Source organism: Streptomyces sp. NPDC050625, from assembly GCF_040654755.1.
GTDB lineage: Bacteria > Actinomycetota > Actinomycetes > Streptomycetales > Streptomycetaceae > Streptomyces.
This window is the reverse complement of sequence record NZ_JBFAIQ010000004.1, coordinates 455,006-510,980: the sequence shown is the minus strand read 5'-3', so window position 1 is coordinate 510,980 and position 55,975 is coordinate 455,006. Positions and strand designations below refer to the sequence as shown.

Annotated in this window: 56 protein-coding genes (2 of these 56 cut by a window edge); 30 read left to right on the top strand and 26 right to left on the bottom strand. The window is 70.4% G+C overall.

What is annotated here, in order from left to right:
* The 5 genes in view from AB0I54_RS12775 to AB0I54_RS12755 are tightly spaced (each overlapping or abutting the next) and all read left to right on the top strand, a layout consistent with a single transcriptional unit that may run on beyond the window.
* Positions 1-700 carry the 3' portion of an ATP-binding protein gene (locus AB0I54_RS12775; RefSeq protein ID WP_363295967.1) on the top strand. Its footprint begins 686 nt before the window's first position, so 700 of the gene's 1,386 nt are visible here — the last part of the coding sequence; the start codon falls outside the window, past its left edge; it ends in the stop codon at positions 698-700.
* Positions 697-1,110 (top strand): roadblock/LC7 domain-containing protein, encoded by a 414-nt coding sequence (locus AB0I54_RS12770; RefSeq protein WP_363295966.1) that lies wholly within the window; start codon positions 697-699, stop codon positions 1,108-1,110. Before AB0I54_RS12775 ends, AB0I54_RS12770 begins: the two co-directional genes overlap by 4 nt.
* Complete coding sequence (locus tag AB0I54_RS12765; protein ID WP_363295965.1) at positions 1,107-1,466, top strand: DUF742 domain-containing protein; 360 nt, start codon at positions 1,107-1,109, stop codon at positions 1,464-1,466. The genes AB0I54_RS12770 and AB0I54_RS12765 overlap by 4 nt, the downstream gene beginning before the upstream one ends.
* Complete coding sequence (locus AB0I54_RS12760) at positions 1,444-2,058, top strand: ATP/GTP-binding protein (protein ID WP_363295964.1); 615 nt, start codon at positions 1,444-1,446, stop codon at positions 2,056-2,058. Before AB0I54_RS12765 ends, AB0I54_RS12760 begins: the two co-directional genes overlap by 23 nt.
* Positions 2,055-3,413 (top strand): cytochrome P450, encoded by a 1,359-nt coding sequence (locus AB0I54_RS12755; protein ID WP_363295963.1) that lies wholly within the window; start codon positions 2,055-2,057, stop codon positions 3,411-3,413. Before AB0I54_RS12760 ends, AB0I54_RS12755 begins: the two co-directional genes overlap by 4 nt.
* Here the strand turns inward: AB0I54_RS12755 and AB0I54_RS12750 are convergent, their stop codons facing one another.
* The 3 genes from AB0I54_RS12750 to AB0I54_RS12740 all read right to left on the bottom strand — a co-directional run bounded on the left by AB0I54_RS12750 (position 3,414) and on the right by AB0I54_RS12740 (position 5,584).
* Positions 3,414-4,655, bottom strand: a complete 1,242-nt coding sequence (locus AB0I54_RS12750; RefSeq protein WP_363295962.1) for a cytochrome P450 — start codon at positions 4,653-4,655, stop codon at positions 3,414-3,416.
* A 203-nt stretch (positions 4,656-4,858) separates the two neighbouring features.
* Complete coding sequence (locus AB0I54_RS12745; RefSeq protein ID WP_363296082.1) at positions 4,859-5,419, bottom strand: TetR/AcrR family transcriptional regulator C-terminal domain-containing protein; 561 nt, start codon at positions 5,417-5,419, stop codon at positions 4,859-4,861.
* Between the two features lie 36 nt (positions 5,420-5,455).
* The gene (locus AB0I54_RS12740) at positions 5,456-5,584 is read right to left on the bottom strand and encodes a TetR family transcriptional regulator (protein WP_363295961.1); all 129 of its coding nucleotides are present in this window, start codon (positions 5,582-5,584) and stop codon (positions 5,456-5,458) included.
* A gap of 17 nt (positions 5,585-5,601) precedes the next feature.
* On the opposite strand from AB0I54_RS12740, the gene AB0I54_RS12735 reads away from it, so the two are divergent.
* Both AB0I54_RS12735 and msrA read left to right on the top strand, forming a co-directional pair.
* On the top strand, positions 5,602-6,660 hold the full coding sequence (locus tag AB0I54_RS12735) for an MFS transporter (protein ID WP_363295959.1): 1,059 nt from the start codon (positions 5,602-5,604) through the stop codon (positions 6,658-6,660).
* Positions 6,661-6,788: 128 nt separating this feature from the next.
* A complete protein-coding gene (msrA, locus tag AB0I54_RS12730; RefSeq protein ID WP_363295958.1) occupies positions 6,789-7,301 on the top strand; it encodes a peptide-methionine (S)-S-oxide reductase MsrA in 513 nt (170 codons plus the stop codon).
* A 94-nt stretch (positions 7,302-7,395) separates the two neighbouring features.
* On the opposite strand, the gene AB0I54_RS12725 is transcribed toward msrA, so the two are convergent.
* Positions 7,396-10,197, bottom strand: coding sequence for a heavy metal translocating P-type ATPase (locus tag AB0I54_RS12725; RefSeq protein WP_363295957.1), 2,802 nt, complete (start codon positions 10,195-10,197; stop codon positions 7,396-7,398).
* 153 nt (positions 10,198-10,350) lie between these two features.
* Between AB0I54_RS12725 and AB0I54_RS12720 the strand changes: the two genes are divergently transcribed.
* From AB0I54_RS12720 to AB0I54_RS12705, 4 genes are all read left to right on the top strand, one after another.
* Complete coding sequence (locus AB0I54_RS12720) at positions 10,351-10,548, top strand: hypothetical protein (RefSeq protein WP_363295956.1); 198 nt, start codon at positions 10,351-10,353, stop codon at positions 10,546-10,548.
* A gap of 7 nt (positions 10,549-10,555) precedes the next feature.
* A complete protein-coding gene (locus AB0I54_RS12715) occupies positions 10,556-11,101 on the top strand; it encodes a TetR/AcrR family transcriptional regulator (protein ID WP_363295955.1) in 546 nt (181 codons plus the stop codon).
* 312 nt (positions 11,102-11,413) lie between these two features.
* Complete coding sequence (locus tag AB0I54_RS12710) at positions 11,414-12,079, top strand: response regulator transcription factor (protein WP_363295954.1); 666 nt, start codon at positions 11,414-11,416, stop codon at positions 12,077-12,079.
* Positions 12,076-13,455, top strand: a complete 1,380-nt coding sequence (locus AB0I54_RS12705) for a HAMP domain-containing sensor histidine kinase (protein ID WP_363295953.1) — start codon at positions 12,076-12,078, stop codon at positions 13,453-13,455. Before AB0I54_RS12710 ends, AB0I54_RS12705 begins: the two co-directional genes overlap by 4 nt.
* Here AB0I54_RS12705 and AB0I54_RS12700 read toward each other — a convergent pair.
* From AB0I54_RS12700 to AB0I54_RS12680, 5 genes are all read right to left on the bottom strand, one after another.
* Positions 13,436-14,335, bottom strand: a complete 900-nt coding sequence (locus AB0I54_RS12700) for a hypothetical protein (RefSeq protein WP_363295952.1) — start codon at positions 14,333-14,335, stop codon at positions 13,436-13,438. The two genes, AB0I54_RS12705 and AB0I54_RS12700, sit on opposite strands and share 20 nt — an antisense overlap.
* 229 nt (positions 14,336-14,564) lie before the next feature.
* On the bottom strand, positions 14,565-16,838 hold the full coding sequence (locus AB0I54_RS12695; RefSeq protein WP_363295951.1) for a thiamine pyrophosphate-dependent enzyme: 2,274 nt from the start codon (positions 16,836-16,838) through the stop codon (positions 14,565-14,567).
* Positions 16,835-18,388: an aldehyde dehydrogenase family protein gene (locus tag AB0I54_RS12690; protein WP_363295950.1), complete on the bottom strand. Its 1,554-nt coding sequence runs from the start codon at positions 18,386-18,388 to the stop codon at positions 16,835-16,837. Before AB0I54_RS12690 ends, AB0I54_RS12695 begins: the two co-directional genes overlap by 4 nt.
* A gap of 29 nt (positions 18,389-18,417) precedes the next feature.
* Complete coding sequence (gene lat / locus AB0I54_RS12685) at positions 18,418-19,758, bottom strand: L-lysine 6-transaminase (protein WP_363295949.1); 1,341 nt, start codon at positions 19,756-19,758, stop codon at positions 18,418-18,420.
* A 304-nt stretch (positions 19,759-20,062) separates the two neighbouring features.
* Positions 20,063-20,647 (bottom strand): helix-turn-helix domain-containing protein, encoded by a 585-nt coding sequence (locus tag AB0I54_RS12680; RefSeq protein WP_363295948.1) that lies wholly within the window; start codon positions 20,645-20,647, stop codon positions 20,063-20,065.
* 197 nt (positions 20,648-20,844) lie between these two features.
* Here AB0I54_RS12680 and AB0I54_RS12675 point away from each other — a divergent pair, with 197 nt between their 5' ends.
* The 3 genes from AB0I54_RS12675 to AB0I54_RS12665 all read left to right on the top strand — a co-directional run bounded on the left by AB0I54_RS12675 (position 20,845) and on the right by AB0I54_RS12665 (position 24,426).
* Entirely contained in the window at positions 20,845-21,852 is a 1,008-nt protein-coding gene (locus AB0I54_RS12675; protein WP_363295947.1) for a patatin-like phospholipase family protein, read from the top strand.
* 1 nt (position 21,853) lies between these two features.
* Entirely contained in the window at positions 21,854-23,371 is a 1,518-nt protein-coding gene (locus AB0I54_RS12670) for an NAD(P)/FAD-dependent oxidoreductase (protein WP_363295946.1), read from the top strand.
* A 92-nt stretch (positions 23,372-23,463) separates the two neighbouring features.
* On the top strand, positions 23,464-24,426 hold the full coding sequence (locus tag AB0I54_RS12665; RefSeq protein WP_363295945.1) for an alpha/beta hydrolase: 963 nt from the start codon (positions 23,464-23,466) through the stop codon (positions 24,424-24,426).
* 16 nt (positions 24,427-24,442) lie between these two features.
* Here AB0I54_RS12665 and AB0I54_RS12660 read toward each other — a convergent pair whose 3' ends face one another.
* Together AB0I54_RS12660 and AB0I54_RS12655 are read right to left on the bottom strand one after the other, a co-directional pair.
* Positions 24,443-24,886, bottom strand: coding sequence for a DUF6114 domain-containing protein (locus AB0I54_RS12660; RefSeq protein ID WP_363295944.1), 444 nt, complete (start codon positions 24,884-24,886; stop codon positions 24,443-24,445).
* Positions 24,887-24,910: 24 nt separating this feature from the next.
* Positions 24,911-25,534: a DUF6230 family protein gene (locus AB0I54_RS12655; protein ID WP_363295943.1), complete on the bottom strand. Its 624-nt coding sequence runs from the start codon at positions 25,532-25,534 to the stop codon at positions 24,911-24,913.
* A 486-nt stretch (positions 25,535-26,020) separates the two neighbouring features.
* Between AB0I54_RS12655 and AB0I54_RS12650 the strand changes: the two genes are divergently transcribed.
* The 3 genes from AB0I54_RS12650 (at position 26,021) to AB0I54_RS12640 (ending at position 29,262) form a co-directional block, all read left to right on the top strand.
* The gene (locus AB0I54_RS12650; protein WP_363295942.1) at positions 26,021-26,428 is read left to right on the top strand and encodes a YciI family protein; all 408 of its coding nucleotides are present in this window, start codon (positions 26,021-26,023) and stop codon (positions 26,426-26,428) included.
* Positions 26,429-26,436: 8 nt separating this feature from the next.
* The gene (locus tag AB0I54_RS12645) at positions 26,437-27,582 is read left to right on the top strand and encodes a DUF6596 domain-containing protein (RefSeq protein ID WP_363295941.1); all 1,146 of its coding nucleotides are present in this window, start codon (positions 26,437-26,439) and stop codon (positions 27,580-27,582) included.
* 120 nt (positions 27,583-27,702) lie between these two features.
* Complete coding sequence (locus AB0I54_RS12640) at positions 27,703-29,262, top strand: GMC family oxidoreductase N-terminal domain-containing protein (protein ID WP_363295940.1); 1,560 nt, start codon at positions 27,703-27,705, stop codon at positions 29,260-29,262.
* Between the two features lie 57 nt (positions 29,263-29,319).
* Here AB0I54_RS12640 and AB0I54_RS12635 read toward each other — a convergent pair whose 3' ends face one another.
* The 6 genes from AB0I54_RS12635 to AB0I54_RS12610 form a co-directional block, all read right to left on the bottom strand.
* Positions 29,320-30,207 (bottom strand): prohibitin family protein, encoded by an 888-nt coding sequence (locus AB0I54_RS12635; protein WP_363295939.1) that lies wholly within the window; start codon positions 30,205-30,207, stop codon positions 29,320-29,322.
* Positions 30,208-30,408: 201 nt separating this feature from the next.
* Entirely contained in the window at positions 30,409-30,804 is a 396-nt protein-coding gene (locus AB0I54_RS12630) for a hypothetical protein (RefSeq protein WP_363295938.1), read from the bottom strand.
* Positions 30,805-30,897: 93 nt separating this feature from the next.
* Positions 30,898-31,398, bottom strand: coding sequence for a hypothetical protein (locus AB0I54_RS12625; protein ID WP_363295937.1), 501 nt, complete (start codon positions 31,396-31,398; stop codon positions 30,898-30,900).
* Between the two features lie 149 nt (positions 31,399-31,547).
* A complete protein-coding gene (locus tag AB0I54_RS12620; RefSeq protein WP_363295936.1) occupies positions 31,548-32,762 on the bottom strand; it encodes a cytochrome P450 in 1,215 nt (404 codons plus the stop codon).
* Between the two features lie 13 nt (positions 32,763-32,775).
* The gene (locus tag AB0I54_RS12615) at positions 32,776-34,167 is read right to left on the bottom strand and encodes an FAD/NAD(P)-binding oxidoreductase (protein ID WP_363295935.1); all 1,392 of its coding nucleotides are present in this window, start codon (positions 34,165-34,167) and stop codon (positions 32,776-32,778) included.
* Positions 34,164-34,391 (bottom strand): ferredoxin, encoded by a 228-nt coding sequence (locus AB0I54_RS12610; protein ID WP_363295934.1) that lies wholly within the window; start codon positions 34,389-34,391, stop codon positions 34,164-34,166. The genes AB0I54_RS12615 and AB0I54_RS12610 overlap by 4 nt, the downstream gene beginning before the upstream one ends.
* A 418-nt stretch (positions 34,392-34,809) precedes the next feature.
* On the opposite strand from AB0I54_RS12610, the gene AB0I54_RS12605 reads away from it, so the two are divergent.
* Positions 34,810-35,487: a GAP family protein gene (locus AB0I54_RS12605; protein ID WP_363295933.1), complete on the top strand. Its 678-nt coding sequence runs from the start codon at positions 34,810-34,812 to the stop codon at positions 35,485-35,487.
* 502 nt (positions 35,488-35,989) lie between these two features.
* Positions 35,990-37,807: a diguanylate cyclase gene (locus AB0I54_RS12600; RefSeq protein WP_363295932.1), complete on the top strand. Its 1,818-nt coding sequence runs from the start codon at positions 35,990-35,992 to the stop codon at positions 37,805-37,807.
* Between the two features lie 31 nt (positions 37,808-37,838).
* On the opposite strand, the gene AB0I54_RS12595 is transcribed toward AB0I54_RS12600, so the two are convergent.
* The 5 genes from AB0I54_RS12595 to AB0I54_RS12575 all read right to left on the bottom strand — a co-directional run bounded on the left by AB0I54_RS12595 (position 37,839) and on the right by AB0I54_RS12575 (position 40,165).
* Complete coding sequence (locus AB0I54_RS12595; RefSeq protein WP_363295931.1) at positions 37,839-38,129, bottom strand: hypothetical protein; 291 nt, start codon at positions 38,127-38,129, stop codon at positions 37,839-37,841.
* A 32-nt stretch (positions 38,130-38,161) separates the two neighbouring features.
* Positions 38,162-38,875, bottom strand: a complete 714-nt coding sequence (locus AB0I54_RS12590; RefSeq protein WP_363295930.1) for a Crp/Fnr family transcriptional regulator — start codon at positions 38,873-38,875, stop codon at positions 38,162-38,164.
* A gap of 181 nt (positions 38,876-39,056) precedes the next feature.
* Positions 39,057-39,386 (bottom strand): hypothetical protein, encoded by a 330-nt coding sequence (locus AB0I54_RS12585; RefSeq protein ID WP_363295929.1) that lies wholly within the window; start codon positions 39,384-39,386, stop codon positions 39,057-39,059.
* Between the two features lie 58 nt (positions 39,387-39,444).
* On the bottom strand, positions 39,445-39,750 hold the full coding sequence (locus AB0I54_RS12580) for a DUF427 domain-containing protein (protein ID WP_363295928.1): 306 nt from the start codon (positions 39,748-39,750) through the stop codon (positions 39,445-39,447).
* A 145-nt stretch (positions 39,751-39,895) separates the two neighbouring features.
* A complete protein-coding gene (locus AB0I54_RS12575) occupies positions 39,896-40,165 on the bottom strand; it encodes a hypothetical protein (RefSeq protein WP_363295927.1) in 270 nt (89 codons plus the stop codon).
* 212 nt (positions 40,166-40,377) lie between these two features.
* Between AB0I54_RS12575 and AB0I54_RS12570 the strand changes: the two genes are divergently transcribed.
* The 4 genes from AB0I54_RS12570 (at position 40,378) to AB0I54_RS12555 (ending at position 44,334) form a co-directional block, all read left to right on the top strand.
* Positions 40,378-40,827, top strand: coding sequence for a hypothetical protein (locus tag AB0I54_RS12570; RefSeq protein WP_363295926.1), 450 nt, complete (start codon positions 40,378-40,380; stop codon positions 40,825-40,827).
* Positions 40,828-40,920: 93 nt separating this feature from the next.
* Complete coding sequence (locus AB0I54_RS12565; protein ID WP_363295925.1) at positions 40,921-42,492, top strand: multicopper oxidase family protein; 1,572 nt, start codon at positions 40,921-40,923, stop codon at positions 42,490-42,492.
* A 97-nt stretch (positions 42,493-42,589) separates the two neighbouring features.
* The gene (locus AB0I54_RS12560) at positions 42,590-43,147 is read left to right on the top strand and encodes a Chromate resistance protein ChrB (RefSeq protein WP_363296081.1); all 558 of its coding nucleotides are present in this window, start codon (positions 42,590-42,592) and stop codon (positions 43,145-43,147) included.
* Positions 43,148-43,173: 26 nt separating this feature from the next.
* Positions 43,174-44,334 carry an MFS transporter gene (locus AB0I54_RS12555; RefSeq protein ID WP_363296080.1) on the top strand — a complete coding sequence of 387 codons (1,161 nt, stop codon included), beginning with the start codon at positions 43,174-43,176 and terminating at the stop codon, positions 44,332-44,334.
* Positions 44,335-44,352: 18 nt separating this feature from the next.
* Here AB0I54_RS12555 and AB0I54_RS12550 read toward each other — a convergent pair whose 3' ends face one another.
* Positions 44,353-44,973, bottom strand: a complete 621-nt coding sequence (locus tag AB0I54_RS12550; protein ID WP_363295924.1) for a DedA family protein — start codon at positions 44,971-44,973, stop codon at positions 44,353-44,355.
* A gap of 138 nt (positions 44,974-45,111) precedes the next feature.
* Here AB0I54_RS12550 and AB0I54_RS12545 point away from each other — a divergent pair, with 138 nt between their 5' ends.
* From AB0I54_RS12545 to AB0I54_RS12520, 6 genes are all read left to right on the top strand, one after another.
* Positions 45,112-45,540, top strand: coding sequence for a hypothetical protein (locus tag AB0I54_RS12545; protein WP_363295923.1), 429 nt, complete (start codon positions 45,112-45,114; stop codon positions 45,538-45,540).
* A 125-nt stretch (positions 45,541-45,665) separates the two neighbouring features.
* A complete protein-coding gene (locus AB0I54_RS12540) occupies positions 45,666-46,790 on the top strand; it encodes a PLP-dependent cysteine synthase family protein (protein WP_363295922.1) in 1,125 nt (374 codons plus the stop codon).
* Positions 46,787-48,040, top strand: coding sequence for an MFS transporter (locus tag AB0I54_RS12535; protein ID WP_363295921.1), 1,254 nt, complete (start codon positions 46,787-46,789; stop codon positions 48,038-48,040). The genes AB0I54_RS12540 and AB0I54_RS12535 overlap by 4 nt, the downstream gene beginning before the upstream one ends.
* Before the next feature lie 141 nt (positions 48,041-48,181).
* The gene (locus tag AB0I54_RS12530; RefSeq protein WP_363295920.1) at positions 48,182-49,123 is read left to right on the top strand and encodes a YhjD/YihY/BrkB family envelope integrity protein; all 942 of its coding nucleotides are present in this window, start codon (positions 48,182-48,184) and stop codon (positions 49,121-49,123) included.
* Positions 49,124-49,309: 186 nt separating this feature from the next.
* Positions 49,310-51,082, top strand: coding sequence for an RNA ligase family protein (locus AB0I54_RS12525; protein ID WP_363295919.1), 1,773 nt, complete (start codon positions 49,310-49,312; stop codon positions 51,080-51,082).
* Positions 51,082-54,021, top strand: coding sequence for a poly(A) polymerase (locus AB0I54_RS12520; protein WP_363295918.1), 2,940 nt, complete (start codon positions 51,082-51,084; stop codon positions 54,019-54,021). The genes AB0I54_RS12525 and AB0I54_RS12520 overlap by 1 nt, the downstream gene beginning before the upstream one ends.
* A 40-nt stretch (positions 54,022-54,061) precedes the next feature.
* On the opposite strand, the gene AB0I54_RS12515 is transcribed toward AB0I54_RS12520, so the two are convergent.
* Entirely contained in the window at positions 54,062-54,454 is a 393-nt protein-coding gene (locus AB0I54_RS12515; protein WP_363295917.1) for a nuclear transport factor 2 family protein, read from the bottom strand.
* A gap of 108 nt (positions 54,455-54,562) precedes the next feature.
* Between AB0I54_RS12515 and AB0I54_RS12510 the strand changes: the two genes are divergently transcribed.
* A complete protein-coding gene (locus tag AB0I54_RS12510) occupies positions 54,563-55,006 on the top strand; it encodes a MarR family winged helix-turn-helix transcriptional regulator (RefSeq protein WP_363295916.1) in 444 nt (147 codons plus the stop codon).
* Positions 55,007-55,045: 39 nt separating this feature from the next.
* Here the strand turns inward: AB0I54_RS12510 and AB0I54_RS12505 are convergent, their stop codons facing one another.
* Entirely contained in the window at positions 55,046-55,654 is a 609-nt protein-coding gene (locus tag AB0I54_RS12505; RefSeq protein WP_363295915.1) for a 2'-5' RNA ligase family protein, read from the bottom strand.
* 89 nt (positions 55,655-55,743) lie between these two features.
* Positions 55,744-55,975: the end of a phosphatase PAP2 family protein gene (locus AB0I54_RS12500; RefSeq protein ID WP_363295914.1), read on the bottom strand. It continues 629 nt past the right edge of the window; 232 of the gene's 861 nt are visible here — the last part of the coding sequence; its start codon lies beyond the right edge, outside the window; the stop codon is at positions 55,744-55,746.

Below are 55,975 nucleotides of genomic sequence, written 5' to 3'. Positions count from 1 at the left end.
CGCCGCACGCCACTCGCAGCCCAACACGACCGTCGAGGTCACCATCCAGACGGTGCACAACGGCGCCTGCGTGGTGATCGACGACGCGGGCGTCGGCATGGACGGCCAGGCCGCCGGACATGCCGCCGAGTTGCTGAGCGGCGGGCACACCTCCGACGTCACCCGCCTCGGCGACCCGCCCCGCTTCGGCTTCGCCGTCATCGGGGTGCTGGCCAGGCGCTACGGCTTCAACGTCTCCGTGGACACGGTCTCCCCCTACGGCGGCGTACGCGCCGTACTGTTCCTGCCGTCCGCCCTGCTCACACACCTGGACGCCACGCCCGAACGGCAGCCGTCCGGCGCGCCGGCCGCACCCACCCCCGACGCGGCACCCGCCCGGACCGCGGACTCCCCCACCGTGTCCGCCCCCGCATCCCCTGCCGCGGCCACGGCAGTGCCGACCGCGCACGCAGTACCGGCTGCCGACCCGGAACCCGACCCCGGCACCACGGAGGCGACCACGTCCGGAGGCCTGCCCAAACGCCGTCGCCGTGCCCTCCGGGAAACCGCCGTACAGCCCGCTCCCCCGCCCGCCGACGAGGTCGGCGGACGCTCCGCCGAGGAGAACGCCCGGCGCATGGGCGCCTTCGCCCGCGGCACCCGCTCCGGCCGGTCCGCCCAGCACACACCCCAGGAAGACGAAGGGAACAGCCACGAATGACCGGGCCCACCAACAACGAGTTGGGCTGGATGCTGGACGACGTGCTGAAGGTGCCGGAGGCCCTCCACGCGATCCTGCTCTCCGCCGACGGCATGCTCCGCGCCCACTCCAAGGACATTGACCGGGACGATGCCGAGCGGCTGGCCGCGGGCCTGTCCGGGGTCCAGTCGATCAGCCGCAGCACGGCCGAGTTCTGCGGCACCCCGCACACCCCGTGGCGACAGACCCTGATCGAGTTCGCGCACGGCTACGTGTTCCTCGTCGCCGCCGGCGAAGGCGCCTACCTCGCGGTCTCCACCAGCCAGGACGTGGACATGGAGGCGGTGACGTACCGCATGCACAAGCTCGTCGACCGGCTCGGCAAGGAGCTGACCAGCCCGGCCCGGCAGGACACCGGCAGCCCGGCATGACTCCCCGGCGCCGGCCCGCAGACAGGCTGGTGCGGTCGTACGTCATCACGGACGGCCGCGCCCAGCCCTCCCGCAACACCCTGGACCTGGTCACGCTGCTGATCGCCACCGACGATCTGCCGCTGACCGGGCTCAACCCGGAAAAGCGCAGGCTCATGGAACTGTGCCGGCCGGGAGCACTGTCCGTCGCCGAGGTGGCCGGCCACCTCGGCCTCCCGGTCGGCGTCACCAAAGTCCTGATCGCCGACCTCATGGACAGCGGTCACATCGTCACCCGCGCGCCCATCCCCGCGGCCCGGCCGACCGACGCCCGAATCCTCCAGGAGGTGCTCGATGGGCTCCGCGCCCGCCTCTGAACACGCCGCCGGCAACCTGTATCTGCGCCCCAGCGTGCAGACCGCGGCCAAGCTGCTGGTCGTGGGCCACTTCGCGGTCGGCAAGACCACCCTCGTCGGCACGCTCTCCGAGATCCGGCCGCTGCGCACCGAGGAGGTCATGACAGAGGCCGGCGCACTCGTCGACGACCTGGCCGGCATGAAGGACAAGACGACCACCACCGTCGCCCTGGACTTCGGCCGTCTGACCCTCAACGACCGCCTGGTGCTCTACCTCTTCGGCACCCCCGGCCAGCAGCGCTTCACCCAGCTGTGGCAGGACATGACCCGCGGCGCGCTCGGCGCCCTCGTCCTCGCCGACACCCGGCGGCTGAGCCAGTCCTTCGAAGTCATGGGCGTGCTGGAGGAGCTGGGACTGCCGTACGCGGTCGCCCTCAACCAGTTCGACGACGCGCCCTCGCACGACCTCGACGAGATACGCGAGGCCCTCGACCTGCTCCCCGAGACCCCGCTCGTCCGCTGCGACGCCCGCGACCGGATCTCGTCCACCCACGCCCTGATCGCCCTCGTGGAATACCTCCTGACCCGCACCGGCACACTGGAGAACGCGTGACCTCGCCAACACCACCACCGCGCTGCCCCGCCCACGAGCCCCTGTACGGGCCCGAGTTCGCGGCCGACCCCGCGGCCGCCTACCGACGGCTGCGGGCCGCGGGCCCGATCGCGCCGGTCGAACTCGCGCCCGGCGTACACGCATCGCTCGTCGTCGGCTACGAGGCGGCCCTGCACGTCCTGCGCAGCCCCGAGACCTTCTCCAAGGACCCCCGCCGCTGGCAGGACCTGGCGGACGGCACCGTCCCCATGGACAGCCCGGTCGTCCCGATGATGATGTACCGGCCGAACGCCCTGTGGACCGACGGAGCCGAGCACCGCAGACTGCGCGACGCGATCACGGACAGCCTGGCCCAGGTGGATCCCAACACGCTGCGCGGCTACGTCGAGGCCAGTGCCGACACCCTGATCGACCGGATCGCGCCGGCCGGGAAGGCCGACCTGCTCGGCGAGTACGCCCAGGTCCTGCCGCTGCTGGTGTTCAACCGGCTGTTCGGCTGCCCGCCCGAGTACGGGGTGCGGCTGGTCGAGGGGATGTCCGGGATCTTCGACGGCGTGGACGCCGAGAAGGCGAACGAACTGCTCGCCACGACCCTGCTCGACCTCGTGACACTGAAGCGGGCCCGGCCCGGGCAGGACGTCACGTCCTGGCTCATGGCCCATCCCGCCGCACTGACCGACGAGGAGATGGTCCACAGCCTGGTCCTGCTGATGGGCGCGGGCACCGAGCCCCAGCAGAACCTCATCGCCAACAGTCTGCGGCTGCTGCTGTCCGACGACCGGTTCGAAGGCACCCTGTCCGGCGGCAGCCTGCCGGTGGAGGACGCGCTGGACGAGGTGCTGTGGACCGACCCGCCCATGGCCAACTACGCCGTGCACTATCCCGTGCACGATGTCGTCCACGACGGGGTGACCCTGCGGGTGGGCCACCCGATCGTGGTCAGCCTGGCCGCCGCCAACACCGACCCGTCCCTGACCTCGGATCAGCGCGCGGGAAACCGCGCCCATCTGGCCTGGAGCGCGGGCCCGCACACCTGCCCGGCACAGAGTCCGGCCCGGCTGATCGCGGCGGTGGCGGTCGAGAAGCTGCTCGACCGCCTCCCCGATGTCGAACTGGCCGTCCCCGTGGAGGAGTTGACCTGGCGGCCCGGTCCCTTCCACCGGGCGCTGGCCGCGCTTCCCGTCGTCTACCCGGCGGCCCCGCTCCTGCCACCCGCCGAGTCCGCCTCGGACGACGACCGGTCCCCACGGCGCACGAGTTCCTCATCGGAGGTACGGCCGCCCACGGCGCCGCCGGCCAGCCGGACGGGCCTCGGCTGGTTGACGCGGCTGCGGTCCTGGTGGCGCGGGGAGTGATCAGGACAGCAGTGCGGGAAGGGCGCGGTGGCCGTTGGAGATGAAGGAGTCGACGGGCTCCAGCTCCCCCTCCTTGGCGAGACGGAGCCCGGGGAAGCGGTCGAAGAGCGCCGGGAGCGCGATCCGGGCCTCCAGCCGCCCCAGCGGGGCTCCCAGGCAGAAGTGCACGCCGTAGCCGAACGCCAGATGCTCCTTGTCGGCGCGGGCGACGTCGAACCTGTCGGCGTCCGCGCCGTACTTCTCGGGGTCACGTCCGGCGGCCGCATACGCGGCGAGGATCGCCTCCCCCTTGCCGATCACCACTCCGGCCGGGCCGCCGAACTCCTCCATGCCGAGGTCCTCCACGGCGTACCGCAAGGGCAGGCTGGCCACCGGCGCCTGCACCCGCAGCGCCTCCTCGATCGCGTCGTCCCAGGAAGCACCGCCCGAGCGGACCTGGGCGAGCTGCTCCGGGTGGGTGAGCAGGAGGTGGATGGCGTTGTCGATGAGATTGACCGTGGTCTCGTGGCCGGCGCTCACCATGAGCACCAGGGTGTCGAGCAGTTCCTGCTCGCTCAGCCGGGTGTCGCCCTCGTCGTCGCGGGCCGCGATGAGGGCCGAGGCCAGGTCGTCGCCGGGCGACCGCCGTTTGAGGGCCACCAGCTCACCGAGCGCCGCGTAGAGCCGGGTGTAGATGTCCATGACCTCCTCCGGTTCGGCGGAGGTGTGGAAGATGCCGTCCACGACGGCCCGGAGTTCCTCGCCCTGTTCCTCGGGCAGCCCGAACAGCTCGCTGATGACCTGGATCGGCAAGGGGTAGCAGAACCCCTCCCGCAGATCGACCACCGAGTTCCGCCGCCCGGCCTCCTCCAGTCCGTCGAGCAGCGTCTTGGTGATCTCCTCGATCCGGGGCTGGAGCGCCGCGGTGCGTCGGGCGGTGAACGCCTTGGCGACCAGGGCGCGCAGCCGTTTGTGCTCACCGCCGTACGCGGTGAACATGTTCTGCACCGCGACCCAGGTGAACAGCGGCCATTCCGGGGAGATTTCACCGTTGATCCACCGCGGCCAGTGGCGGCGCGGGTCCTTCGACACCCGTGGGTCGGTGAGCAGGCGTTTGAGCAGCTCCGGACTGCTGACGGCCCATGCCTCGACACCGTCCGGAAGTTCGACGAGGGTCACTGGTCCCCTCTCTCGGATCCGGGCAGCCTCGGCGTGGATGTCACGACCGGTCGCGTCGATGACTAAGGGGCGGGGGTCTCCCATCGCGGCCTCCCTGGCACTCGGACTTCTGTACGAGCCGCAAAGCTACTCGGCCGTAGCGTGTCCGCACGAGACCGCCTGCGGCGCGCTGCGTACCGCCACAACTTCCGTGCGCGTGGCTGCAAGTCGGGCGACGCCGCTCCAGGCTGGTGGTTCGATCGCGGCGCGGCCCGAACCACGGGCCTCGCCGGACCCATGACTCACCATCAGGTGGCGTCCGGAGCCCGGCGATCGCCAGGATTCGCGCGCGCCTCCGGGTCCGGCAGGTAGCTCGCGAGGCCGCGCAGGATGATCTCCAGGCCGATGTCGAACCTCTCGTCGGAGGAGTCCGTCACCATCAGTCCGGCCAGGGCACGCAGATGGGGGAAGTCCGCCGCCGGCAGGGACGCGAAGTACTTCTGCATCTCGTCGGCCATCTCGCGCCAGTCGGGGCGGGCCATGGAGGGATCGTCACCGCTCTGCTGGGCGGCCCGGTCCTGCCACATGCCCTCCTCCAGGACGAACCCGTCGACGTAGGTGGAGATGAGGTCGCCCGCCTCCGCGGCGATGCGGTCGGGCAGCCCTGCGGTCCTAAAGACGGCGAGCAACGCCTCTACGTGCGGCAGCAGTTCGGCGGTGAAGGGCACGTGCCCCATGGAGATCCGGGCCATGTCCCGGTGGGACAGCAGGCGCTGCCGTACGGAGCGGGCGAAGTCGCGCAGTTGCTCCTGCCACCGCTCCGGGTCGGGCGCGGGCATCTCGAAGCTGTCGAAGAGCCGTGTGTACATCAGCTCCAAGAGGTCGTCCTTGGAGCTGACGTGGGCCTACAGGGCGGAGACCGTGACCCCCAGCTCGGCCGCCACCTGACGCATCGACATCCCGTCGAGCCCCTGGCGGTCCAGCACGGTGAAGGCGGCTTCGACGACTCGTTCGCGCGACAGCGGGGCGCGCACGGGGGCGACGCGGGCGCATGCTCCTGGTCTCGATGGCCGCGCTGCTCATCATCTTCCCGCTGGTCCAGGGCCGTGAGTACGACTGGCCCATGTGGACGTTCCTGATGATGGCCGGCTCGGTGGTCGTCTTCGTCGCCTTCGCCATGTACGAGTCGCGCCGCAGCAAGGCCGGCCGGGACCCGCTGGTCGTTCCCAGCCTCTTCCGCAAGCGTGGATTCAGTGGCGGCATGGCCCTCGGCCTGGTGTTCTTCTCGACCATGCAGGGCTTCATGCTGGTGTTCAACCTCTACACCCAGATCGGCCTCGGCTACTCGCCGCTCAAGGCCGGACTGGTGATGGTGCCCTGGTCGGGCGGCATGATCGTCGGCTTCGGGATCGCTCAGGGTGTGGCCCGGTTCGGACGGACCGTCCTGCAGGCGGGCACGCTGGTCATGGCCCTCGGCGTGTTCGGCGTGTGGCTGACCCTCGACGTGGTGGGAAGCGGCGTCGGCCCCTGGCAGCTCCTGCCGTCCCTCCTCGTCACCGGCATCGGGATGGGCCTGCTCATGGCGCCGTTCTTCGACATCGTGCTCGCCAGTGTCGAGCAGCACGAGACGGGCTCGGCGTCCGGCACGATGACCGCGATACAGCAGCTCGGCGGTGCCTTCGGGGTAGCCGTCCTCGGCACCGTGTTCTTCGGTCTGCTGGGCGGCGGCATCGCCTCCGCCGTAGACCACCACTCGGCCGGCCTGCGCGGGCAGCTGGCCGCGGCGCACGTCGCGCCCGCCGCTCAGGAGCGCATCGTGGCGGATCTGCGTACCTGCACCTCGGACCGCGCCGTGGCCAAGGATCCTGCCGCGACCCCGGCGTCCTGCACGCGCCTGGAGAAGGACACCGGGCCCGCCATGTCCTCAGCTCAGGCCGGTGACCGGATACCCGCCGCGCTGAAGGCCACCGCGTCGTCCGCCTTCCGGAGCGGTTTCGGCTCCGTCATGAAGACGCTGCTGTGGATCGTCGACGGCATGCTCGCCCTGACCTTCCTGCTCGCGTTCCTCCTGCCGCGCCATGCACGCCCCGAGGGGTCCGCGGGACACTGAGCCATGGGCGGGCGGGCGCGGAATTGTTTGCACGCTTCAGGTGCTGATGGAGCCGGAAGGTACGGGATGCCGGCGGCAGGCGAGCCGGGCAGCCCGGATGACCGACGAAAGACATCGAAGGGGCCGAAATGGCAGCGCAGACGCAGAGGGCCGTACTGGCGGGCGGATGTTTCTGGGGGATGCAGGACCTCATCCGCAGGCTCCCGGGCGTGACAGCGACCCGGGTCGGATACACCGGGGGTGACGTGCCGAACGCGACGTACCGTAACCACGGCACCCACGCGGAGGCCATCGAGATCCTTTTCGACCCCGAGGAGACTGACTACCGCGCGATCCTGGAGTTCTTCTTCCAGATCCACGACCCGAGCACCAAGAACCGCCAGGGCAACGACATCGGTCTCAGCTACCGCTCGGCGATCTACTACGTGGACGACGAGCAGAAGAGGATCGCGGAGGACACCATCGCGGACGTGGACGCCTCCGGGCTGTGGCCGGGCAAGGTCGTCACCGAGGTAGAGCCGGTCGGCCCCTTCTGGGAGGCCGAACCCGAGCACCAGGACTACCTGGAGCGCTACCCCGACGGCTACACCTGCCACTTCCCGCGCCCGGGATGGCGCCTGCCCAGCCGCAAGGAGGGCTGAGCGGCTACACCCGCAGTGCGCGGCCGGCGGCAGCGATCTGGGTGAGGACGTCGATACAGCCGCTCATGAGCGTCGCGCGGGGTGGCGGCAGTGGTCACCGAGGTTCGCCTCCCTCGCGCGTGTCACGTGTGGTCGGGGCGGTGTAGCGGTCCGGGTCGGCGTCGAACGCCGCGGCGCAATGGGTGGAGCAGAAGTAGTGGGAGCCGTTTGCGGTGTGCCGGTGCTCGGCGGCGGTCGCCTTGTCCAGCCGCATCCCGCACACCGGGTCGGCGACCGCCCCGTCGCTGTCGCCCTGTGAGATGCGGCGGTGGTGCCCCTCGCCCGCCATGGTTGTCGAGCTGCCGGCCGGTGCTCGGTCGGCGGCCGACTCGACACGGGGGCGGCTGCGGGCGGGCCGGGCATCGGGCAGCGGCTGGGGACTCCAGCGGCGCAGCCGGGACGCGTTGGTGACGACCGACAGCGAGCTGAGCGCCATGGCGGCGGCGGCGACGATCGGGCTCAGACGGATGCCCCACAGCGGATACAGGGCACCGGCGGCCAGGGGGATGCCGACGGCGTTGTAGACCAGGGCGAAGAACAGGTTCTGCCGGATGTTGCGCATCGTGGCCCGCGACAGCCGGATCGCCGTGACGACGCCGCCGAGCGAGCCGGAGATCAGGGTGATGTCGGCGGCCTCGATGGCCACGTCGGTGCCGGTGCCGATGGCCAGGCCGACGGCGGCGGCGGCCAGCGCGGGGGCGTCGTTGATGCCGTCGCCGACCATGCCGACGGTACGGCCCTCGGCCTGGAGCCGTCGTATCTCGTCGGCCTTGTGCTCGGGCAGCACCTCGGCGAGCACCCGGGTGACGCCGACCTGCGCGGCGATCGCGGCGGCGGTGCGGGCGTTGTCGCCGGTGAGCATGACGACCTCGACGCCGAGACGCTGCAGGGCGGCGATCGCCGCGGCGGAGTCGTCCTTCACGGTGTCGGCGACGGCGACCACACCGGCGGCCTGTCCGTCCACAGCGGCGAGGACGGGTGTCTTGCCCTCGGCGGAGAGGGCAGCCGCCACGGGGGTCAGTGCGGCGGTGTCGATACCGACGTCACCCAGCAGCCGGGCGGTGCCGACCAGGACAGCGTGCCCGTCGACGGTGGCCTGGACGCCCTTGCCGGTGACCGAGTCGAAGCCGGTCGCCGCCGGCGGGTGAAGACCGCGGTCACGGACGCCGGTGACGATGGCCCGCGCGAGCGGGTGCTCGCTGTCGGCCTCGGCCCCCGCGACCAGCCGCAGAAGCCCGGGCTCGTCGAACCCGCCCACGGGGTGGACATCGGTCAGCACGGGCTTGCCCGCGGTGACGGTGCCGGTCTTGTCCAGCACGACGGTGTCCAGCTTGTGCGCGGTCTCCAGCGCCTCGGCCGACCGGATCAGGATGCCGGCCTGAGCGCCCTTGCCCGTACCGACCATCACCGACAGCGGCGTGGCAAGGCCCAGCGCGCACGGGCAGGCGATGATCAGCACGGCGACCGCCGAGACCAGCGCCAGGGTCAGCGCGGGAGACGGTCCCACAGCGAACCACACGGCGAAGGTGCCGATCGCGACGGCGATGACCGCGGGCACGAAGTACGCCGACACGGCATCCGCAAGCCGCTGGATGGGGGCCTTGGAGGCCTGGGCCCGCTGCACCAGGCGGATGATCTGGGCGAGCATCGTGTCCGCGCCGACCTTGGCCGCCCGCACCCGCAGGGACCCGGTGCCGTTGACGGTGGCCCCGATGACCGTGTCCCCGGTGTGCTTGGTGACGGGCATCGGCTCGCCGCTGACCATCGACTCGTCCACGGCGGAGGAGCCGGAGAGCACCTCGGCGTCGACGGGGATCTTCTCCCCCGGCCGGATGACGAGCACGTCTCCGACCACCACGTCCTCGACGGGGATTTCACTCTCGTGTCCGTCCCGCACGACACGGGCGGTACGGGCCTGCAGGCCCAGGAGAGCGCGGATGGCCTCACCGGTGCCGGCCTTGGCCCGGGCCTCCAGCAGCCGCCCGAGCAGGATCAGGGTCAGGATGACGCCGACGGTCTCGAAGTACACCTCCCGCACGTCCTGAGGCAGCAGACCGGGCGCAAGGGTGACCAGCAGGCTGTAGCCGTAGGCGGCACTCGTACCCAGGGTGATCAGCGAGTTCATGTCGGCGGCCCGGTGGCGCAGGGTCAGCCAGCCCGTCACATGGATCGGCCACCCGGTGTAGAACATCACCGGCGTGATCAGCGCCAGCTGCAGCCAGCTGTTCAGCATCCATCCAGGCACCCAGTCGGCGCCGAACAGTTCGTGCGCCATCACCGCGAACAGCACCGGGGCGGTGAGCACCGCGCCGACCACGACTCTGCGGGTGAGGTCCTTGATCTCCGCCTGCCGCTCGGCGGCGTCCGCGGTCTCCGACTCGGCCGCCGTCCGCTCCGCACCCGCCGCCGGCCCGCCGGTTGCAGCAGCAGGAGCTGCGGCCGTACCGCCGTGACCGCCCGGTCCAGGCGGTACGGCGCCGTCCGCGGGCTCGACCAGCAGGGTGCCGTGGATCATGTTCATACCGCAGGCAAAGCCGAAGGAACCCGGACGGTCGGGGTTCAGCCGCACGGTGGTGCGCGTGTGGGCGGGCAGGCCCGCTCCGACCTGCAGATCGGGGAAGACCACACGGGAGGTGCACTCGCCGGCTTCCTGCCGGTCGAACACCAACTCCACCGGGATGCCCTGGCGGACCTTGATCAGGTCAGGACTGTAGCCACCCCGGACCGTCACGTCCACCCGCTGCACCCCGCCTTCCAGCCGGGCGGCACCGGCCCGGCGCGGGCCGAAGAAGTACCAGCCCAGCGCGGCGATCAGCACTGCCGAGGCCAGGACGACGACGACTTCAAGGGCGCCCATGGGCTGCTCACCTCCCTTGTCGGGTCACTCTCCAGCCTGCGCCCGGCTCCCCCTACCCGGCAGGGGCGCAGTGGCCCAACGGTCTTGGACCGTCCGGCCCCGGACGGCCATGCCCAGCGGCGGGACGATGCAGGAGAAGGCAAAGGTCGCCGGATGCCCCTTCGTATCCGGCCGCAGAACAAGGCCGAAGCAGGTGAACAGCATGATGTTCTGGTACGACCACAATGTCAGCGGCTGGGGCTGGTTCGCGATGTCGACCGGCAGATCGACGAGGACGACTACCGGCGCCGCCTGAACGCACTGCACGCCGGGCCCCTCACCAAACCCTGGCCCTGTCCTGCGCCGGCGTGATCGGTGGGTGCCGAAGCTGTGGAACGAGACGATCGAGGCGCACCGCCACGCGGTGCGCGACGCGATCCTGGAGACCACGGCGGCACTCGTCGCCGAGCATGGACTCGCGTCGGTGAAGATGGCGCAGATCGCCGAACAGGTCGGCATCGGGCGGGCGACGCTCTACAAGTACTTCCCTGATGTCGAGGCGATCCTCATCGCCTGGCACGAGAGGCACGTCACCGAGCACGTCTCCCAGCTCGCCGAACTGCGCGACCGCGCCGAAGATCCCGAGCAGGCCCTGCGCAGCGTGCTCCTGGCCTACGCGTTCATCTGTCACCATCGCGGGCGCGACACCGGCGAGATCGCAGCCCTCGTCCACCGCGGCGAGCCCATCGCCCGCGCCCAGCGCCAACTCGCCGAACTCTTCACCGGCCTGCTGACCCAAGTCGCCGCAGACGGCCGGCTCACTCCGACGTGCCCCCCGGTGAACTCGCCAACTACTGCGTCCACGCCCTGGCAGCAGCGGCCACGGCACCCGACCCGGGAGCCGTCCATCGCCTCGTGGACCTGACGACCGCCGGGCTCGGCCTGCCCACGGACGGCCACGACCACCACACCCGGCCACATCGGCGAACACAGCACGACCACTGATCAAGGCCGACGCCGGACCGCCGCCCGCTCAGGCCGCGTCCCCTTCGCCGCAACCCGGAGCTGTTCCGGCTCCACCAGGACGCACCCGCGGCTCGGAACGTACCTCGACCGCCACTCGTCTACAGTGACATAGACGGTCTACATTCCTGTAGTCACCCGTTCGGCCCGTGCGCGGCGCGCTACACACAGGGGTTCGCAACCACGACCATGACCGGAGGACCGACAGAGGATCATGCACCCGAAGATCCTGGTAGTCGAGGACGATCACGCCCTGCGGGACGTGTTGCGGCGGGGCCTGCAGGACGAGGACTTCGAGCCCGTCCTCGCACCCGACGGCGCCAGTGCCCTGCGGCTGGCTACCGCCGGCATCGCGGCGGCCGTACTGGACGTCGGCCTGCCCGACGCGGACGGACGGGACGTGTGCCAGGCGATGCGGGCCAACGGATTCTTCGCCCCCGTGATCTTCCTGACCGCCCGGCACCAGCTCACCGACCGCCTGTCCGGCTTCTCCGCCGGGGGTGACGACTACCTGCCCAAGCCCTTCCACCTCGCCGAACTCGCGGCCAGGCTGCGCGCCGCGCTCAGACGGGCCGCTCCCCGGTCCTGCGCCACCACCGGCGATCTGGTGCTGGACGCGGTGGATCACAGTGCGACCGTGCACGACGGCGCACGCGTCGACCTCTCCCCGACGGAGTTCCGGCTGCTGGCCACGCTCGTCGCCGCGGACGGGGCCCTCGTGCGCCGCCGTGACCTGGTGCGGGCCGGCTGGCCCGAGGGCGCGCAGGTCAGTGACAACACGCTGGACCAGTACCTGAGCCGGCTGCGCCGCAAACTGCGCGAGGCGAGCAGCCGTCTGACGATCGACACGGCACGCGGAGTCGGACACCGCCTGTCATGACCCGTGCCTCCCGCGTCTTCGGTCGCCTGGCCCCGCGCACCCTGCAAGGTCGGCTCTCCCTCGTGGCGCTGGCCGCCGCCGCACTGCTGATGACGGTCCTGACCGTGGCGTTCAACGCCGTGATGGACGAGCATCTGCAACGCCAGGCGGACGACGAGTTGCGCACCAGAGCGGCCGCGGTGACCACGACCGTCGACACCAGCGGTCCCCGGGTACGCGTCCTGGAGACCGTCAACGACCGCCTCCTCGACGCGAACGTGTGGATCTACGCCGACACCCGCCTGCTGGAGGGCCCGCCGTCCGCCACCGTCGGGAGCCCGGTGACCCAGGCCGCCGACCGGCTGGCCGCACAGCGAGAGCACGCCTGCACCACCGTCGACGGTCACCGGCCCGTCCGGCTGTGCTCCCAGCCGATCCCAGGCCACGATGCCAAAGCCACTGTCGTCACCGCCCTGGACCTGGCTCCGTACCGGAGTTCGGCCGACACCCTGCTGCTGGGGTCGCTGGTCCTGGACGCCGTGATGCTCGGATGCACATACGTACTCACGCGTCTGTCCGTCGGCCGGGCACTGAGACCGGTGCGGACGATGACCGACCAGGCAACGCAGTGGAGCGCTGCCGGCTCCGACGACCGCTTCGGTACGGAAGATCACCCGGTCGAACTCGCCCGCCTGGGTGGCTCACTGGACGCGCTGCTGGACCGCATACGCACCGTACTGCGCCACGAGCGGCAGCTGACGGGGGAACTGTCCCACGAACTGCGCACGCCCCTCACCCGGATCATCATGGAACTCGACTGGTGGCAGACCCGTCCGCGCACGGATGCCCAGACCCGCGCCACCCATGAGGTGATCGCCGAGGCCGCGCAGTCCATGCGCACGATCTGCGACACGCTCCTCGACGACGCCCGCGAGAATGCGCTCAACCCGGCGACTTCCCCCGCAACGACCGACGTCGTTCCCCTCCTCGGCCGCCTGCTCCAGCACGTCGACCAAGGGGATCGGGTCAAGGCCACGGTGGCGACGGACACTCAGGTACTGGAGGCGGGAGTCGCACCCGCCCTCCTCGAACGCATCCTCAGCCCGCTGCTGGCCAACGCCGTCCGCTATGCCCGCTCCAGCGTGACCGTGTCCGCGCGGCGCCTGACCGGTGCGGTGCGGATCGATGTCGTCGACGACGGCCCCGGCGTACCGCAGGCGTTCGTGGCGGAGCTGTTCCAGCCCGGCCGACGCGCCGACGCCGACGACGGGCACGACGGCGCGGGCCTCGGGCTGCCGCTCGCGCGACGTCTGGCCCGCACCGTCGGCGGCGAGGTCTCCTACGACCCCGGACACGCGCCCGGGGCCAGGTTCACGGTCAGTCTCCCCGCCGGGTGACCGACTCCCGCTCCTCCCGCGCCTGTCCAGCGGCGGTACGGCGCTCTTGCCCGTGGGCATAGGCCATCAGGCCGAACAGAACGACGAGCAGCACGGCGGACGAGCCCACGGTACCGAGATCCAGACCGCCCTTGGCGACCGGCTTGGTGAGGAAGTCGCCCGCGGTGGCGCCCAGTGGTCGGGTGAGGACGAAGGCGATCCAGAACAGCAGCACATTCGGCACGGTGGGCACCTTCATGAGCGCCACGAGCACGACGAGCGCGCCGGTCACGAGCAGCGCGCCACCGGCGAAGCCGAGGCCGGAGCTGTCGGACAGGAAGTCGCCCATCGAGGTGCCGAGGGTGTTCGACACGAGGATCGCCGACCAGAACAGGGCCTCACCCTTGAAGGTGACGATGTCGCGGATCTGGAAGGTCATCCCGCTCAGCTTCCAGGCGAGGAAGATCGCCAGGAGGATGGAGATCAGGATCGCCGCTCCGACGGGGTAGCCCAGGCCAAGGCCCTGCGGGCCCCAGCCCAGCCTGGTCGCGCCGTTCGACAGGAACTTGGCGCTGGCGTCGCGGTTCATGAAGTCGGACATCGTGGTGCCGGCCATGCTGGTCGACAGGATCACGGTCCAGTAGCAGAACGGGTTGTAGCGGCTGGATCGCAGCTGGACCACCAGCGTCACCACGAAGATCAGGAACAGCGCGATCGTGGTGAGGAAGTAGCCCAGCTTCAGGGTCTGTGCGAAGAGGTCGCCCGCCGTCTCGCCCAAGGTCGTCGCGGCGATCTTCATGATCCAGAAGGCCAGCGTAACCTCGGGCAGTTTCTTCATCACCGACTTGGTCTTCGACGTGCTCGCCACGTCGAGGTCGGTGAGGACCTCGGATTTCTCCAACTCGGATCCTCCTGTTCGGTCGAACGACAGGGCGCTCGCCCCTGGGATCCGGGACGAGCGCCCTGTGAGTTGACTCGGCCGCCGGCGGCGACCGTGATCTTCGACCGTGGCACAGAGATCCTGAACGCATCCTGAACACAGGCAGGTTGCAGGTCACGCCGCGTGTTGTGCGGCCCCTTGCGGCTCGGTGACGTCCATTCGGGTGACGCCCCGACCGGCTGACCAGCTGTCAACGCTCAGCAGACTCACCCGCCGAGAGCAGCTCGCCGGCCGCGTGCTCGACGTCGGAGTCGGACACGAGCACCAACTGCGCCGCGTTCCCCAGCGGGACGAAGGTGTCCGCGCTGGTGACCCGTCGGACGGCGCCGGTGAATCCGGCGTCGACCAGAGCCGTGACGACTCCCTCCGAGACCCCTCCCGTGCGGCGGGTCTCGTCGACCACGAGGACGCGTCCCGTCGCACGTGCCTCGCGCAGCAGGTCGTCGACCGGCAGGGGTGCCAGCCAGCGCAGGTCGACGACCCGGCAGGCGATGCCCTGCTGTTCCAGTCGGCGTGCGGCTCGAAGCGAGATGGGCAGGCCGTTGCCGAAGGTCACGAGGGTCAGGTCCGTGCCTGTGCCGTAGGTGCGTGCCCGGCCGATCGGTACGTGCAATGCGGGTGGGGGGTAGGCGGCGAGCCAGCCGTCGTCCTTCTCCGTGTGGAGATCTCGGGTGTGGTAGAGCGCGATCGGTTCGAGGAAGGCGCTGACCGTCCCGTCCACCTTGCCGGCCGCCACGCAGGTCCGCAGCATCGCGGCGGCGTCGTCGGGGCGGGACGGGGAGGCGATGACCAGGCCCGGAATGTCACGCAGGACGCCCAGCGCGTTGTCGTTGTGGAAGTGGCCGCCGAACCCGCGCTGGTAGCCGTAGCCGGCGATGCGGACCACGAGGGGGTTGCGGTACTGGCCCTGGGAGAAGAACTGGAGCGTCGCGGCCTCGCCACGCAGTTGGTCCTCGGCGTTGTGCAGATACGCAAGGTATTGGATCTCCGCCACCGGCAGCAGCCCGGACAGCCCCGCACCCAGCGCGAGGCCGAGGATGGCCTGCTCGTCGAGCAGGGTGTCGAAGACCCGGGCGGTGCCGAAACGCCGCTGCAAACCCCGGGTCAGTCCGTAGACCCCGCCCTTGCGGCCGACGTCCTCGCCGAAGACGACCATCTCCGGGTAGCTTCCGAGCAGGTCGGCGAGTGTGTGGTTGATGGCCTGGGCGACGGTGACGGGCTCGCCCACGGGCGCCGTGGGTGGTTCGCTCGTACGGCGTGCCGAAGCCGCCACGAGGTCGGGACGGCGGGGGGCGACGGGCGCGGCGATCTCCGCGACGGTGGTCAGGGGCTCGCTGTCGAGGGCCTCCTTGGCGACGGCGAACACCCGCCCGGCCACCTCGTCGTACCGCTCGAGCACCTGCTGCGGGGTGAGGACGCCGGTCGTCGTGAGCAGCCGGGCCGTGGCCAGCAACGGGTCGCGTTGGAGATCCGCGGCGACTTCGGACGGCATGCGGTACGCGGCTTCGGCATCCGAGCCCGCGTGGCCGAGGAATCGCACCATCGACAGGTGCAGGAAGGCGGGTTGCCGGCTCTTGCGCACATGGGCCACCGCCTCGCGCGCGGCGTCGAAGGCTGCTGACGGATCGCACCCGTCCGCGGCGAAGTAGGCGAGACCGGGCCGGTTGCCGTAGGCGCGCCGCACCCAGTCGTGTGGTGTCGGCACGCTGATTCCCAGGCCGTTGTCCTCGCAGACGAACAGCACTGGCATCGGAAGGCCCTGGTAGGCCGCGTGGCAGGCGCTGTTGATGGCGCCGGCCGCGGTGGAGTGGTTGACGGAGGCGTCGCCGAAGGAGCAGCAGACGACGGCATCGTCGGGCCAGGCGCACTCGGTCCCGAGCCGCTTGGCGCGGGCGATGCTCCATGCCACCCCGACTGCCCTCGGCAGGTGGGAGGAGATGGTCGACGTCTGCGGGATGACGGCCAGTTCGTGGCGCCCGTACACCTTGTGCCGGCCACCGGCGATCGGCTCGTCGGCCCCGGCGGCCACCCCCAGCAGCATGTCCCTGACCGCGTCGACGCCGCCGGCCTGCCGGGCGCGGGCGCAGTAGAAGGCGCCTGACCGGTAGTGCAGCAACGCCGGGTCGGTGGGGCGCAGCGCGAGGGCGACCGCGGCGTTGCCTTCGTGCCCGCTCGATCCGATGGTGTAGTAGCCGCGGCCCTGCTGCTGCATCCAGCGCGCAGCGGCGTCGGCGTGCCGGCTCTCCAGCTGGGCGTCGAACAGGTCCAGTGCGGTACGGCCGTTCAGTGCGGTACGGGTGTCCAGTGCGCCGGTGTCGGGCCGGCGCGCCGCGTCCCCGCTCCCGGTGAGCGACCCGGAACCGGCGGCACCGCCCGTCGGCCCCGGACCGGCGGCGCGGGCAGCGGACCGGAGACCGACCACCTCCTCGCGGAAGTGCCGGTCCAGGTCCTCGACGCCGCTCACAGGCGGAAGGCCATGTCGGGTTCGAGCGTGGCCACGTCCATCTGCGCCTTCTGCAGACGGCCGGAGTAGTCCCAGTTCATCGACTGCCAGCGGGTGAACTGGTCGAGCACCCACTGTCCCGACTGGCGACTGCCGTTGCCCGACTTGCCGTTGCCGCCGAACGGGAGGTGCGCCTCGGCTCCGGAGGTGGTGTTGTTGACGCTGACCATGCCCGCGGAGATGCCGCGCCGGAACGTCCACACCTCGTGCGGATCGGTGGTGTAGATCGCGGCGGACAGGCCGTAGCCGTGGGCGTTGGCCAGCTCGACGGCCTCGTCGAAGTCCCGGTAGGTGGTCACTCCGACCATGGGGCCGAAGGTCTCGTTGAGGAACACCTCGTCGTCGCGGCGCACTCCGTCGACGATCACCGGGTGGTAGAACATGCCCGCTTCGGGGTCCCCGACGAAGCCCTTGCGGGGATTGTCGGCCGTGATCCGCCCGATGCCGTCGGAGCCGTACGTCCGGTGGTGATCCTTGATCCACCCGAGGAAGGTCTCGTAGCGCTGCGCGAACCGCTCGTCGAGCATCGGGCCGTACAGGACGTCCTCGAACGCGTCGCCGATCCGGGCCGCGCGGCTCGCGGCGTCGAAGCGGGCGAGGAAGTCCTCCTTCACCGACTCATGGACGATGATCGTCCCGAGGGAGGTGCAGCGCTGCCCGGCAGTGCCGAATCCGGAGAACAGCGCGCCCTCCACCGCCAGGTCGAGGTTTGCGCTCGGGGTGACCACCTGGGGGTTCTTGCCGCCCAGTTCCAGGCAGGGGGTCTGCAGATGGCTTCCGCACAGGGCGCCGATCTTCTGGCCGACGACCGTGGACCCCGTGAAGCCGACCTTGTCGACCAGCCCGGCCTCAAGAGCGGCCTCCAGGCCCGCGTACGTCTGCTCTCCGTCGGCGAGTACGAGGTTGAGTACGCCGTCGGGCAGGCCACCTCCGTGCACGAACAGCTCGAAGAGGGCCTTGGCGCTCGCGGCGGCGTACTCGGCGGGCTTCCACACGACGGTGTTGCCGGTCACGAGCGCCGGTACGAGGTACCAGGCCGGCACGGCCACCGGGAAGTTGCCCGCGGTGATCACCGCAACCGCGCCGACGGGGTTGCGGAAGGTGAACAGCTGCTTGTCGGGCATCTCCGAGGGCACCGTCTGCCCGTACAGCCGACGGCCCTCGCCCAGGAAGAAGTCGCAGGTGTCGATGATCTCCTGGACCTCGCCGAGTGCCTCTGCGTACGGCTTGCCGATCTCCTCGGTCACGATGCGGGCGAGCCGGTCCTTGTTGGCTTCGACGAGCCGGCCGATCTTTCCGATCGCCGATCCGCGCACCGGCGCCGGGATGTCCGCCCAGGACCGCTGAGCCGCCTTCGCGGCCTCGGCGGCCGCGACGAACGTCGAGGCGTCGCCGAGCGAGACCTCGGAGACCAGCTCGGCGGTACGGCCGGGATTGGGGCGCTGAAGAGTCCCGCCGGGAGCGCCGGCGACCATGCGGCCGGCAACGATCGAGGCGACGGAACGGGCCATGACTTTGCTCCTTGTCGGCTGGTACGGGGTCACTGCAGACCGGCGAGAATCCGGTCGAGGGCCCGCAGGGCGATCGACAGCTCGTCCTGGGTGATGGACAGGGCAGGGCGGAAGCGCACCGAACGCTCACCGCACGACAATGCGATCACCTGCTCCTCGGTTCGCAACCGGCGTACCACCTCGTCGCGGACGCCGGTGTCGGGCAGATCGATGGCGCTCATCAGTCCGCGTCCCCGCGCGTTGGACGCCACCGGTGCGTGCCGGACTTCCAGATCACGCAGTTCGGCCAGGAACCACGATCCCACGGCAGCGGCATGGGCCACCAGGTCGTCCCTTTCGATGATCTCCAGGATGCGGCGGGCCCGGACCATGTCGACCAGCCCGCCGCCCCAGGTGGAGTTGATCCGGCCGGAGACCTGGAAGACGTTGTCGGGCACCTCGTCGACGCGGCGGCCGGCCATGATGCCGCCGAGTTGGACCTTCTTGGCGAAGGCTACGATGTCCGGTTCGAGACCGAGCTGCTGGTAGGCCCAGGTGGTGCCGGTGATGCCCACTCCGGTCTGCACCTCGTCGAGCACGAACAGGGCGTCGTACTCGTGGCAGAGCGCCTGCATCGCCTGCAGGAACTCCGCGCGCATGTGGTTGTCGCCCCCCTCGCCCTGGATCGGCTCGGCGATGAAGCAGGCGATGTCGTGCGGGTTGTCCTCGAACGCTCGCCGCGCCTGTTCGAGGGCCCGTCGCTCGGCCGCCTCGACCTCGGCAAGGTGGCGATCGAGGGGGAACCGCACGGCGGGTACGTCGATGCGCGGCCAGTCGAACTTCGGGAAGCGGGCCGTCTTGTTGGGCTCGGTGTTGGTCAGCGAAAGGGTGTAGCCGCTGCGGCCGTGGAACGCCCGCCGCAGGTGGAGCACCTTGGTGCCGAGCTCGGGTGAGCGGCCCGCGGCCTCGTTGTGGCGGCTCTTCCAGTCGAACGCCGTCTTGAGCGCGTTCTCGACGGCGAGCGCGCCGCCCTCGACGAAGAACAGTCGAGGCAGGTCGGGATCGCCCAGCACGCGCACGAACGTCTCGACGAACTCGGCGTAGTGGGTGGTGTAGATGTCGGGGTTGGCGGGCTTGTTCGCCGCCACCTGCGCGAGCAGGGTCATGAACGCCGGGTCTTCCACGATGCCCGGCGCGTTGAGCCCCAGCGGAGCGGACGCGAAGAACGAGTAGAGGTCGAGGAACTTCTCACCGGTGCGCGCATCGACGATCCACGAGCCGTGGCTGGCAAGCGGGTCGAGCACAAGTTTGAAACCGTCGGTCAGCACATAGCGGCCGAGCCTGTCGTGCACCTCGTCCGGGTGGACCGTCGACGCAGCAGCAACCGTCATGGAGGCACCTACTCTCGATAGCCGTTCACCGAATATATTTCGCCGAATACGAGTAGCAGCGAAAGTATTTTAGGTATGACGCGGCAGCGGCCGCAAGGTTTCGTTCACGGGTAGATGCTCGAACAAAATGGACGAATCGTGGCATAGCGACGCCGGAATGAGGCCACCACAGTCCCACCGGACCACAGCAGCCACGGCATTCCCCATCGCCCTCGCCACCAACTGCACTCGGATGGCGGCCGCCACGGCTCACCGCTGGATCACCGGGGTCTTCCCGGTCAGCTCCGCGGGGTGCGCACGGCCATCAGCGCAGGATGAGACGCAGTGTGTCGGTGAGGACCCCGGTGGAAACGGCGGGGTCGGTGATCCGCTGGAGGCCGAGTCCGATGCCGAGGCTGAGCAGAGTCATCGCGGCCTGCTCGGCGGGCATGGCCAGGGAGGCGCCCAACTCCTGGGCCAGGGCGTCGAGCAGCTGGGCGAGCGCCTCGCGGATCGCGACGGCGCGCGCCGTGATCTCGTGCCGGAGTTCGTCGTCGTGGCGGGCCTGGGTGAGGAACTCGACTTCGAGCGTGGTCCAGGCCTCGTCACCGATATGTGCCTCGCCCCACGCGGTGAACGCCGCCAGGCGGTCTTCGATCCGGACGTCATGCATGACGGAGTCGGTGAGCAGGGTCAGCTGCTCGGCACGGATGTCATCGAGGACGGCCAAGCACAGGTGACCCTTGCTGCGGAAGTTGGAGTAGACGGCGCCCTTCGAATACCCGGCCGCCTCCGCCACTTCGCTGAGGGAAGTCGCGCCGTAGCCGTTGCGCAAGAACAGGTCCCGCGCGGTGGCGACGAGTCGCTCGCGCGTGCGCTCCTGGCTCTCGACGCGACTGAGGCGGGCCATGTTCCTGTTCCCTCTCCCGTCCTGCGCGGCTCGGCGGGCAGGCTCGGACGTTCTCGAAGTCCGGATCCTAACCCCGACACGGGCTGTCCACCCCACCCGGATACCGCTAGTATCCCGAATTCGGATACCACCGGTATCCCGATCTCGCCGGAATCCCGATGGCTCGATGTCCCGATTGGGCGGAGTACTCAGTGACCATGACTGGCACGCGAACGACCTCATCCCGCGCACTGGTACTGGGCTGTGGCGGAACCCTCGGCGCTGCCTGGACGATCGGCGCTCTGCATTCACTCGAACAGATCGTGCAGTGGGACGTGCGGGACGCCGATGTCCTGGTGGGCACCTCGGCCGGGGCTGAACTGGCGGCCATGCTCGGCAGCGGCATCAAAGCGGCAGAACTCCTGGCCGCACAACTCGCCCGCCCCGATGCCCGACCCGAACTCCGCCGCCACTTCGCGGCCCCTCCCCGAGGCCTACCACCCCGGCCCGCGCTCTTCCCCGGATCACCCCGGCTGACGCGCCGCACGCTGGGCGGCGACGCTCCCTCTCTCGCGGGCCTGTCCGGCTTGCTGCCGCAAGGACGTGGTTCAGCGGACTGGCTGGCAGCCCTGGCGGACTTCCTCGCCCCTGCCGGAGGCTGGGTCACCCATCCCGCGACCTGGCTGGTGGCGACCGACTTCGACATGGGGCGCCGCACCGTTTTCGGGCATCCGGACACCGCGCCGGTCGCCTTGCGTGACGCTCTGCGCGCGTCCTGGGCCGTCCCGGGATGGTTTCCCCCCGTACGCATCGGCGGCCGGCGCTACGCGGACGGCGGCATCGTCTCCACCGCCTCGGCCGACCTCCTGGTGTCCCGCGGCCTCGACGAGGTGTACGTCGTGGCGCCGATGAGTTCGTCCTTGCCCGCACCACGTACAGGCCTCGGCCGCGCGGAGGCGCTGCTCCGCCGCGTGATGACCCGCACGCTGACCGCCGAATGCGCCGCGCTGCAGGCAGCGGGCACACGGGTGATCCGGATCGAGCCCACCGCCACCGACCTGAAGGTGATGGGAGGCAACTTCATGAACGGCCGACGCCGCCTGGCGGTCCTGGAGACAGCCCTGCGCACGACGCGAGCCACCGTGCGCGAACGCCTGCGATCGGCCGGCTCGCCCGCTCCGCACATCCCCGCCGGCCACGGCCTCGACGCTCGGACAGGAGCCTGACATGCCCCAGCCCAACGCTCCCGCGGCGACCGTCACCGGCGCGACCCGCGACGTGGAGGTCCTCATCATCGGCACCGGTCTGTCCGGCATCGGAGCCGCCGTCAGACTGCGCCAGGCCGGCATCCACGACCTCGTCCTCATGGAGAAGGCGGACGACCTCGGCGGCACCTGGCGGGACAACACCTACCCAGGCTGCGCCTGCGACGTCCCCTCCGCCCTCTACTCGTACTCGTTCGCACCCAACCCGGAGTGGACGCGAGCCTTCGCGGGCCAGCCGGAGATACGCGCCTATCTCCGTGACACCGCGGCCAGGTACGGCATCACCCCGCTCATCCACTTCGGCACGGAGGCCATACGTGCCCAATGGCACCCCCACCAGGCCCGCTGGCATGTCGAGACCAACCGGGACCGCTACACGGCCCGCTTCCTGATCGCGGCGGCAGGCCCTTGGCACGAACCCCTGCTCCCCGACATCCCCGGCCTGGCCGACTTCCCCGGCGAGGTCTTCCACTCCTCGCGCTGGCGCCACGATCACGACCTGACGGGCACACGTGTCGCCGTGGTCGGCAGCGGCGCGTCAGCCGTCCAGTTCGTCCCCGCCATCCAGCCACACGTCGGGCGACTTCACCTGTTCCAGCGCACCGCCCAATGGGTGCTGCCCAAGCCCGACCACTACGTGCCCCGTGCCGAGCGCTGGCTGATGCGACGCCTTCCGGCAGCCCAACGCGCCCTGCGGAACGCGGAATACGCGGCGCTGGAAACCCTGGGAGTCGGTTTCCGACACCCGTCCCTTCTGCGCGCGGTGCAGAAGGTGGGCACGCTCCACCTCAAAGCGACGGTCAAGGACCCGCTGTTGCGCCAGGCCCTGACACCCGACTACACCCTGGGCTGCAAGCGGCTGCTGCTGTCGAACAGGTACTATCCCGCGCTGACCCGGCCCAATGTCACCGTCCACGCCACGGCGGTCGCGGCCGTCCGCGGCAGCCGCGTCATCGGCGCGGACGGCAGCGGTGCGGACGTCGACACCATCATCCTGGGAACCGGCTTCCACATCCTCGACATGCCCATCGCCCACCGGGTGTTCGATGCCGACGGCGCCAGCCTCGACGACCACTGGAAGGGCAGCCCGGACGCCTATCTGGGCACCACGGTCAGTGGCTTCCCCAACGCGTTCGTCCTGCTCGGGCCACACCTCGGTACCGGGCACTCCTCCGCCTACACGATCCTGGAGGCACAACTGGACTACGTCACAGCCGCGGTGCGTCAATTCCGCGCGTCAGGCTGGACGAGCATGAACGTACGCCCCGAGGTCCAGGCCGCCTTCAGCGCCGAGATCCAGCAGGCACTGCCGCGTACCGTCTACAACGCGGGCGGATGCTCCAGCTACTACCTCGACGACAACGGCCGCAACAGCTTCAGCTGGCCCTGGTCGACCGGTCGGATGCGGCGGCGCCTGGCCGAGTTCGACCCCGAGGCGTACGACATCACTTCGAGCACACCGCTGCGTGTCACCGTGTAGAGGCGGCCCTCTGTGAGACAAACGGGGGAGGCTCGCGACAGGACCAGGAGCGACGCCGCCGTCCGAAGATCAAGACGCATACGCTCATGCACATGGTTGAGCATCGAATGGTCGACGTGAATGGCATTCGGCTTCACATCGCCGAGCAGGGCAACGGTCCCCTGGTGGTGCTCCTGCACGGCTTTCCCGAGTCATGGCACTCCTGGCACCACCAGTTCGGGCCCCTGGCCGACGCGGGCTTCCGAGTCGTCGCCCCGGACCAGCGCGGATACGGACACAGCGACCATCCCGACGACGTCGACGCGTACACCATCCTCCACCTGGTCGGCGATGTCGTCGGGCTGATCCAGGCCCTGGGTGAGGAGAAGGCGTACGTCGTCGGACACGACTGGGGCGCGCCCGTCGCGTGGCACACCGCGCTGCTGCGACCGGACATGGTGCTCGGGGTGGCCGGGCTGAGCGTGCCGCCCCCCTTCCGGGGGACAGAGCCTCCCCTGGCCGCCATGGACCACCGATTCGGCGGGCGCTTCTACTGGAACTACTTCAACCGCCCCGGCGTCGCCGATGCCGAGTTCGCCAAGGACACGCGCACCGCTTTGCGGAAGTTCTTCTACTGGGCTTCCGGTGACGCTCCCGACGCCGGCGAGGGCAAGCAGCCACTGGTCGACCCCGAGCGCGGCTGGCTCGCGACCATGCCGGACCCCGAGGTCCTGCCGGAGTGGTTCACCGAGGATGATCTCGACGCACTCACCGAGAGTTTCTCCAAGGGCTTCACCGGGGCGCTCAACTGGTACCGCAACCTCGACCGCAACTGGGAACTGACCGCTCCCTGGCACGGCGCCGTCGTCACGCGGCCCAGTCTGTACATCTACGGCGACCGCGACGCCGTCCCGGCCTTCCCCGGCACACCCGATCTCATCGACAGACTCCCCGACCTGATGCCGAACCTGTCGCGCAAGCCCCTCAGACTCGGCAGCTGCGGACACTGGACTCAGCAGGAACGCCCGAACGAGGTGAACGCGGCCCTCATCGATTTCCTCAGATCCGGCTCCTGAGCCATGTGCGAGTGCGCTACGCGCCGTCCGTCGGCCCCGTGGAGGGTTCGGATTCGATGGGTGGCAGCCAGGCACACGCCAGGGAGCCGCCGATCAGGCCGGAGATCAGTCCGAGGAACAGGCCACCGAAGTTCGCGACGGGAAAGGAGATGAGCGCGAGCAGCAGGGTGGCGATCCCCGCGAACACGCGAACGTCGGGGTGATACCAGAGGGTGAACCCCAAGACCATGAGGAGGACGCCGATGACCAGGGACCCGGCACCGGATGTGGTCGACAGAGCCAGCGGAATGCCGCTCAAGTCCAGGTTCGCGTACGGCCAGTAGAGGATCGGCAGGCCGGCCAGGAACGTGAACAGCCCGGCCCAGAAGGGCCGTACACCACGCCAGGTCCTGAATCTGCACCGGGCGTCTGCCACGACAACGCGCAGATCACGCTGTCTGCCGAAGAAGTTGGTGATCACGTGTCCTGTCCTGATGAGCGGAAATCAGAAGCATTCGTGGAGGCCTGGCTTGATCCGAGTGAACAGACCGGGAATGCTGAACGTGCCGGCCGATACCGCGACCGTGGTCCAGCGCACGTTGATCAGCGTCGACGACTCGGCCTGCTGGCCGACGCCGTCGGGGTCGAAGAATCGCGAGTGCCTGTCCCCGGGATTGATCGGCCCCTTGGTGATCTCCCCCTGTGCGATTCCGATGTCGAGGTCCCTGAATTTCACCTCGTCGGCCGTTTGACTTGTCGCGTCGAGAAACAGATTCGATGCCTCGGCCGGCCGTTCATTGCCGCCGGTCACTTTCAGTGTGTACGGGCCGAGCACCGGGATTTCGACCACAACGGACTGGCACAGGCCGGTGATCGACGCGCGCCGGGCTCCGGTGACCACGACGGGAACGAGTTTGCCCTTCCGGGTCACGTCGACCATGCCATAGATGCTGACTCCACGGGCGGTCATGGTGTCCGCAGCGACCTGGAATTTCTGGCCGGAGATGAGGAACGACGCGGCGAGTGCTCCCTGAGCCATGGCGACGGCAAGAGTTGCGCCAGCTGCGACGCTGGGGACCAGAATTGCCGCGAAGCGTCTCCAACGAGTTCTGCCTGCGCTGTGCGACATCCCGTCTCCTTCAGTCGTCAAATCGGCCCGCTCATCTCAGGCACGGCGGACGATGACCCGTTGTCGGTGACGGATCCTAGGCTTCCCGGCATGGCAACTGTCCGCATGGCGGGTCCGGCGTTCGAGTGATGCAAATTTTATTGGGCCTTTTGAGCGACGCGTCTCATTGAGCTTTTCGAGTGGCAATTGAATTGCACAGCGGGGACGGTCACGCGCTCGGGCGCCGCTGGACTCCGACCGTCGCATCCGCCGACGGGCAGGCGGTCGCACAGTCCAGGCACAGTGGGACCGCCCGTCCGGCGGCGCCCGCTTGGCACAGTGGCGGTGTGTTCGTGCCGTGGCGCGGGCGCCGCGAGGCGGCTCGCCCGGGCTCATCCACGAGATCCCAAAAAAAGTTCGGCCGGCGATGTCGAGAACCTGTGGTCGGCTCCGTCCCCGTGGTGAACGCGACCACAATGGGTCGCACCAGTACCGAGGAGAATCACCATGGCCAAGTACTTGCTGCTGAAGCACTACCGCGGCGCCCCGGCTCCGGTCAACGACGTGCCCATGGACCAGTGGAAGCCGGAGGAGATCTCGGCGCACATGCAGTACATGCACGACTTCGCGGCCCGGCTCGAGAAGACCGGCGAGTTCGTCGACGGCCAGGCGCTGGCCCCTGAGGGGACCTGGGTCCGGTACGACGGCGAGGGGCGCCCGCCGGTCACCGACGGACCGTTCGCCGAGACCAAGGACCTCATCGCCGGCTGGATGGTGATCGACGTCGACAGCTACGAGCGCGCCGTCGAGCTGGCCGGGGAGCTGTCGGCCGCTCCGGGCGCGGGCGGGAAGCCGATCCACGAGTGGCTTGAGGTGCGCCCGTTCCTCGCCGCGGCCCCCACCATCACGGAGTGACCTCTCGCATGAACGAAGCACTGCTCCGGAGCCTCACGCCGAGCGTGCTCACGATCCTCGTCCGCCGCGGAGCCGACTTCGCGGCGGCCGAGGACGCCGTGCAGGACGCGCTGGTCGAGGCCGTCCGTAGCTGGCCGGCCGACCAGCCGCGGGACCCGAAGGGCTGGCTGATCACCGTGGCCTGGCGCAAGTTCCTCGACGCGACCCGGGCGGACACCGCCCGCCGTCGGCGTGAGGACCTCGTCGACGAGGAACCCGCGCCCGGGCCCGCGCCCGCGGTGGACGACACGCTCCAGCTGTACTTCCTGTGCGCCCACCCGTCACTCACGCCCGCGTCCGCGGTCGCGCTCACCCTGCGCGCCGTCGGCGGGCTCACCACCCGCCAGATCGCCCAGGCCTACCTGGTGCCCGAGGCGACCATGGCGCAGCGCATCAGCCGGGCCAAGCGCACCGTCTCCGGCGTGCGGTTCGACCGGCCCGGCGACGTCGCCACCGTGCTGCGTGTCCTCTACCTGGTCTTCAACGAGGGCTACTCCGGCGACGTCGACCTCGCCGCCGAGGCCATCCGGCTCACCCGGCAGCTCGCGGCCGCGATCGACCACCCCGAGGTGGCGGGGCTGCTCGCCCTCATGCTGCTCCACCACGCCCGGCGCGCCGCCCGGACCGCGCCCGACGGCAGCCTGGTACCGCTGGCCGAGCAGGACCGCGGCCGGTGGGACACCGAGTCGATCGCCGAGGGCGTGGAGATCCTGCAGGCGGCCCTGGCCCGCGACCGGCTGGGCGAGTTCCAGGCCCAGGCCGCCATCGCGGCACTCCACGCCGACGCGCCCACGGCCGAGGAGACCGACTGGGTGCAGATCGTCGAGTGGTACGACGAGCTCACGCGCCTGACCCACAGCCCGGTCGTCCGGCTCAACCGCGCGGTCGCCGTCGGCGAGGCCGACGGACCGCGCGCCGGGCTGGCGGCACTCGCGGCGCTGGACGACTCGCTGCCCCGCCACAGCGCGGTGGCGGCGTACCTCCACGAGCGCGACGGCGACCTGAGGACGGCGGCACGGCTGTACGCCGAGGCGGCCCGGAAGGCACCCAACCTCGCCGAGCGCGACCACCTGACGCGCCAGGCGGCCCGGCTCAACTCCCGTCGCTCCCCCTGACGGGTCGCGTGCTGCCACGAGTGGCGCCGCCCTGCGCGGCACGGGCGTGAAAACGCCTTTTCAGATGTGCCCTCTTCCGTTTTGGCTCTTCGGTAGTGCCTTTCGACCAAAGGGGTTGCCATGAGCAGGTACGACTACGTCATCGTCGGCGCCGGATCCGCGGGCTGCGTTCTGGCGGCACGCCTGTCGGAAGACCTCGCTGTCCGGGTCGCCCTGATCGAGGCGGGCGGCCCCGACACCGCGCAGGAGATCCATGTCCCGGCCGCCTTCCCCCAGTTGTTCAAGTCCGACCTCGACTGGGACCTCGACACCGACCCGGAGCCGGGGATCGGCGGGCGGCGGAGCTATCTGCCCCGGGGCAGGATGTTCGGCGGCTCCAGTTCGATGAACGCGATGGTCTACATCCGGGGCAATCGCGCCGATTACGACGGCTGGGCCGCGGCCGGGGCCGAGGGCTGGGGTTACGCTGATGTGCTGCCGTACTTCCGGCGCTCCGAGGACAACGAGCGTGGCGAGGACCGATTCCATGGCGTGGGCGGGCCGTTGACGGTCAGCGACGGCAGGTCCGAGCACCCGCTCGCCTCGGCCTTCGTCCAGGCTGCCCAGCAGGCGGGACACAAGGCGACCGACGACTTCAACGGCGAGACGCAGTTCGGTGTCGGGCGCTACCAGCTGACGCAGCGCGACGGCATGCGCTGCAGCACCGCCGTCGCCTATCTGCACCCCGCTCTCGAACGACCGAACCTCACCGTGCTGTCCGCGGCCCGCGCACACCGCGTGGTGATCGAGAGCGGCCGGGCGACGGGTGTGGAGGTGGAGCGGGGCGGCACCATCGAGTTGGTCCGCGCCGAGCGCGAGGTGATCCTGTCCGCGGGCGCCTACGAGTCCCCGAAGCTGCTGATGCTGTCCGGGATCGGGCCCGCCGCAGCCCTGTCCGCCTTCGGCATCGACGTCATCCGCGATCTGCCGGTCGGCCAGGGCCTGCAGGACCACTACATGACGCTGCTGAACTTCCGCACCGACACCGAGTCGCTGATCAGCGCGGCGAGCCCGGAGAACGCCGCCCTGTTGCAGAGCGAGGGGCGCGGCCCGCTGACCTCCAACATCGGCGAGGCCGGCGGCTTCTTCCGCAGCCGGTACGGCATGGGCGCCCCGGACATCCAGTTCCACGCCGCCCCCGTACTCTTCCACCAGGAGGGGCTCGGCCCCGTCACCGAGCACGGCTTCGCCTTCGGCCCGTGTGTGCTGGCCCCGACCAGCCGCGGCGCGGTGACCCTGCGCTCCCCGCGCCCGGACGCCGCGCCCCGGATCGTGCACAACTACCTGATGACGTCCGAGGACCGGGACTGCATCGTCGCCGGGATCCGGATCGCCCTGGAGATCGCGGCGCAGCAGGCGGTGGCCGATCTCGTCACCGGGCCGTACGGCGACGTACCGGCATCGGACTCCGACGCGGACCTCCTCGCCTGGGCGCAGCGATCCGGACAGACGCTGTACCACCCGACGTCGACGTGTGCCATCGGCGCGGTCGTCGATCCCGAGCTGCGCGTGTTCGATGTGCCGGGTCTTCGGGTCGTCGACGCCTCGGTGTTCCCGACGGTTCCGCGCGGGAACACCAACGCGCCCACCATCATGGCCGCGGAGAAGGCGGCCGACCTCATCGAGGGAGCCCCGCGATGAGGCCTTCTTCGGGACGGGCACGGAAGACGCCGCCCATGAGCGGGGTCGAGGTGCCGGCTAGTTCTTGCTGTTGTCCACGATGACCGGGGTGCCGTTCGAGTCCGTACCGCACGGCACCGCGTACACCGGGTTGGCCTTGGCGGCTTCCCGGTAGGCCTCCAGGCACTGGTTGTACAGCACCTTGTCGCTCAGTGACTTCTCGATGATCCTGTTGGCGCGGGCGATGCCCTCCGCCTCGATCCGCTTGCGCTCCGCCTCCGCCTTGGCCGTGCGTGACGCCTCGACAGCCCGCTCGGTGGCCTGTTCCTGCTGGATCTTCTTGTCGATCTGTTCCTGCAGCTTGTCCGACGGCTTCACATTGCGCAGGTTGACGGCCGTGACGTCGATCCCGCGCGGCGCCAGGCGCTCCTTGATGAGGCGTTCGATCTCCGAGCTGATCTGTTCGCGGGCGGAGGCGTAGCCCTCCTCGCTGGTGTGCTTCGCGAAGACGTTGCGGATGATCTCGCGGCTGTCCGGCAGCACCAGGCGCGCCTGGATCGACTCCTCACTGCCCGCCAGCCGGTACAGCGCGACCGCCTTCCCTTGCACCACAGCCCACTTGATGGTGACGTCCGCGTACAGCACGCCTCCTTGCGAGGAGCGGACCTCGACCACGTCCTTGTCGTAGAGGTCGAGGTCCACCGGGCGGGTGGAGTAGGACGTCACGTCGGTGAAGGGCGACTTGAAGTGGATCCCGGAGGACAGTGGCGTACCGACCTTGCCGAAGGTCACCGGCACGCCGACCTCATAGGCGCTCACGACATAGACGCAGGCGAAGACGCCGGCCAGTACGCCCGCCACGGCACTGAGCACCGCACCGAGCTTCCAGTTCCCGGCGTCGCGTGTGCGGCCGACGAGAAAGAGCACGACCGCCGCTATGAGCAGCAGGATGGACAGCACGAACACAGGTGGTCCCCCTCCGGAAGCGGATCCGCGCCGCCTTGGGCGCGACCGGCAGCGCATCGTAGCGAGCCCCCGTCCCTGCGCCGTACGCAACCCCTGTGACAGACCCAAGTGCCGGGCGGCGCAGACACGTTGCCGCCCACCCGCGCCTGTGAAGTGGTGGGCGAGGGCGGGCGGTGATGTGGGCGCCGGGCCGACGGTCGGTCAGGAGCCTCCGCTTCCGCCGGACGCACGGTGGCTGCGGCCGGTCCCGCCGACGGATTCGTGGGTGCTGCCGCCCTGGGAGGAGGCATGCTGGGTCAGCACCTTCATGATCTCCGAGGACAGCGCGTCCGCCAGGGCGGGTGCGAGAGATTCCGCCAGGGCGGTCGCGAGCGTCTGCGCGAACAGCACCCTTTCCAGTTCCGAGGAACGGGAGGGCGGCTGGGACAGGGATGCCACGGCCGCTTCCATCAGGGCTCCCGCCAGCGGGTCCTTCCCATGCCTGACACCGATGCCGGTATGCGGGATTCCGGCCTCGCGCACAATTTCCTCGAAGACCTCGTCGATGAAGGCCTCCACGGGGTCCCGTTCCGATTCTGCGCCGGACTCAGCTGCCATTGTGGTTCCTCAAGTCTTCCATTTCCGTACGGGCCCTGCCCTCCGCTGCTGACGACTGCAACAACCGGAGGGCAGGGATGTCACCATTTCTCATCAGCCACGCATGAGCGCGGCGAGCAGGAGAGGGTGCTGGATCAGGGATTCGCCGCGCTCCTCACGGCCACGCATCAGCGCGGCGAGGAGAAGCGGGTGCTCGATGATCGAACCCTCACCACGCTCCTCACGACGACGCATCAGCGCGGCAAGCAGGAGGGGGTGCTGGATGAGTGATTCACTGCGCTCCTCACGGCGGCGCATGAGTGCGGCGAGGAGAAGCGGGTGCTCGATGATCGATTCCTCACCACGCTCCTCACGACGACGCATCAGCGCAGCGAGCAGGAGGGGATGCTGAATCAGGGATTCGCCGCGCTGCTCGCGGCCGCGCATCAGCGCAGCGAGGAGAAGCGGGTGCTCGATGATCGGCTCCTCACCGCGCTCCTCACCACGGGCCAGCATCGCTGCCAGCAGGAGCGGACCCAAGCCGGTTTCCTCGCCGAACTCTTCCTGGCCTGCCCCTGCCTTTTCCCGGGTGGGAGTCTCCGTCGTTGCCGTCATGTTTTCCTCTTTCTTTGACGCATGATTCAGCGGAGCGCTCGGCTGTCAATGGCCTTGCGCTCCGCCCTTCATCGCCATCGTCGAGGCGAACGACGCTCATCGCATTTCGATCATGCTCCATGTGCCGACGCGCATTCCGAAGACTTGCGCTAGGTCTGCTCGATGTGCAGATGGATCGGACCGCGAAGAACGGGGCTGCGCCGGTACGGCGGCGGGTCGGCGACCAGGCTGGGCCCGTCGAGGCGGCGTGCCAGTTCGCTCAGTGCGATCTGGGCTTCCAGCCGGGCCATGGGGCCACCGAAGCACAGATGGATACCGCTGCCGAATCCGAGGTGCTGGTTGTCACGTCGATCGGGGTCGAAGTGGTCGGGATCGTGGAAGCGGTTGGGATCGCGGCTGCCCGAGGCCAGCATGAGCATGATCTGTGAGCCCTTGGGGATGACGGTGTCGGCGAGGGTGATGTCGCTGTAGGCCGCGCGCCAGGGAATGATGTGCACCGGGGGCTCGTAGCGCAGCAGTTCCTCGACCAGTGGGACGACCAGATCCGGTTCGTCGCGCAGGCGCTGGAGCACCTCGGGGTGGCGCAGGAGCGTCAGCATGCCGTTGGTGATGAGGTTGACGGTGGTCTCGTGGCCGGCGATCAGCAGCAGGTTCGCGGTGCTGATGATTTCCTCGTCGGTCATCCGCCCGTCCGGCCCGTCATCGTTGGCCAGCCGGGTCAACAGGTCGTCACCCGGTCGGCCGTGGCGTTGCTCCAGCAGCCCGCCGAGGTATTGGCGCAGGGCTTTGCGGGCCTGCACGCCGTTGTCCAGTTTTTCCTTCGGGTCGGTCCTGGGGTCGTAGTCGATCGAGTTGATGATGTCGTTGACCCACAGGCGGAACGTCGGTTCGTCCTCGCGTGGCACGCCGAGCAGGTGGCAGATCACCGTGACGGGGAACGGGTAGGCGAAGTCGTCGACGATGTCGATCTGTTCCTTGCCCGCGAAGTCGTCGATCAGACCGCCGACGATGGCGGTCAGGTCGGGTTCCAGGCCGGTCACCAGCCCCGGGGTGTGCGGGGGGCCGAAGTGGCGCATCGCCATGCGCCGCAGGCGGTCGTGCTCGGGCGGGTCGAGGTTGATGAACGCCGGCGTGGTGCCTCCCTCGGCCGAGGGCATCGGACGTGACAGATTGCGGACGTCGGAACTCAGGTGCGGGTCGTGCAGCAGCTCCGTGATCTCGCGATAGGTGCTGACGACATAGCTGCCGTCCTCCTGCGGTGCCACCGGCGTCTCGCGCAGCTCGGCGTACAGCGGGTACGGGTCGGCCCGGGAGGAGTAGTCGAGGATCCGGTGCAGCGTGTCGGGCATCTCGGTCGTGGTCATCTCGCCTTCCCTCCTAACGGTGCTGCTGCGCTGCCGTGACGCGCCGCTCACCCGGATCGTGACCGGTGACGACGACGGTGGCGCCCTGGGCGAGCAGGACGGGGCCGGGGAAGTCGACGGGCACCGGTTTCATGTCGACGGGCTGGTCGGGCGTGGGGCAGGGCGGTGGGAAGGGCGCGGCCGTCTCGATCAACTGCCGGTAGTGGTCGAGCCACTTCGCGTTGTTGAAGCTGACCGCCGCGGTGACACGGCCCCGATAGCCGTATGCGGCGACGAAGCGGTGGTCGGAGACGGAGCCCTGGGTGACGACCACCTCGTCGGCGAAGGTCGGCACGCCGACGGACTTGATGTTGACGCCGAACTGGATCGACCAGAACGTCGGGATGGACAGGTGGGGCCAGCGGTCCGCCTGGCCGCTGACCATGTTGTGCGCGGCGACTTCGGCCTGTTCCACGGCGTTGGCCCAGTGTTCGAGCGAGATGAGCCGGTACTCGTAGATCGGATTCGGGCAGCGTGCCACGTCTCCGGCGACAAAGATGTCGTCGGTGATCAGGCCGTTGAGGTCGAGGGCGCGGCACCCCGTGTCGCAGGCGATCCCCCAGACGCCGGCCGCCAGTCCCGAGCCGCGCAGCCACTCGGTGTTGCGGATGCCTCCGAGTGCCACGACCACCACATCGGCGTCGATCGTGCTGCCGTCGTCGAAGTGAGCGCGGCGAACGTGCCCCTGCGCGTCGCCCTCCAGTCGGGTGACCTTGACACCGCAGCGCAGGTCGACGCCGTGAGCGCGCTGCATGTCCGACGCGATCTCGCCGATCATGGCCCCGAGCGCGCCGACGAGCGGGGCCGGCGCGAGTTCCGCGACGGTCACCGGGATGTCCCGCTCACGGCAGATCGAGGCGATCTCGGAGCCGGTGAATCCCGCGCCGATGACCAGTACGCGGGAGGGCCCGGCGGCAAGGGCTCGCTGCAGGCCCTCGGCGTGCTCGCGCGTACGCACGACGAACACGCCGTCCAGGGCCGCCTCGCTCTCGACGAACCAGGGCCTGGCCCGTACCCCGGTGGAGATCAACACCCGGTCGAAGGGAATCTCGCGTCCGTCGGCGAGACGCACGTGGTTGGTCGCCAGGTCCAGCCCGCTGGCGGGCACGCCCAGCAGCCACTCCGCGTTGACGTCACGACGACGCGGCAGCGCGGTGCCTTCGGCCGGCACCCACCCGGTCAGTACCTGCTTGGACAAGGGGGGCCGGTCATAGGGCTCGGCCAGCTCGTCACCGATCATGGTCAGCGATCCGGTGAAACCCTCGTCACGCAGAGCCTCCGCGGCCCGCAGTCCCGCCAGTGACGCCCCGACGACCACGATGCGGCCGTCACGCTTGAACGCTCGCAGTGTGTCGGCGCTGGTCATGACGTCGACGCCTCCACCGGTACGTCCTGCCCCTCCAGTTGGTCGACCAGAATCGCCTGGACCGGGCAGGCAGCCGCGGCGCGCAGGACCTGCTCGCGCCGGGTGTCATCGGGGTTCGGGTCGTACATCAGGGCTTCCTCGCCGTGCATCCGGAACGCGTCCGGAGCGAGGAACGCGCACTGCGCGTACCCTTCGCATCGGGAAAGATCAACGACAACTCTCATCCCGACCTCCACAGGGACTGCAAGCTGCGGACCCGGAAGCCGGTGCCACTCGGGCGCACAAGCGCGAGACGGGCTGCGAGAGATGGGGTTCGGCCGTTGCCCACGCCTGGGAAGTTCGAGGGGGCGCACCGCGCTCGTCGGGTCTCCACGGAAGGAACCGATCGTCGCGAATGAGGCGACCGGCGTCTGTATAACCGCTCAGAGATCATGACCTTGCCGTCAAAAGCCTATCCCGCGGGCACATCACCCGCACCCCGGGAAGGAAGAGGGGATGTCCTGCCGCTTCGGTGCCGGAGCCACCTGGCCGCCGTGACCATCATTCACTCGCACGCCGCGCGCCCCTGCGGCGAGAACCGTGCGCTGTCGTTGATTCTTTGGAGACCGCTGAGTGCAGTTCTTGGATGTGCCGGAGGCACGCATGGGTGAGGTTCTGGGTGATGTGCTGGGCTTGGCGGCCGGTGTCGCCGTCAGTCCTCTTCCGATCATCGCCATCATCATCGTGCTGGCGACGCCTCGGGGACGCGTGAACGGACTGGTGTTCGCCCTCGGCTGGCTGGTGGGTCTGTCGGCGTTGGGCGCGGTGATGCTGGCCATCGGCAGCCATGGGAATTCCACCTCCCACGGGCAGCCGGCCGACTGGGTCGGGGCTCTCAAGCTCGCGCTGGGAGTGGCGCTCGTTCTTTTCGCCGCGAGGATGTGGCGTCATCGCCCTACCGATGTCACGCAGGCGCAGTTGCCCAAATGGATGTCCGCGCTCGACCGCTTCACACCGGTGAAGGTCTTCCTCCTCGCCCTCCTTCTGTCGGCCGGGAACCTGAAGAACGCCCCGCTGACCATTGCCGCGGCAGCGTCCATCAGCGCATCGGGGCTGCCGGTCGCGGAGCAGATCGTCACGCTGGCGATCTTCATCGTCATCGCCTCCCTCGGGCTGCTGATCCCGCTCGGGGTCTTCCTGGTCATGGGTGAGCGGGCGAAGAGCATGCTGGGCAACTGGAAAGAATGGGCGGCGCGGCACAACACAGCTGTCATGGCGGTTCTGTTCTTCGTGTTCGGACTGAAGCTCCTCGGGGACGGAATCGGGGTTCTGCGCGCCTGACTGGTCGGTGTCCGTCGGACCTGGATGGACCGACGTCGCTCGGACGCTCCCCGTCGACCACTCCGAACGGGTGACATGCGATCGACGGACGATCGGATTACTCCGAATTGATGATGGACCGCTGGCCTCACCCCGCAGGGGCCCGAGGCGGGGCGGGCGCGGCACGCCAGATCTCAAGTGCCGCTGGAATTCCTTCGGTTACCCGTGTCCGGGCAACCCCATGCCCGGCGTGCCGAGTTGTCGCTACTTCAGGTGAAATCCCTGTGGGCGACCGTGCAGCGCGCGAAGTGATCGTCCTACTCTCGTAAGCGCTCGAGCAGTCCCGGACGTCGTGTGCCTCTGCTCTTCAGGCTCGATCATCGTCGTGGGGGTTCGCATGATGCAGGCGTGGGCCGGTCGAGGCTGTCTTGGCCGGATTGCTCGCGTCGGCCGAACGCATGTCGCGAAAGCAGGCAGGACCCTGTCCGAGGGCGCTGCGGTCGCGGTCGCCGTCGGAGCAGGCGTGCTGGTGGCCCTCGTGGTGCCGACCGGCATCGCCGTGACGACGGCGCACGTCGCAGCCGCCGTGTCCCTCCTCGCGCGTGCCCAGACCGTCACGGGAAGAGTCCGTCTGCGCCTCAGGCTGTCGGTCGTCTCGGTGGCCGCGGGCGGACTTCACTACGCCCTCGGAGCTCAGGTGGGCCCCTCGCAGCCGCTTGCCGCGGGCGACCTCCAACCCCTCGTCCGGGTGCTGGCATGCGCCGGGATCGCCGCATGCCTGGGGGCCGCGGTCGCCGCGCTGGTCATGGCCGCCGCGGAGAACGGTACGGCCCTGATCCGATTACGGCGGCTCCTGGACGGCTGGTTGATCGCGGGGTCCCTGTTCACGGTGGGCTGGGTCCTGCTGCTCCATCGTGCCGACCACGGCGGTGACGTGTCGGCATCGTTTCTCGGTCTGACCCGCGTGGTGGCGGACATCCTCGTGTTCGGCCTGCTGGTCACCCTGCGGTTCGGTCTGCAGCAGACGGAACGCACGGCGACCACGGTGGCCGCCCTGGCGCTCGCAGTCCTGACCACGGGCGACGTGCTTCGCGTCCTGCGGCCCGAGCCGGACACATGGCACACGGTCCCCCTCGCGGCGGCATGCTCCGTGACGGGGCTGATCCTCGTCGCCGCCGCGCCCTGGCTGCCGGGCGGTGTCAGTGTCGTGGGCTTCGACCAGCGGATGATGCCCGTCATCGGCGTGGTGGCGGCGTTCGTGCCCGTGGTCGTCTGCGCGCTGGCCATCACGGCGCACACGGCCGCCGGCGGTCCCATCGACACGGTGACATCGGGCCTTGCGGGTTCGGTGCTTCTCGCGCTCGGTGTCCGGCAGGGCGTCATCCACGCCGACCACCTGCGGATCACACATGAGTCCGCGGCACGCGAGGCTCACTACCGAACGCTGGTCGACCGCACCTCCGACGTGATCACCATCGTGTCCCTGGACGGTCTTCTGCTCTACGTCAGCCCGGCCGCCCTGACCGTCTTCGGCCACCGGCCCGAGGACCTCGTGGGCGCTCGCCTGCCCCTGTTCTGCCACCCGGACGATCTTGAGACACTGATGCAGGCGGTCCGGACGCTGCGGCAGGAAGCCGAGTCGGACACCCGCGGGCCGGCTCTCAGGGTGTCGTGCCGGGTGATGGCCGCCGACGGAACATGGCGGCACGTCGAGTCGACGATCAGCCATCACCCCGATGGAATGACCTTCATCAGTCGCGATGTGAGCGAGCGCGTCGCCCAGCAGGTGCAGCTGGAACACCTCGCCTTCCACGACCCGTTGACCGGACTGCCCAACCGTGCCCTGTTCACCGAAAAGGTCAGTCATGCCCTGCGGAAGCGGACGCCCGGCGCCGACCCGCCCGTGGTGCTCTTCCTGGACCTGGACGGCTTCAAGGCGGTCAACGACACGGCCGGACACGCCGCGGGCGACGCCCTCCTGCGGCACGCCGCTCGTCGGCTCCAGGCATCCGTGCGGGCGGGCGACACCGTGGCCCGGCTCGGCGGCGACGAGTTCGCGGCCCTCCTGGAGCGGGAGGCGGGAGCGTCTCCCTGGAGCGCGCGGGACATCGCCCAGCGGATCCTGACCGCGCTGACGCAGCCGTACCCGATCGGCACCAAGGACGTAGTGGTGTCGGCCTCCATCGGCATGGCGGTGGCGGTACCGGACAGCACTCCGGACCAGCTGCTGCACCAAGCCGACCTGGCCATGTATGCGGCCAAGGCCGCGGGCAAAGGCCGTATCCGCATGCACCACGCGACGCCCCCGCACGCGCACAGCGGCGCGTCGAACCGCGGTTGAGGTCTCGCCGCGTCGTTGCGCACCGCTTGCTTCAGTTCGGTGGTGCCGCCTCGGTGAGGAGCGCTCGGAGCCGGTCCACGGAGGGCAGTGCGCCGACTCGGCAGGACAGGCTCGGCGCCTGCCCCGGAGGTGCCAGCGGGTCGACTCCGTCGATCAGGAGCGTGGGCGAACCGTGCATGCCGAGGCGCTCCGCTTCCTGGGCGTCGTTGATCTCACGCCAGGTCACTTCGGTGCCGGGATGCTCCTCCAGGGCAAGGGCCAGACGCTCGCGCAGCAGGGCGGCGTGCGGGCATGCGGGTACGACCAGCACGGTCAGGTCCATTTCCGTCTCCTTGGCTCGGTCGTTGTGCGGGGCTACCCGGCGGCGTCGCTCAGATGCCCGGGGTCCAGGACCGTGATGCGGCCTCGGGCCAGGTGCAGCATGCCGCGATCGGCGAACTCGTGCAGGACCTTTGTGGTGGTCTCGCGTGAGGTGCCGGCGAGGGCTGCGAGTTGTTCGTGCGTGAGGGCGATCTGGGCGTGCCGGGTGCCGGGCCGCAGGCGGCCCGTGCGGGTGTCGGCGCGGGCGGCGAGGGTGCTCAGGGTGGTGGCGATGCGCTGCGGGACGGACTTGAAGACGCTGTCGGACAGGCGTTGTTCCAGATCGGCGAGGCGGCGGCCGAGGATCTCGGTGATCCGGGCGGCGATACGGGGGTCGGACAGCAGGTACCTGTGGACGTCGGCGCGGCTCATCACGCACACGGTGACGTCGTCGAGGGCCTCGGCGAAGTTGTCGTACATGCGCTGGCCGAGCAGCACCATCTCGCCGAAGATCGTGCCGGGGCTGATGATCGCGGTGGTCAGGGCGCGGCCGTCGGCGGAGACCCGGAAGATACGGACGCGTCCGCGTTTGAGGATGAACAGCACCTCGCAGGGCTGCTGGGGCGAGTGGAGGATCTCGCCGGCGCCGTAGGCCCTCATCGGGGCCGCGGCGGCGATGGCGTCCATCACGGCCGCGGACAGGTCACGGAAGATGTCGACCTCGGAGATGCACCAGGTGCGGTCGGCTTCGTCATCGCGCTCGATCATGTGGATGGTCTCCTCGCGTCGCCCCGGGGCCCAGGGCGGGGTGCGGCACCCCAGGCCGGGCTCGCCAGAGCGTCGAGGCCCTCGGCCAGACAGTAGGCGGCACCCCTGCCATCCGGGGTGCTACCGCGCTGATCAGTACCCCAAGGCGGTGCGGGAGAGCCGTCCGCCCCATGCGGCGGCGTCATCGGCCGACCGAGCCCGTCCGCCTGGCCGTCGCCTGGGCGATACAGGAGAAGGCCAGGCCGAGGAGCAGCCCGTACACCAGGTGGGCGCCGAGGCTGGAACTCGTGACGGCGTTCCACGTCAAGACCGGCAGGTGCATATTGGCGGTCATGATCCACAGCGCGCCGAGGACCCACCACACAGTGCCGTAAATCAGCCCGAGCAGGGCGGCGGGGGCCGGTTTCCGGGCCAGGTGCCCCAGCAGTACCCCGAATCCGGTACCGGCGAAGACGATCGCATGGACCGGAATGACGGCAGTCCCCTGCGGGGCCTGCACAGTGGTTGCCATGACGTTCACGTCCTCTCAGAACATCGTGCTGACCAGGGCTTCTCAGCGCCGAGCAGGGTCACCGTCCGGTCCCCGGCTCCGCCTCCTCGACCACGACACCGCGCCAGAACGCCACATGGTTCTTGATCTTCCTCGCCAGAGGACTGGGGTGCGGGTAGTACCAGGCCGCGCCCGGATTGGCCTGCCCGGCGACGGTGACCGTGTAGTAGCGGGCCACGCCCTTCCACGGGCACAGCGACCTCGACCGGCTGTCGGTGAAGTACTCCCGGTTGAGCGACTCCGGCGGGAAATAGTGATTGCCCTCCACCACCACGGTGCGCTCCGCTTGCGCCAGCACCGCGCCGTTCCACACCGCACGCAACATGATCATGCACCTCTGGGCGTCCCTCGACGTTTCATGCTGCGAAGCTAGATCGCTGCTCCGCCCGCGCACCGTGAGCGCGCTTACAGTCCGGGCACTTCCGAGCGTCGGCCCGCAGGGCGGGGGACAGCAGGCGTCATGACGACTTTCAGGGCTTGCCTGTTGTGCGGTCGGGCATGTCGCGCAAGGCGTCGGCGACGGCCCAGGTCAAGGCGGCGGCGATGGCCGTAGAACCCCACAGGCCCCAGGCAGCGGCGGGCGCTTCGTCGGCCAGGAGCGCGACGAGGGCGAGCACAACAGCTGTCGGCAGCGCGATCGCCACCTGACGCGACGGACCGCCTTCGCGGTGCACCCGAACGCCGCAGGCGGCGACGGTGATGAGGCCGACGGCGACGAGAAGCCAAGTCAGCACCCTCATCGTTGCTCACCTCATCCGATGCCCAATGGCACAGTTTCAAACGGAATGCCGGAATGTGGTCAGCGTAGCGCTCCATCAGCAGCGAACCCGGCGGCGACTTCGCGTTCTTCGACCCCGCATCCGAGCACCTCACCGTTCCGGGCGCGCCCCGTACCCCTCCGGGGTATATTGGCGGCGATCAACCGTACTCGGCGGAAGCACGGACGGAAGCCATGACGACAGCCGGCCACCGGTCAGACGGCGCTCGCAGCGCCGCGCTCCGGTTGACCCGCGCTGCGGTCATCGCGCTGCTGGCGGCCTTCGCGGTGCTCGTCCACCACGAAACGGCCGCCGCCCTCACACACGTGCCGCCCACCGGGGCCATGGCGAGCATGCACCATACGGCCACGTCGGCGATGTCCGTCCACACGCGTGGGCACGCCGGTCAGTCCGGTGTCACCGTGCCGACCGCGGGCCACGACGACGGCGGTGCGTGCTCCGGCACGGCAATGCAGCACTGTTCCGCCGCCGGGGTCGACAGCATGAAGCTCGCCCCGCCCCACCAGCCTTCCGTCGACTGCGCCCCGGCCCCGTGTGCCAGCGCGGCCGTCGGCCGGGACATCCCGGGAACCACAGGCCGGGCACCGCCCGATCTCTCCGCCCTCTCTCGATTCCTGCTGTAGGCCGCGCCCGCGGCGGCCGCGCGCACTCAACCGTGCTCTCAGCCGTCCGCACGCGCGTCGGACAGAAGCGATATCGAGAAGAAGGACACCTCCGTGAACAGCATGAACCGCCGCTCCGTCCTGCTCGCCGGACTCGGCGTCGCGGGCGCGGGCGCGCTCGCCGCCTGCAGCGATTCCGGCAGCACGCCTGCCCTGGTCAGCCCCTCCGGGGCGGACGTGGCCGCCGTCGACAAGAAGCGCGGCAGGAGCGGCAGGACACACGAGCTGACCCTGACCGCAGCACAGGCCAAGGTCGACCTGGGCGCCGGGATCACGGCCAGGACCTGGGCCTACGACGGTCGCATCCCGGGCAAGGAGCTGCGCGTCTCGACGGGTGACACGCTGGCCGCCACGCTCTCCAACCAACTGCCGAATCAGACCGCCACCTCCATCCACTGGCACGGCATCGCCCTGCGCAACGACATGGACGGCGCACCGCCGGCCACCCAGAGTGCCGTCCGGGCAGGACGCAACTTCACCTATCGGTTCACCGCGGACACCGCCGGTACCTACTTCTTCCACCCGCACGTCGGTGTCCAGCTCGACCGGGGCCTGTACGCGCCGCTGATCGTGGAGGACCCGAGGGAGCCGCTGTCGTACGACGAGGAGTGGGTGATCGTCCTCGACGACTGGCTCGACGGCGTCACCGGCACCCCGGACGACGTCTTCGCCGAGCTCGGGCACGGGATGGGCGGCATGGACATGGGCGACGGCATGGACATGGGCGGTGGCACGGACGGCATGCCCAGCTCTCCCTCCGCTTCGTCCTCCGGCGGACACATGGGCATGAAGTACATGCTGATGGGCGCTCAGAGCCCACTGCTCGGGGGCGACGCCGGCGATGTGAAGTACCCGTATCACCTGGTCAACGGGCGCGTTCCGGCCGACCCGGCCATCTTCCGCAGCAAGCCCGGCAAGCGCGTCCGGCTCCGCCTGGTCAACGCCGGCAGCGACACCGCCTACCGCGTCGCCCTCGGCAGCCACAAGCTCACCATCACCCACACCGACGGCTTCCCCGTCCAGCACCAGCAGGTCGACGCCCTGCTGATCGGCATGGGCGAACGCTACGACGTCCTCGTCACCCTGGACGACGGCGTCTTCCCCCTGGTGGCGTCGGCCGAGGGCAAGAACGCCACCGGCATGGCCGTCATCCGCACCGGCTCCGGCAGCACTCCCCCGGCGACCGTCCGCCCCACGGAACTGGACGGCAAGCTCCTGGCCGCAGCGCAACTGCACGCGGCGGACGACGTCCGACTGGCGTCGAAGAAGACCGACCGGGTCCACCGCATCGAACTGACCGGCGGCATGATGATGTACAACTGGGCCATCAACGGCCGGCGGTTCGACATGAACAACCCGACCGCGCATCCGATCGCGGTGGAACAGGGCCAGCGGGTCCGGCTCGACTTCGTCAACACCACCACCATGTGGCACCCGATGCACCTGCACGGCCACACCTACCAACTCGGCGACAGCGGACCGCGCAAGGACACCACGATCGTGTTGCCCAAGAGGAAGGTGTCGGTGTTCTTCGACGCCGACAACCCGGGGCAGTGGATGCTGCACTGCCACAACGCCTACCACGGCGAGGCGGGCATGATGGCGCTGGTCGCCTACCGATCCTGATCCCCCCGCACGACGCGCACAGCGGCACCACGCTTTCTGTTGATGAGCGGGTACATCAGCCGATGTAACGCCTGCTACATTCGTCTTCGTGGCGAACATGGAACCGGGGAGCCGCTGGCTCGTCCTCGTGATCAAACTTCCGGCGGAGCCGACCCGGCACCGGGTCGGGGTCTGGCGGGAGCTGCGCAAGTGCGGTGCACTCTCGCTCGGCCAGGGGATCTGGGCCGTTCCGGACGTGCCGGTCTTCGCCGACGGCATCGCCCGGGCGCTCACCCTCACGGAGCAGGCCGGTGGACAGGCCATGACCTTGAACGCCTCCGGGCGCAGTGCCGAGGACGCGTCCCGGTTCGAGGCGCTGTTCACGGCCGCCCGGTCCGCGGACTGGACGGAGTTCCTGGCCGACTGCGGCAAGTTCGAACAGGAACTGGCCAAGGAGATCCGTATCGCCAAGTTCACGCTGGCCGAACTGGAGGAAGAGGAGCAGTCGCTGGAGCGGCTGCGCCGCTGGCACCGTGACCTGACCGCGCGGGACGTGTTCGGCGCTCCGGAGGCGGCCGAGGCCGGCCGGCGGCTCAAGGAGTGCGCCGCGGCGTGCGAGGACTACGCCGAGCGGGTCTTCGCAGCACTGCACCAGACTCCGGAGGGGGAACGATGACGGCGCAGGCTGCTCCGGCACGGCAGATGTGGCCGCTGTACGCGGCCGGGTTCACCACCGCCTTCGGCGCCCACGGCATCGCCGCGAGCCTCGGCAGCAACTCCGAGGACGCGGTCACCTCGCTGCTTGTCCTCGGCGGACTGCTCGCCCTCTATGACGGCGCCGAGGTGCTCCTCAAGCCGCTCTTCGGCACCCTCGCCGACCGCGTCGGGGCCCGCCCCGTCCTGCTCGGCGGGCTCGTCGCGTTCGCCGCCGCGTCCGCGCTGTATGTCATGGCGGACAGCCCGGGCTGGCTGTGGGCCGCCCGGCTCGGGCAGGGCGCCGCGGCCTCCGCGTTCTCCCCGTCCGCCTCGGCACTGGTCGCCCGCCTCAACCCGGCCGCCAAACACGGCCGCGCGTTCGGCAGTTACGGCTTCTACAAGTCCATCGGCTACACCCTCGGTCCCCTCCTCGGCGGCGTCCTGGTGTGGGCCGGGGGCCTGCGGTTGCTGTTCGCCGTTCTCGCCGTGCTCGGCGCGGCAGTCGCCGTCTGGGCCACCGTCGCCGTTCCCGTCGTACCTCCGCTGCCCAAGGCCCGGCAGACGGTGCTGGATCTGGCCCGCCGTCTGGCGGATCCTGCCTTCCTCGCCCCGACGGCCGCGCTCGCCGCGGCGACCGCGGCCCTGTCGGTCGGGGTCGGCTTCCTTCCGGTCTCCGGCCGTGCCGCCGGGCTGGGCACCGTCGCGACCGGTGCGGCGGTGTCGGTGCTCGCCGGCTGTGCCGCTGTCGTCCAGCCGCGAGCGGGGCGCGCTCTGGACGACGGACGCCTCACGACTCGTACCGGCCTGGCCGCGGGACTGCTGGCCACCGCCTCCGGTCTGGCCTGCGCGATGCTGCCGGGCCTGACCGGCGTCCTCCTCGGTGCGGCCCTGATCGGCGTCGGCACGGGACTGATCACCCCGCTCGGCTTCGCCGCGCTGGCCGCGAGCACCCCCACCGAGCGCCTCGGCCAGACCATGGGCGCCGCCGAACTCGGCCGCGAACTCGGCGACGCGGGCGGGCCCCTCCTCGTCGCCGCCGTCGCCTCGCTCACCACGCTCACCTACGGCTTCGGAGCGCTCGCGGCTGTGATCGGGACGGGCGCGGTGGTCGCGATCGTGCACCGCCGCCCGGCGTCGGTCGTCCTCAAACCCGGGACGGACAGGTGAACGGGCGCAAGGACGGCTTCAGTCCTGGTGTCTGCGCCGCAGCACATGCCGGGCGAGGAGCGCGGCGGCCAGCAGGCCGAGGGCGATGAGCGCGTAGAGCTGGTAGCGGGAGATCTCGTCGTAGATGGCGGTGATGTGGGTGCCGGCCACGTAGGCCAAGGTCGCCCACAGAGCGACCCACAGCGCGGCACCGAGTGCGTTGAAGGCCAGGAAGCGGGGCCAGGCCATGCCGCTGGTGCCGGCGATGATGCCGTTGGCCTGGCGCAGCCCTTCGACGAAGCGGGCGATGGTGACGATCTTCCCGCCGTGGTGGGTGAAGAACTCCTCGGCCTTGTGGAAGCGCTCCGGGGTCAGGAACACATAGCGGCCCCAGCGGTGGACGAAGGCTCTGCCGCCGGACCGGCCGATCAGGTAGCCGATGTTGTCCCCTGCGACGGCCGCGGCGAACGCGAGCACGGCGACAGCGACGATGTTCAGCTGCCCGGCCCCGGCGTAGATCCCTGCGGCGATCAGCATCGTCTCCCCCGGGGCGGGAACGCCGAAGTCCTCCAGCAGAACCACAGCGGCGACCGCCCAGTAGCCGTAGGTGCTGAGGAGCGGGGCCAAGTGGGCCAGCGGGCCCGGGAGGGGCAGGGCCATGTGCCCACCGTACGTCGCCGCTGCATGGGTCGGGCGGCGCGCCGGTGAGTGGGGCCGGTCGAGGGTGACGGCGGTCCCGTGCCCGGCCGCCGCCCCGTCCTGCAACGCATTCAGTAACCGGTCAAATACTCTGTGCATGTGATCGGAGTGCGGGTGGTGCGACGGGCCGCGATGCGGCCGGGCCGGGTGGGGCTCTTCCTCGGCCTCGTCCTCCTGATCACCGCCCACCTCGCCGGTGCCGTCCATGCCTCCTCCTTCACGGGGCCGCCTGTGACGGTCGAGGCCGCCACGGCCGCTCAGCCGCCGGCCGGCGCCGGACACGGTCACGAACCGGCCCCCGCGCACCGGCACAGCGCCGGGGGCCACATCGATCACGCGGCCGACCGTCCCAGGGCCACGGCGGACGAAGCCCTCGCCGAGTGCGACCAGAGCGATCCGGCAGCCGCCGCATCCGGATCGGCGGGCTTCGCGGTCATGCCCACCGGTTGGGGCCGGCCGGTCGACATCGCTGCCTGCGCCACAGGCGGCCCCGGTACGCTCGCGCTCCATTGCGTCTGGCGTCTCTGAGCACCGCCCGCACGCCCCGACCCCGCCCGAGACTGCGCGGCAGGGGCGTGCTCGCGCGCCCATGACCCATGACGACCGCACTGCGCCCCCCTCTGCCGTGCGCGGTGCGAAGGAGCCGTACACGCATGAACTTCCCGCTGTCCGAAACCCTTGGAGCCCGCGCTTCGCTCCCCGCTGTCGCCCGTCGCCCCGCACAGTTGGTCGGCCGCACCCCGGTCCTGTGGATCGACGAGCCCTTCGCCCCGCCAGACCGCGGCTTCTACGCCAAGCTCGAAGGCGCGAACCCCGGCGGCATCAAGGACCGTCCCGGTCTGCACATGATCCGGGAGGCCCGCCGGCGCGGGGATCTCGCGCCGGGGACCCCGATCGTCGAGTCCTCCAGCGGTACCTTCGCCCTGGGGCTCGCGCTGGCCGGGCTGACCTTCGGTCATCCGGTCACCGTCGTGACCGACCCCGGCATGGAGCCGTCGGTGCTGCGGCTGCTGACCACGCTCGGCGCGCACGTCGACCAGGTGGCGGTCCCGGATGCGGACGGTGGCTGGCAGCAGGCCCGCCGTCGGCGCGTCGCCGAGTTGCTGGCCCGTGCGCCGGGGGCGTACTGCCCCGACCAGTACCACAACCCCGACAACGTGGCCGCCTACCGGCCGCTGGCCACCGAGCTGATCGCGCAACTCGGCCGTATCGACGTCCTCGTGGCGTCGGTGGGCACCGGAGGTCACTCGGCCGGCGTCTCTTCCGTGCTGCGCGAGTCCTTCCCCGCGCTGACCGTGATCGGCGTGGACGCGGTCGGCTCCACGATCTTCGGGCAGCCCGCCCGGCCGAGGCTGATGCGCGGTCTCGGCTCCAGCATCCATCCGGGCAACGTCGACTACGCGGCCTTCGCCGAGGTCCACTGGGTGGCGCCGGCCGAAGCCGTGTGGGCCTGCCGCCAGCTGGGCCGCCGCCACTTCGCGACGGGGGGCTGGAGTGTCGGGGCCGTCGCGCTCGTCGCGGGATGGGTCGCGCGGACGTATCCCACCGGCACCCGCGTCGCGGCGGTCTTCCCCGACGGCCCGCACCGCTACCTGGACACCGTCTACAACGACGCGTGGTGCCGCCACCAGCAGCTCCTGGGCCAGGAACCGCCGCCGGCACCCGAGGAGATCGCCGAGCCCGACGAGCGCGAGGTGACCGGCTGGACCCGGTGCGGCAAGGTCCGCGACCCGCTCGGCCGTACGACCGCGGAGCCTGCCGAGGCGGGCGTTCGATGAGGGGGCTGAGGGCCCAGCTGGCCTCCTTCGACCGGCCGGCACGGCTGCTGATGGTCAACCAGTTCGCCATCAACCTCGGCTTCTACATGCTCATGCCCTACCTGGCCGATCACCTGGCTCACGGCCTCGGCCTCGCGGCCTGGACGGTCGGCCTGGTCCTCGGCGTGCGCAACCTCTCCCAGCAGGGCATGTTCCTCATCGGCGGCACCCTGGCCGACCGCTACGGCTGCAAGCCGATGATTCTCATCGGCTGCACCCTGCGGACGGTCGCCTTCGCCACTCTCGCGGTGGCGGACACCCTGGCCGCGCTGGTCCTGGCCTCCGCCCTGACCGGGCTGGCGGGTGCGCTGTTCAACCCGGCCGTACGGGCGTATCTGGCCGCCGACGCGGGCGAGGAGCGCCGCGTCGAGGCCTTCGCCGCCTTCAACGTCTTCTACCAGGCGGGAATCCTGATCGGCCCGCTGGCGGGGCTGGCCCTGCTGACCTGGGACTTCAGCGCGGTGTGTACGGTCTCGGCGCTCATCTTCGCCGTCCTTGCCGTGCTCCAGGCGCGGGCCCTGCCGGCCCGCGCTCCGGTCGGCAGGAGCGCGGAGCCGGCTTGGCGCGCCGTGGCCGCCGACTGGCGGGCCGTCGCCGTCAACCGGCCGTTCCTCCTGTTCACCGCCGCCATGACGGGCTCTTACGTCCTGGGCTTCCAGGTCTATCTGGCCCTCCCCCTGCGGGCCCGGGAACTCTTCGGCGAACGAACGGGACCGGTGACCGCGGCCGTCTTCGCCGTCTCCGCGCTCGCCGCCCTGTCGGGGCAGATGAAGCTGACGGCGTGGGCGAAACGAACTCTGCCCGGACCACGGGCCATTGCGTACGGGCTGGTGGTGATGAGCGCCGCCTTCCTGCTGGTTCTGCCGGGTCCGTACGACGGGGCGGTGGGCCTGGCGGCCGGCGTCCTCGCGCTCGTGCTCTGCGCCGCGCTGCTGGCCTGGGGCGGGGCCCTGCTGTACCCGTTCGAGATGGACACCGTGGTCCGTCTCTCCAGCGACCGGCTCATCGCGACCTATTACGGCGCCTACAACACCGTCTGCGGCATCGCGATCTCCCTCGGGAACCTCGCGGTCGGGGCGCTGTTCGACACGGGCGTGCGGTGGCTGCCGTGGGCGGTGCTGGCGGGCACCGGGCTCGTGTGCGCCGGGCTGGTGGCGCAACTGCACCGCACCGGATGTCTCGCGCCTGTGCCGGTACCGGTGACCGGGTGAGGTGACCCGGACGGTCCGCGGCATGTCGTGGTCTGCGCGGGCCTCCGTCGGGTCCTCCGACAGGTCCTCCGTCGGTGGGGCGTACCTGACGTGCCGCGCAGCGCCCCGTCCCCCAACCTGGTGGGAGGAAGGAGCAACCTCATGCCCCGTACCGGAAAGGTGCCGCCAACGGGCATGCTCCGTTCGCAGCGCGAGCCCGCCGACACGTCCCGCCGGCAGAGGTGGACACGTCGGCTCGTCGCCTCCGCCCGGTCCGCGCACACGCGGGCGGCGACCCGGTTTCCGGTGCTCACCCACCTCGTGGACCGCATGGTGTCGGTCAACATCTTCGATTCCGCGACACGCCTGGCGGCGGAGTGCTTCCTGACCGCGGTTCCGCTGCTCTTCGTGATCGGGGCGTACGCTCCGCCTCCGGTGAGACACGAGCTCATCACGTCTGTGCGTACTGTCTTCGGGCTCACTGGTGCCGCAGACGCCCAGCTCGTGCACGCGCTCAGTCCCACGACGGGCAATCTGCGGCAGGCGACCGGCGTGGTGGGTGGCCTGATGGTGCTGCTCTCGGCCACCGCGGTGAGCAGGGCGATGCAGCGGCTGTGCAAGCGTGCCTGGGAGATTCCCCGGGCCGGGACCAGAATCGCCGCCTGGCGCTGGCTGGCCTGGCTCGCACTGTGGCTGGGGGCGCTGCTGGTGCAGGGCCCCCTGCGCGAGGGGTTCGGCGTAGGGGCCTGGCTGGGGATCCCGATGAGCCTGGTGGGTCTGACGGGTCTGTGGTGGTGGACCCAGCACCTGCTGCTCGGCGGTCTGATCGGCTGGAAACCGCTGCTGCCCGGAGCGGTGATCACGGCGGTCGCCCTCACCGCGCTGACGGGGACCGCCCGCTTGTATCTGCCGCGGGCGCTCAACCACGCCCTCGCCGAATACGGCCCCCTCGGCTCGGTGTTCATCATGCTGTCGTGGCTGATCGTGGTCTGTGTCGCCGTCGCCATCAGCATCAGCGCGGGTGCCGTCGCGGCCCAGGAGCCGGCCCTGGCCCGTCGCCTCGAAAGCCCGCCTCCGGCCCGGGACCGGACCGCACAGCCGTGACGACTCCGGCCGCGACACCTTGGGCGGCCGTGCGCCTCATCCGACCCCGGATTGCGAGCAGTTGGCCCGCCATCGCAGCCACGGGCGCCGCGACTGCCCCCGCCCGGGCGGATATTGCGTGGCTGCGCCTCTGCCCGATCCCTACAGTGGCCAGGCACGACATCGCCACGGGGAGGCTCTCGGATCATGCGGACGCACTATCCGCGCACACCGCATCTGCCATGGTCCCCGGGTGCGACGGCCGACGATGTGCGGGCCGGTGACCTGACGGGGCTCAAGGGCCGGGAGGTCGTGGTGACCGAGAAGCTCGACGGGGAGAACACCACCCTCTACCCGGACGGGCTGCATGCGCGGTCACTGGATTCGGGGCACCATCCGTCCAGGGCCTGGGTCAAGGCCCTTCAGGGACGGATCGGACCGGGGATTCCGGCGGGCCGGCGCATATGCGGAGAGAACCTCTACGCCCGCCACTCGATCGCCTACGACCGCCTGGAGAGCTGGTTCTACGGCTTCTCGGTCTGGGACGGGGAACGGTGCCTGGACTGGGACGGCACCGTGCGGTTCCTGCGGCGGCTCGGGATACCTGTCCCGCGCGTGCTGTGGCGTGGCACGTTCGACGAGCGGGCCGTGCGTGCGCTGCGGCTGGATGCCGCGCGGCAGGAGGGGTACGTCGTACGGGCCGTGGACGGTTTCCAGCGCGCGGAGTTCGGGCAGCGGGTCGCCAAGTGGGTGCGCCCGGGGCACGTACAGACCGGTACGCACTGGATGCACGCGCCCGTCGTGGAGAACGGACTTGGTCCGGGCGCGGCCCTGTGGGCCGTGCGTTCCGGCGCCGCGCCCGATGTGCCGTCGTTGCTGGCCGCGGTGGGAGTGCCGGAGTACGGCTCCTCGTTCGCCGCCGAACCCGTGGCCGTCGAGGCGGCCGTGGCCGAGGCAGCCGCGCGACTGGATCTGCTGGGGCGGCTGGGTGACGCGCGACTGGCCGGTGTCCTGGCCGCGCTGCTGCACCGCCGCCCGCGGGCCCGGCTGATGGCACGGCTCGCGGTCCCGCTGGGCATGCCGCTGGCCCGTCGCGTCGGCGACCTGGTCGGGCTGCACACCGGGCTGCACCGCCCGTTCCCCGACGAGGAGCGCCGCGGCGGGCTGATACGCATGACCACGGCGGTCGATCTGGGGGTGCTGCACTCGGTGGCGGGCGCCGTACTGGCCGGACGCGGGGACGTGGCGGCCGCCGAGGCACGCGAGCAGGTGGAGTGGTCCGCGCTGCACGCCGAGGAGGCCGGGCTGCTCGGCCGGGCACCGCTCGAACCGCTGCGCAGCGGCCTGCGCGACGCGCTGACGGACCTCGACGCCGACGCCGCCGACCGCTGCTGGGCCCAGGCACGGGAGATGTGTGCCCAGGGGCGGATCGTCAGCGTCGAGGAGGCGCTGGCGGCGACCTGGCGGTGGCGGTCGGGGGCGTTTCCCCGGCTGATCCACCTCGTCGGGCCGTCCGGCAGCGGCAAGAGCACGTTCGGCGCGGGCCTGTCCGGTGTCGATGCGCTCGTCTGCCTGGACGACCTGCGTCAGGCACGCGGCTCCCGGGCGGACCAGAGCGCCAACGCGGAGATCCTGCGCGAGGGCCTGGGCAGGCTGGATGCCGCGTTGGCCGGGGGCGGCACCGTCGTGTGGGACGCCACCTCCCTCAGCCGCCAGCAGCGTTCCCTGGTACTTGCGGTGGCACGGCGCCGTGACGCGCTGGTGACCCACGCGGTCGTCCTCGTCGACGAGGAAGAGGCGGCGCGGCGCAACGCCGACCGGACGCACCCGGTGCCGGCGGAGGTGCTCAGTGCTCAGCTGCGCCGGTTCGACCCGCCCTATCCGGGTCAGGCGCACCGCACCTGGTACATCGGGGCGGGCGGATCGGTCGACGACATCGCGGGTGCCCTGGAGAGCACTCTGGAGGGAGAGGAGGCGTGATGCGCACCAGCGAGGAGATCTACCACAAGGTCCGCTGGGATGCCCGGTTCGACCCGGCCCGGTTCGTGCTGGGCATCCATCAGCGCGGGGCCGACGTCAAGCGCGTCCCGCTGCCCTCCTTCACGCCCGGCGGTGACATCCCCTGGCACCGGGTGCTGTTCGTGGAGGCGGACGGCGAGCTGGTGTGGGACCGGGCCACGGGCACGGACCGCCTCGACGACTGCGACGCGGGCCGGGTACGGCGTCCGCGCCTGCTGAGGGCTCCGTTCTTCACCGCCGGCACGCCGTACGCCTGGCAGGAGGAGGCCGGGTGGTGCCCCGTGGCCGACGCCTCCGGGGCGGCTTCGCCGAGCGGGGCGGGCACGATACGCGTACTGACCTGGAACACCTTGTGGGACCGCTACGACAGTGACCTGATCGACACGGCACGCCGCCGTCCTCTGCTGGTCGACGCTCTGGAGAACGCCGACGCGGACGTCATCGCTCTGCAGGAGGTCGAGCCGTACCTGCTCGACATGCTCCTGAACGCCGACTGGGTCCGTGCCCGCTACACCCTGGACACCGATCCGGAGGGCAAGGACGTCGACGACAACGGGCTGTTGCTGCTGAGCCGCCTGCCGGTGCGCGAAGCGGGGCGGCACGTCCTCGGCCCGCACAAGGCAGTCACCGCGCTCACCGTGGACACCGCGTCCGGTCCGCTGGTGGTGGCCGCCACCCACCTCAGCAGCGACCACTCCGAGAACGGCCCGGCCCGGCGGGAGGCCGAACTGGCCCAGCTGGCCGAGGGAATGGCGGGTGTGGACTGCGACCTGGTCGTGCTGGGCGACTTCAACGACGGCGGCAACGGGCACGACGGACCGGCCGCCGTACTCGGGATGCGTGATGCCTGGACCGATGCGCACGGGCCCGACGACACCACCCCCACCTTCGATCCCGTCGCCAATCCGCTGGCCGCCGTCTCCTCGTTGTCCGGCCGCGTCTCCCGCCTGGACCGGGTACTGCTGCGCGGCGACGCGCTGTCCGTGGCCGGGGCGACCCTGCGGGGAGACTCTCCCACCCGGGAAGGCCTCTACCTGTCGGACCACTACGGCGTGGAGGTCGTCCTGCGGTTGGGCGGTTCCCCCGATTGCCCCGCCGGTGTGCTGTCCGGTGACAGCGACGTCCTCGACGTGCCGCCGACCGCCCGTACGGCTCTGGCGTGGCTCCCGCCCCGGCAACTGTGGCCGCAGATCCAGGAACTGCGCCGGCAGCACGACCCGCAGGTCCATCGCTGGCCGCCCCATGTCAACCTTCTCTTCGGCTTCGTACCGGAGTCGCACTTCGAGCGGGCCGCACCCCTGCTGGCCGCCGCGGCCGAGGAGACACCGGCCTTCACCACCCGGCTGGACGGCGTGCACACCTTCGGGCACCGGGAGGACGCCACCGTCTGGCTCGACCCCGCGGCGGACGGCGATGCCCCCTGGGCGGCGCTTGCCCACGCCCTTCAGCGGCGCTTCCCCCGCTGCCGGGACCGCGCGGAGGGTTTCACCCCGCACCTGACGCTGGGCCGCACCCAGGACCCGCAGCGCCTGGCCGCCCTCTGCGCAGCCCGGCTCGACAGCATGACGGCCGAGGTCGGGGAGCTGGTACTGCTGTCACGCCGCGGCGACGAGCCGATGCGGGAGCGGGCCATCATCGCCCTGGGCACGGGAGAGGTCCGCTGGCTGCCCGACACCGGTGCGGTGCCCGGCAGCGCAGGTGCGCTTGCTGAGGATCCGGCCACGGAGGACGTGTGGCGCGATGCCGATGCCGGGCGGACGGCGCGGCGCATCACCGAGGCACTGGCCGAAGGAACCGTGCACGTCGTCGGATCCCGGCGCATGGGCTGCCACTTGGCGGGAGCCGACCTCGATCTTGTGGCGGTTCTGCCCGACCCCGTCGACATGGCAGAGGTGACCGAGCACGTGACGGTGGCACTGCCGAACGTCACCCGCGTACGCCGGGTCAGCGGCGCCCGGGTGCCGGGTCTGAGGCTCACCGTCGGAGGGCTGGACGTCGATGTGGTGGTGGTCTCCGCCGGGCCGGTGTCCTGTGGTGAGGCGGTGGATCGCCGGACCGAGTTGGGCGAGGCGAGCGCTGTCGCCCTGAGCGCGGTCAGCGACGCCGACGCCGTCCGTGCCGTGATCGGCGACGCCCACCCGTCGTTCGCCCGGCTGGCCCGGCAGGTGAAGGCGTGGGCGAAGGCGCGCGGCCTGGACTCGGCGCCGTTCGGCGGACTGCCCGGTCTGGCCTGGACGGTCCTGGCGGCGCGTACGGCATGCGAGGCCGGGCCCCTTCCCGCCGCCGACCTGCTCCGGCACTTCTTCGCCACCTGGGCGGCCTGGGACTGGCGAGAGCCGATCACCCTGTCACCCGCGGCGGCCCCCGCCCCGGCACCGCACGCCGCGGTGACGGTCATGACACCCACCGCACCGGTCCGTTCGTGCACCGAACAGGTCACCGCCGGCCTCCGGGACCTGCTGACCCAGGAGCTCTACCAGGCCTGGGAGACCCTGGAGAAGGCGGCCAGGTCGGGCAGCACCCCCTGGCCCGAACTGCTGTCACCCCCACCGCTGCACCGTCGGCACGCGGCATGGGCGATCCTCACCGTACGCCCGTACCGTGGCGAGGAGTTCGAGGAATCCCTCGGCCGCTTCCGTGGCCGGGTCCGGGGTCTGGTCAGCGCCCTCGAAGAGGCGGGGACGACCGATGCGCACGCCTGGCCCCACCCCTTCGACACCGGCCCGCGCTCGGCCCGGTACGCGATCGGACTCGGTCTCGACCCGCCCGATGCGGCAGGCCTGGCCGAAACCACCGACAGGTGGAGCCGGGTTCTGCCAGGGGTCGAGATCACCTGGGCGGAATGCGGCGCGGTGCCGACGCCGACTCAGAAACCCGGCCCCGGCGGCGGGCTCCTATGAACGGGTGCGATCGGCATGGGCGCATGCGATCGCGACGCTTCTAGCGGGCGCTGCCGAGGTTGCGGTCGGCCTCGTCGCCCTGGAGCATCAGCGTCGTCTCTTCGATGCGGCTGAATCGGCCGTCCGGCGCGAGCTCGGCGAACACGTAGACCTCCATGCTCACGGCCGAGCCGTCCTTCTTCGTGATGTGGGCGGTGTGCCGGTCGGCGTACTTGCTGCCGTCGTACAGCTCCTCGTGGACCTGGACGTGGCCGCCGGCGACCACGTCCCGCAGGTGGGTGATGTGCTGGAGGAACTCGGCACGGTCGGCCCACTGCCCGTCCGTGCGCTGGCGGTACTGCGGGGTGAAGTGTCGGTCCGCCGCCTCCCGCACGGTGATGTCCCGGCTGAAGAGCAGGTCGGTGAGGGCGGCCTTGATTCCCGTGCGAGTCATGGGAGTTCCTTTCAGGGCAGGAGCATGGAGACCATGAAGCGTGCGTCACGCACGCATCTCCTCGACCGTAGCACCCAATGCGTGCGCGGCGCACGCTATTCTTGTGGTGTGGAAAACGAGGTAGGACACGAGATCGCGGACGCGCTGGGCATCCTGCTCAGGCGCACCACACGCACACAGCTGCACAGCAAACTCACCGAGGGCATGGGCGAGGCGGTGGACGAACTGACGTACCCGGTGCTCAGCGCACTGGCCCGCACCGGACCCCGCAGCGCGGCCGACCTGGCTCCCGACGCCGGAGTCGACCGCTCCGGTGTCACCCGGCGCGCTTCCCGACTGGAGGCCGCCGGACTCGTCCGCCGTGAGGCCGACCCCCATGACCGGCGTGCGCACCTGCTCGTTCTCACCGAGCGGGGCCGGTCGACGGTGGCGGAGCTGCGTGAGCGACTGGCCGCCCACATCATGGCCGGCCTGTCGTCATGGCCGCCGGGTGAGGCCGAGACGTTCGCCCGCCATCTGCGCCGGTTCACGGTCGAGGGCCCGTTCACATAGGCACGTGCAAGCGGCGGTCGAGCGATCGGCGTCGATCGCTCAACCGCCTTCCTGTGGTCGGTGGACCTCGCCCGTGCCGAGTGTGATCACGGCCCGGGGCCGCATGGGCCCCTCGCCGCGTCGGGAGAGCAGGACCACCTCCTCGACCTCCGCCGACAGCGTGCCGAGCCGCACGGCGCACTCGGCGGCCAGTCGCTTGGGGTCCTGGGTGCGGCCGAGGGACAGATGCGGGGTGAAGCGGCCGCGGCGCCCCTGGCAGAGCGGGAACCGCTGCTGCAGCTCACGCTGGAGCCGGGCCCACGGCGCCGGGCTCGCCGCGGCCGGGTCGAGCCATACCGTCGCGTACGCCCGGTGCCGGAAGTACCGCACCCCGGCCAGGCGCGCCGTGAACGCCGCGCTCTGCGCCGCCCCGGCGGCCAGCAGCGGGACGGCTCGCGCGAACTCCTCCTCCGGCACGAAGCCGAACAGCAGATTCACATGCGGCGGCCACCGCCGTACCTGTGGATCGTGTTCCCAGCGGATGTCCTGGATCACCGGCCAGAGCTCCCGCGGCGGCAGCCATGCCACCGCGGTCCGGGGCGTCGGTGCCACGGTGAGCACGTCCTCGGGCCCGGCCCCGGCCCCGCCGAACACCGGATTCCCGTCCACCCGGCCATGTTCCCAAAGTCGGCCCGGAAACCATCATGGGCGTGCCGAAACCATCCTGGCCGTGCCGATTCCGTCTGCCGGACGCGGAGTCAGTTTCCGTTGACCGCGACTTCGTAGTCGCCGATCAGGTCACCGAGGAAGGTGCCGGCAGTGAGGTCGCTCTGGACGTGACCGGCCATGTAGAGGCGGGAGTAGATGACCTCGTCCTGCATCCACCGGTAGTCCTCGGCGCGGTGGGCGGAGAGGGCGCTGAGGATCGTGACCGCGGTGGCGGCGCGGGCGGCGTGCCGGGAGGGGTAGGAGTACGGGCCCTTGGCGCCG

Bases quoted from the DNA above. Each gene is read 5' to 3' on its own strand.
- AB0I54_RS12575 (WP_363295927.1), bottom strand. From the start codon at position 40,165: ATGAGGGTGCTGACTTGGCTTCTCGTCGCCGTCGGCCTCATCACCGTC.
- AB0I54_RS12645 (WP_363295941.1), top strand. From the start codon at position 26,437: ATGAACGAAGCACTGCTCCGGAGCCTCACGCCGAGCGTGCTCACGATC.
- AB0I54_RS12610 (WP_363295934.1), bottom strand. From the start codon at position 34,391: ATGAGAGTTGTCGTTGATCTTTCCCGATGCGAAGGGTACGCGCAGTGC.
- AB0I54_RS12770 (WP_363295966.1), top strand. From the start codon at position 697: ATGACCGGGCCCACCAACAACGAGTTGGGCTGGATGCTGGACGACGTG.
- AB0I54_RS12720 (WP_363295956.1), top strand. From the start codon at position 10,351: ATGCCCCTTCGTATCCGGCCGCAGAACAAGGCCGAAGCAGGTGAACAG.
- msrA (WP_363295958.1), top strand. From the start codon at position 6,789: ATGGCAGCGCAGACGCAGAGGGCCGTACTGGCGGGCGGATGTTTCTGG.
- AB0I54_RS12540 (WP_363295922.1), top strand. From the start codon at position 45,666: ATGAACTTCCCGCTGTCCGAAACCCTTGGAGCCCGCGCTTCGCTCCCC.
- AB0I54_RS12615 (WP_363295935.1), bottom strand. From the start codon at position 34,167: ATGACCAGCGCCGACACACTGCGAGCGTTCAAGCGTGACGGCCGCATC.
- AB0I54_RS12750 (WP_363295962.1), bottom strand. From the start codon at position 4,655: ATGGGAGACCCCCGCCCCTTAGTCATCGACGCGACCGGTCGTGACATC.
- AB0I54_RS12735 (WP_363295959.1), top strand. From the start codon at position 5,602: ATGCTCCTGGTCTCGATGGCCGCGCTGCTCATCATCTTCCCGCTGGTC.
- AB0I54_RS12580 (WP_363295928.1), bottom strand. From the start codon at position 39,750: ATGTTGCGTGCGGTGTGGAACGGCGCGGTGCTGGCGCAAGCGGAGCGC.
- AB0I54_RS12555 (WP_363296080.1), top strand. From the start codon at position 43,174: ATGTGGCCGCTGTACGCGGCCGGGTTCACCACCGCCTTCGGCGCCCAC.
- AB0I54_RS12640 (WP_363295940.1), top strand. From the start codon at position 27,703: ATGAGCAGGTACGACTACGTCATCGTCGGCGCCGGATCCGCGGGCTGC.
- AB0I54_RS12760 (WP_363295964.1), top strand. From the start codon at position 1,444: ATGGGCTCCGCGCCCGCCTCTGAACACGCCGCCGGCAACCTGTATCTG.
- AB0I54_RS12560 (WP_363296081.1), top strand. From the start codon at position 42,590: ATGGAACCGGGGAGCCGCTGGCTCGTCCTCGTGATCAAACTTCCGGCG.
- AB0I54_RS12725 (WP_363295957.1), bottom strand. From the start codon at position 10,197: ATGGGCGCCCTTGAAGTCGTCGTCGTCCTGGCCTCGGCAGTGCTGATC.
- AB0I54_RS12680 (WP_363295948.1), bottom strand. From the start codon at position 20,647: ATGGCCCGCCTCAGTCGCGTCGAGAGCCAGGAGCGCACGCGCGAGCGA.
- AB0I54_RS12595 (WP_363295931.1), bottom strand. From the start codon at position 38,129: ATGGACCTGACCGTGCTGGTCGTACCCGCATGCCCGCACGCCGCCCTG.
- AB0I54_RS12665 (WP_363295945.1), top strand. From the start codon at position 23,464: ATGGTTGAGCATCGAATGGTCGACGTGAATGGCATTCGGCTTCACATC.
- AB0I54_RS12550 (WP_363295924.1), bottom strand. From the start codon at position 44,973: ATGGCCCTGCCCCTCCCGGGCCCGCTGGCCCACTTGGCCCCGCTCCTC.
- AB0I54_RS12765 (WP_363295965.1), top strand. From the start codon at position 1,107: ATGACTCCCCGGCGCCGGCCCGCAGACAGGCTGGTGCGGTCGTACGTC.
- AB0I54_RS12675 (WP_363295947.1), top strand. From the start codon at position 20,845: ATGACTGGCACGCGAACGACCTCATCCCGCGCACTGGTACTGGGCTGT.
- AB0I54_RS12655 (WP_363295943.1), bottom strand. From the start codon at position 25,534: ATGTCGCACAGCGCAGGCAGAACTCGTTGGAGACGCTTCGCGGCAATT.
- AB0I54_RS12625 (WP_363295937.1), bottom strand. From the start codon at position 31,398: ATGACGGCAACGACGGAGACTCCCACCCGGGAAAAGGCAGGGGCAGGC.
- AB0I54_RS12520 (WP_363295918.1), top strand. From the start codon at position 51,082: ATGCGCACCAGCGAGGAGATCTACCACAAGGTCCGCTGGGATGCCCGG.
- AB0I54_RS12650 (WP_363295942.1), top strand. From the start codon at position 26,021: ATGGCCAAGTACTTGCTGCTGAAGCACTACCGCGGCGCCCCGGCTCCG.
- lat (WP_363295949.1), bottom strand. From the start codon at position 19,758: ATGACGGTTGCTGCTGCGTCGACGGTCCACCCGGACGAGGTGCACGAC.
- AB0I54_RS12705 (WP_363295953.1), top strand. From the start codon at position 12,076: ATGACCCGTGCCTCCCGCGTCTTCGGTCGCCTGGCCCCGCGCACCCTG.
- AB0I54_RS12605 (WP_363295933.1), top strand. From the start codon at position 34,810: ATGGGTGAGGTTCTGGGTGATGTGCTGGGCTTGGCGGCCGGTGTCGCC.
- AB0I54_RS12710 (WP_363295954.1), top strand. From the start codon at position 11,414: ATGCACCCGAAGATCCTGGTAGTCGAGGACGATCACGCCCTGCGGGAC.
- AB0I54_RS12590 (WP_363295930.1), bottom strand. From the start codon at position 38,875: ATGATCGAGCGCGATGACGAAGCCGACCGCACCTGGTGCATCTCCGAG.
- AB0I54_RS12690 (WP_363295950.1), bottom strand. From the start codon at position 18,388: ATGGCCCGTTCCGTCGCCTCGATCGTTGCCGGCCGCATGGTCGCCGGC.
- AB0I54_RS12745 (WP_363296082.1), bottom strand. From the start codon at position 5,419: ATGTACACACGGCTCTTCGACAGCTTCGAGATGCCCGCGCCCGACCCG.
- AB0I54_RS12515 (WP_363295917.1), bottom strand. From the start codon at position 54,454: ATGACTCGCACGGGAATCAAGGCCGCCCTCACCGACCTGCTCTTCAGC.
- AB0I54_RS12570 (WP_363295926.1), top strand. From the start codon at position 40,378: ATGACGACAGCCGGCCACCGGTCAGACGGCGCTCGCAGCGCCGCGCTC.
- AB0I54_RS12525 (WP_363295919.1), top strand. From the start codon at position 49,310: ATGCGGACGCACTATCCGCGCACACCGCATCTGCCATGGTCCCCGGGT.
- AB0I54_RS12670 (WP_363295946.1), top strand. From the start codon at position 21,854: ATGCCCCAGCCCAACGCTCCCGCGGCGACCGTCACCGGCGCGACCCGC.
- AB0I54_RS12630 (WP_363295938.1), bottom strand. From the start codon at position 30,804: ATGGCAGCTGAGTCCGGCGCAGAATCGGAACGGGACCCCGTGGAGGCC.
- AB0I54_RS12535 (WP_363295921.1), top strand. From the start codon at position 46,787: ATGAGGGGGCTGAGGGCCCAGCTGGCCTCCTTCGACCGGCCGGCACGG.
- AB0I54_RS12585 (WP_363295929.1), bottom strand. From the start codon at position 39,386: ATGGCAACCACTGTGCAGGCCCCGCAGGGGACTGCCGTCATTCCGGTC.
- AB0I54_RS12530 (WP_363295920.1), top strand. From the start codon at position 48,182: ATGCCCCGTACCGGAAAGGTGCCGCCAACGGGCATGCTCCGTTCGCAG.
- AB0I54_RS12620 (WP_363295936.1), bottom strand. From the start codon at position 32,762: ATGACCACGACCGAGATGCCCGACACGCTGCACCGGATCCTCGACTAC.